The sequence below is a fragment of the Francisella sp. SYW-9 genome (genome assembly GCF_008711465.1).
In the GTDB taxonomy this organism is placed as follows: domain Bacteria; phylum Pseudomonadota; class Gammaproteobacteria; order Francisellales; family Francisellaceae; genus Francisella.
Map to the genome: position 1 here is coordinate 57672 of NZ_VXKQ01000018.1, position 57671 is coordinate 115342.

Sequence of the window (57671 nt, forward strand, 5' to 3'; positions counted from 1 at the left end):
ACCAGTTACTAAGTTTGTTCGTACTCTTAATGAGATTCCTTCTCAAGCTGTACGAGTATTTGCTGCTGTTGGAGATAGTAAATAATTGCACTGGCTTTTTAGAAAGCTGAAAAAAAGAATTAATTGTTAAATAAATAGGAGTTATAAAATGTCTATAACAAAAGAAGATATCCTAAATGCTGTTGCTGATATGAGCGTAATGGATGTATGTGATCTAGTTAAAATGATGGAAGATAAGTTTGGTGTTTCTGCTGCTGCTGCTGTTGCTGTTGCAGGTCCTGCTGCTGGTGGCGAAGCTGCTGCTGCTGAAGAGAAGACTGATTTTGACGTAGTTTTAACTGATGCTGGTTCAAACAAAATTGCTGCTATTAAAGCGGTAAGAGCTGCTACTGGTTTAGGTCTTAAAGAAGCTAAAGCTGCTGTAGAAGGTACACCTTTCACAGTTAAAGAAGCTGCTGCTAAAGAAGAAGCTGAAGAGCTTAAAAAACAACTTGAAGAAGCTGGCGCTAAAGTTGAGCTTAAATAATAAAATTCTAAAAAATAATTTTTAGAAACTTAAGACTAGTGGTCAACTTTGGCCCCTAGTCTTTCTAGTATTGAAAGATACATAGATATTGGCGCAAATATACTCATATTTGCTTTTTATTTTGTGTAAACAAAATCTTAGGGATGTTTTTGATGTCTTACTCATACGCTGAGAAAAAAAGAATTCGTAAAGAGTTTGGGGTTCTTCCTCATATCTTAGATGTACCATATTTACTTTCGATTCAAACAGAGTCTTATAAAAAGTTTTTAAATGCTGATGAAGCTAAAGGTAGACTTCACTCTGGTCTTGAATTGGTGCTTAAGCAATCTTTCCCGGTAGAAAGTAAAAATGGTCAATATGAACTTCATTATGTTGATTACCAAATAGGTGAGCCTAGTTTTGATGAAACTGAGTGTCAAGTGCGTGGTGCAACTTACGATGCTCCGTTAAATGTTAAATTAAGGTTAGTTGTATATAATAAAGAAGCTCTTCCAAATGAAAAAATAGTAGAAGATATTAGAGAAGAGTATGTGTACATGGGTGATATTCCATTGATGACAACAAACGGTACATTTATTATTAATGGTACTGAAAGAGTTGTGGTGTCCCAGTTACATAGATCACCTGGCGTCTTTTTTAGTAAAGATGATTCAGAAGAGGGTGCATTTTCAGCACGTATTATTCCATATAGAGGATCTTGGCTTGACTTTGAGTTTGATGCAAAAGGCATCGTATGGGCTAGAATTGATAGAAAAAGAAAATTCTGTGCTACAGTAATTCTAAAGGCTCTTGGATATACTCAAGAAGAGATATTAGAAAATTTCTCAGATAGTAAAACTATTACTTTTGATAGTAAAGGTTTTGCCCTTAAGTTGGATGACTTACCTAGTATGAAAGGTGAGCTACTTAAGTTTGATATTATAGATGATCAAGGCAAGACGGTAGTTAAGAAAAACAAGAAATTAACATCTAGAGATGTTAAGAAAATAAAAGATTCAGGCATCGACTCTATTGCTATAGATTTTGACCTAGTTAGCACTCTAAGAGTAGCAAAAGATATTGTTAATGAGGCTACTGGTGAAGTTATAGCATATGCGAATGATGATGTTACAGAAAATTTATTAGAAGCATGCGTAAGCGTTGGCATGCTTAAGTTAGAAGTTATCGATTTTATAACTACTGAGAAAGGTAGATATATTTCTGATACTTTAAAATATGACCTAACAAAAAACACTGATGAAGCTTTGGTTGAAATTTATAAAGTACTAAGACCTGGAGATCCTCCAGCAGCTGCATCAGTTAAAGCATTATTTGAAGGCTTATTCTTTATAGAAAGCAGATATAGCTTATCTGATATTGGTAGAATGAAGCTAAATGCTAGATTGGGTTCAGATAAAGTTTCTAAAGATATTTATACTTTAGAAAATAGTGATATTGTTGGCGTGTTAGAAGAGCTAATTAATATTCGTGATGGTAAAGGTAAAGTTGATGATATCGATCACCTAGGTAATAGACGTGTGCGCTCTGTTGGTGAGATGGTTGAGAACCAATTTAGAATAGGTCTTTACCGTGTAGAAAAAGGTATCCGTGAAAGCATGTCATTAGTGCATAAAGATAAGCTTATGCCTAAAGATATCGTAAACTCTAAGCCGATTACAGCTGCGATTAAAGAGTTTTTTACATCTGGTGCGTTATCACAGTTTATGGATCAGGATAACCCATTATCAGAAGTTACGCACAAACGTAGAATTTCTGCGTTAGGCCCAGGTGGTTTATCACGTGATAGAGCTGGTTTTGAGGTTCGTGACGTTCACGCAACTCACTATGGTAGATTATGTCCAATTGAGACTCCAGAGGGTCCAAACATTGGTCTTATCAACTCACTAGCTAGTTATTCTAGAGTAAATGATTTTGGTTTCTTAGAAGCTCCATATAGAAAAGTTGTTGATGGTAGAGTTACTGATGAGATCGAATACTTATCAGCTATCGATGAAGATAACTATGTAATTGCACAAGCTTCTACAGAACTTGATAAAGATAATCATTTTGTTGAAGATCTTATTCAGTGTCGTTCAGGTGGTGAAGCAATATTTACAGAATCTAGTAGAGTTCAGTATATGGATGTTTCTGCTAAGCAGATGGTTTCAGCTGCTGCTGCACTAATACCTTTCCTAGAGCACGATGATGCTAACAGGGTATTGATGGGTGCGAACATGCAACGTCAAGCTGTACCAACTCTTAAAGCAGATAAGCCTTTAGTTGGTACTGGTATGGAGAAGATTGTTGCTAGAGATTCTGGTAACTGTATCATTGCTAGAAATGCTGGTGAAATTGCTGAAGTAGATTCAAATAGAATAGTAATTAAGGTAGATACTGACAAGTCTAAAGACAATAAATTAGTTGATATCTATAGCTTAACTAAGTTCAAGCGTTCAAATAAAAACACTTGTATTAACCAGCGCCCAATAGTAAATGTTGGTGATAAAGTTGAAGCTGGTGATATTCTAGCAGATGGTTTTGCTACTGATTTCGGTGAGCTATCTCTTGGTCATAACCTAATGGTTGCTTTCATGCCGTGGAATGGTTATAACTTTGAGGATTCAATTTTATTATCTGAAAGAATAGTAAAAGATGATAAATATACAAGTATACATATTGAAGAGTTTACTTGTGTGGCTCGTGATACTAAGCTTGGTCCTGAAGAAATAACTTCAGATATCCCTAATGTAAGTGAGTCAGGTTTAGCAAAACTTGATGAGTCTGGTATTGTACATATTGGTGCTAATGTCGAGGCTGGTGATATTCTTGTAGCTAAGATCACTCCTAAAGCTGAGCAACAATTAACTCCAGAAGAAAGACTTTTAAGAGCAATCTTTAATGAAAAAGCTTCTAATGTTGCTGATAGTTCATTAAGAATGCCAAGTGGTACTTCTGGTACAGTTATCAATGTTCAAGTTTTTGAAAATGATAAAGGTGGTAAGAGCTTAAGAGCACTTCAGATTGAAAAAGAGCAAATAAACAAGGCTCGTAAAGACTTTGATGAAGAGTTTGCTGTAATTGAATCTGTAGTTAGATCTTCAGTAGAAAATGATATTGTTGGAGCTACTGTTCTAAAAGCAAAAGGTCTTAAAAAAGGTGCTGTTCTAACTAAGGAGTTTTTAGAGAAACTTCCATTTGCTAAATGGTTAGAAATATCTTTTGAGGATGAAAAGCTTAATGAAAGAGTTGAAAGAGCTAAAGAATATTATGATGAAGCAAAAATAGCAGTTGATGCTAAATTTGAGATTAAGAAAAAATCTATTACTCAAAGCAATGAACTATCTCCAGGTGTACTTCAAACAGTTAAAGTTTTTGTTGCTATCAAGAAACGTATTCAGCCAGGTGATAAAATGGCTGGCCGTCACGGTAACAAAGGTGTGGTATCTCGTGTATTACCTGTTGAAGATATGCCATATATGGAAGATGGTACTCCTGTAGATGTTTGTCTAAACCCTCTAGGTATTCCATCACGTATGAATATCGGTCAGATTCTTGAGGCTCACTTAGGTTTGGCTTCATATGGCCTTGGCAAGAGAGTAGAGAAAACATTAGAGCAAACTAGAAAAGCAGCCGAGTTAAGAAAAACCCTTGAAGAGGTTTATAATAGTGTTGGTAATAAAAAAGTTGACCTAGAATCTTTAAGTGATGAAGAAGTTTTAACGCTTTGTGAAAACTTAAAGGATGGTGTGCCAATTGCAACTCCTGTATTTGATGGTGCTAGAGAAGAAGATATTAAATCTCTATTAAAAATAGGTGGTTTTGCAACTAATGGTCAGATGAAACTTTTTGATGGCCGTACAGGTCAAGCATTTGATAGACATGTAACAGTTGGTTATATGTATATGCTGAAGCTTGATCACTTAGTAGATGATAAGATGCATGCTAGATCGACTGGATCGTATAGTTTAGTTACGCAGCAGCCTCTAGGTGGTAAAGCACAGTTTGGTGGCCAAAGATTCGGTGAGATGGAGGTTTGGGCATTACAAGCATATGGTGCTGCTTATACACTAAGAGAAATGTTAACAGTTAAATCAGATGATATAGCTGGTAGATCTAAAATGTATAAGAATATAGTTGATGGTAAGTTGACTATGAGTGTTGATGTTCCAGAATCATTCAATGTTCTAAGAAATGAAGTTAGAGCACTGGGTATAGATATGGATTTTGACCATTCATCTGAGGAAGAATAAGCTATCTTAAAAAGCTACTTATTTTTTGTTATTAAAATAAAAGTATAGGAGAGTTACCTGTGAATAACGGTATCCTACATCAAAATTACAATAGTAAAAAGTTTGATATTATTAAAATATCTTTAGCATCTCCAGAGGTTGTTCGTTCATGGTCTCATGGTGAAGTTAAAAAGCCAGAAACTATTAACTATAGAACGTTTAAGCCAGAAAGAGATGGTTTATTCTGTGCTAAAATCTTTGGTCCTGTTAAAGACTACGAATGTTTATGTGGTAAATATAAGCGTTTAAAACATCGTGGTGTGGTTTGTGAGCGCTGCGGTGTTGAAGTTGAGCAAACTAAAGTAAGAAGAGAAAGAATGGGGCATATTGACCTAGTTTGTCCTGTTGTACATATTTGGTACTTGAAATCTCTTCCTTCAAGAATTGGTCTTTTCTTGGATATGCCTCTTAAAAATGTAGAGAAAGTTTTATATTTTGAGTCGTATATTGTTACTGATCCAGGAATGACACCTTTAGAGAAAAAGCAACTTCTTACAGATGAGGAGTATGCAGAAGCTCTAGAAAATTATGGTTATGAGTTTGAAGCATCTATGGGTGCTGAAGCTATTAGAGATCTATTGTCAGATACAGATATTGAATCTGAAATAGAGATATTACAAGAAGAGTATGCACAAAGTAAATCTACAGCTAAGAAAGAAAAAGCAATAAAGAGATTAAGACTTCTTGAAACTTTCCAAGCTTCGGGTAATAAACCTGAGTGGATGGTAATGACAGTATTACCAGTTCTTCCACCAGATTTAAGACCTCTTGTTCCAATCGAAGGTGGTAGATTTGCAACTTCTGATTTAAACGATCTATATCGTAGAGTAATTAATAGAAACAATAGACTTAAAAAGCTATTAGATCTTAATGCTCCAGATATCATTGTTAGAAATGAAAAAAGAATGCTTCAAGAGTCAGTTGATGCGTTATTAGATAATGGTAGACGTGGTAGAGCTGTAACTGGTTCTAACAAGCGTCCACTTAAATCATTAGCTGATATGATTAAAGGTAAGCAAGGTCGTTTCCGTCAAAACCTACTTGGTAAGCGTGTGGACTATTCTGGACGTTCAGTAATTACTGTAGGCCCATCTTTAAGACTGCATGAGTGTGGTCTTCCTAAGAAAATGGCTTTAGAGTTATTCAAACCATTTGTATACTCTAAGTTAAGACTAGGTGGTCATGCTACTACTATTAAACAAGCTAAGAGAATGGTTGAGCTTGAAGAAGCGGCGGTATGGGATATTTTAGAGGTTGTTATTAATGAGCATCCTGTTCTTCTAAACCGTGCTCCTACGCTACATAGACTAGGTATCCAAGCGTTTGAACCTAAACTAATTGAAGGTAAAGCAATACAGCTACACCCTCTAGTGTGTGCGGCATTTAACGCTGACTTTGATGGTGACCAAATGGCTGTTCACGTACCTTTAACTGTTGAGTCTCAGCTAGAGTCGCGTGTGTTAATGATGTCAACAAACAACATCTTATCACCAGCATCTGGCCAACCAATTATCACTCCTACTCAGGATATAGTATTAGGTTTATACTATATTACAAGAGAGAATGAAGGAGCTAAAGGCGAAGGTAAATTATTTGCTAGTTATGAAGATGTAAGTAGAGCTTATAGTTCAGGAACTATTGATATTCATGCTAAAATCAAATTAAGAGTGGATAGGCAAGTTTTTGATACTAAGGGTAATACTTATAATGAGAAAGGAGTTGTAAATACTACAGTTGGTAGAGCACTTCTTCTTAATATACTACCTGAAGGTTTATCTTTCTCTTTACTAAACAAGGTTTTAGTTAAGAAAGAAATTTCTAAAATTATCAACCAAGCATTTAGGGTGCTAGGTGGTAAAGCTACTGTAGTTTTGGCTGATAAATTAATGTATGCAGGTTTTAAATACTCAACTCTATCTGGTATCTCTGTTGGTATTGATGATATGACTATTCCTGATGATAAAGAAGCTAAAGTAGAAGAAGCTGAACAAGAAATTAAGCATATTACAGAACAGTATCAATCTTCATTAATTACAGAAAATGAAAGATATAACAACATCATCAACATTTGGGGTAAAACTTCTGATGAGGTTGGAGCTTCAATGATGGATGCTATATCTAAAGATACAATTACTGTAAATGGTGAAACAAAAGATACAGAATCATTTAACTCAGTTTATATGATGGCTAAATCTGGTGCTAGGGGCTCTTATAACCAGATGAGACAGCTTGCTGGTATGCGTGGTCTAATGGCTAAGCCAGATGGTACGATGATTGAGACAGCAATTACAGCGAACTTTAGAGAAGGTTTATCAGTATTGCAGTACTTTACATCTACTCACGGTGCTCGTAAGGGTCTAGCAGATACAGCTCTTAAAACAGCTAACGCAGGTTATCTAACTCGTAGATTAGTTGACGTAGCTCAAGATTTGGTTGTAATCGAAGAGGATTGTGGTACTGATGAAGGCTTAATGTTCTCAGCTATCGTTGAAGATGGTGAAGTTAAGGTTCCTCTAATAGAGAGAGCTCTTGGTAGAACATTGGCAGCTGATGTTGTAACAGAAAAAGGTATTGTTCTATTAGAAGAGGGTACTTTATTAGATGAAAATCTAGTTGAGCTACTTGATGATAATGGTATTGATATGATCAAAGTTAGATCTCCAATTACTTGTAAAACACGTAGAGGTCTATGTGCTAAGTGTTATGGTAGGGATTTAGCGCGTGAAAGACAGGTTAACGTTGGTGAATCTGTTGGTGTAATAGCAGCTCAATCAATTGGTGAGCCAGGTACTCAGTTGACAATGAGAACCTTCCATACAGGTGGTGCGGCATCTCTAGGTGTTACAGTTTCTGATATCAAGGTTAAAACAGCTGGTAAAATCAAGTTCAAAAATATCAGAACAGTAACTAACAAAGAAGGTCAAGAGATTGTAATCTCGAGAGCTAGTGAAATTATTGTTTCTGATACTATGGGTCGTGTTAGAGAACAACATAAAATCCCAATGGGTGCAAATGTTCCTTTAGCTAGTGGTAAAACTGTAGAGATCGGTGATGTAATTGCTACTTGGGATCCGCATGCTCAGCCATTAATTACAGATGTTGCTGGTAAGGTAGTTCTTGAGGATGTAATAGATGGTATAACATCTAAGCATACTTATGATGATCTAACTGGTCAACAAACTATTGAGATCACATCTATATCTCAAAGAACAACATCTAAGAACTTGAAACCAGTTGTTAAGATTGTTGATGAAAAAGGTAATGAACTTAAGTCAATATCTTTAGCAGTAGGTGCGGTACTAAGTGTTTCTGATGATACTCAGTTAGAAATTGGTGATGTTGTAGCTAAGATTCCTCTAGAAGGATCTAAAAACAAAGATATTACAGGTGGTCTTCCGCGTGTTGCTGAATTATTTGAAGCAAGACGCCCTAAAGAAGCTGCTGTGCTTTCTCCATGTGATGGTATGGTTAGACTTGGTAACAGAGACACTAAAGAAAAACAAAGAATTGAGATCTTAGATAATAATGGACATATTGTTGAAGAGATTCTACTGCCTAAATCTCGTCATTTAGTTGTTTTTGATGGTGAAAATGTTGTTAAAGGTGATGTTTTAGCAGATGGACCTACTGATCCGCATGATTTACTTCAGTATAAAGGCTTAGAAGCATTTGCAGATTATATATTGATTGAAGCTCAATCTGTATATCGTATGCAAGGTGTTGTAATTAACGATAAGCATATTGAAACAATCGTTAGACAAATGCTAAGAAAGGCTGTTGTAATTGATGAAGGTGACAGTAAGTTTGTTAAAAATGAAAATATTGAGCTTGTTAGAATCTTAGAAGAGAATGATAGTTTACGTGAGCAAGATAAGAAAGAAGTTGAATTTGAGCTTGTTCTTATGGGTATTACAAGATCTTCTCTATCTACGGAGTCATTCTTGTCAGCAGCATCTTTCCAAGAGACAACAAGAGTACTTACTGAAGCGTCGATACATTCTCAAGTGGATCAACTAAGAGGTCTTAAAGAGAACGTTCTTATCGGAAGACTAATACCAACAGGTACTGGTTTAGCTGTAAGAAAAGAATCTAAGAAGATTGATAAAATAAGAGAAGAGCTTGGCGTTGAAGATGGTATAGCATTTACTGATGCAGCAGCTGCTTTCAATATCGAAGAAACTTCTGCTGAAAATATCAAGCCTCAAGAAACTGAGAAAGACATAAATGAAGATATTGAAGAGTCTTTAAGAAATGCTCTTGAATCATTAGATTTCTAAATTTGTTCTATATTATTTCTATCCTAAAATAAAATTTTATTATTCACACATTTTAAATTATAATATAAGCCATATTGTACTTATTAATACTTGTGGTAAATGTTTAGTATGTTAACGAAACTCTTTTGGCAGATATTTTTTGGAATAGTAATAATTCTTATAGTAGTGCTATCTATATTGAATACTGATACAGTTAGTTTTGATTATATTTTTGGTACTACAACATTGCCACTTATTGTCTTAATGTCGATAGCATTTGTTATTGGACTTATACTAGGATCTTTTATAACAAAATTTATTCAAATAACTAAGACAAGTGGTGGCACTAAGAAATAATGTTTGTTTTGGGTATCGAAAGTTCATGTGATGAGACTGGGCTTGCTATTTATGATTTATCTTCTAAAAAAATAGTTGTTGATGCTTTATATAGTCAAATAGATTTACATAAAGAATATGGTGGTGTTGTCCCAGAGCTAGCATCACGTGAGCATATTGCAAAGTTAAATATTCTTACTAAGCAATTATTTCAAGAATCAGGACTTAGTTTTGATGATATAGGCTGTATAGCTTATACAGCTACACCTGGATTAGTTGGTGCACTTATGGTTGGAGCAACTTTTGCTAAAACTTTAGGATTTATTCATGATATAGATACTATAGCTATTCATCATCTTGAAGGACACTTACTTTCACCTCTTTTAGATACCGATAGTGAGATTGAATATCCTTTTGTTGCTCTATTGGTCTCTGGTGGCCATACGCAGCTATTCGAAGTTAGAGGTTTTGGTCAATACAGTTTACTTGGTGAGTCAATAGATGATGCTGCAGGTGAAGCATTTGATAAAACAGCAAAACTCTTGGGTATGGATTATCCTGGAGGGGGTGAAGTAGCTAATTTGGCAGAAAAGGTAACAGATAAGAAAAAGTATTTATTACCAAGGCCTATGAAAAACAAGCCTAATCTTGATTTTAGTTTTAGTGGTTTAAAGACAGCAGTTTTAAACACATGGTATTCAGAAGAAGATAAATCTCAAGAAAATAAAGCAAATCTTTGTTATGCTTTTCAAGATGCAGCTATAGATGTTTTAGTGTCAAAATGTAATAAAGCATTAAAGCAAACAAAAAATAAAAAACTAGTGATATCTGGTGGTGTGAGTGCAAATAAACTATTACGTCAAAGATTAGAAAAACTATCAAAAAACAATAATTATCAAGTGTTTTTCCCTCCGATGAAATATTGCACTGACAATGGCGCAATGATAGCTCTTGCCGGCGCTTATAGGTATGTAAATGGTTTTATAGATCATGGTCTTGAAATAGATGTTAGAGCTAGATCATCTATTTAAGATGTTTACAAAGGACTACTAAAAAAAATCAATGTGTGATATCATTCAACCGTAATTAAAAAGTTTTCAATAGTCCACATTTAGTGGGCTCAATTCAAAAAGGGATAAAAAGGTTCTAAATGAATAATAAAAAAGAGGTCTACAAAATAGACCAAACAATAGAAAAAGAAGGTAGTATAGTCTGGAAGAGTGTTTTTGGATTGTTAATAATACCTCTGTTTGCTGTTATAGTAATACCATGGTACGGTATGACATACGGCTTTGTAGCTTCAGACTATGTTTGTTTAGCTATATTTTATGCTATAACTGGTATTAGTATCACTATGGGATACCATAGACTTTGGTCGCATAAGACATATAAAGCTAATAAATTTGTTAGTTACTTTTTACTAGTTTTTGGTACTGCGGCGCTACAAAATAGTGTAATACAATGGTCTTCAGATCATAGAAAACATCATAAAGATGTTGATGATCCTGTAAAAGATCCGTATGCCGCTACAAGAGGATTTTGGTTCTCGCACTTTGGGTGGCTATTAAGACATAATACTGCGGATGTGCAAGAGATCCGTGGTGTGAATGATCTTTTAAAAGATAAGGCTTTAGTATTTCAGCACAAACACTATACTATTTTAGCAATATTGGCGTGTTTTGGCTTACCTGCACTGACTGGATTTATATTTGGATTCTTAAGTGGTCATACTTTTACAGCTGCTTGGCATAGTGCTGTAAGTTTCCTACTTCTAGGAGGATTCTTAAGAGTAATACTTGTGCATCATGCAACTTTCTGTATTAACTCTTTAGCACACACTATTGGTAAAAGGCCTTATTCTAGAAAAAATACTGCTAGAGATAGTTGGATTACTGCTATTGTAACAGGTGGTGAAGGTTATCATAATTATCACCATGCTTTTGCTGGCGACTATAGAAACGGTATTAGATGGTTTGATTTAGATCCTTCTAAATGGGTTATTGCTGGTCTTGCTAAGATAGGCTGGTGTTATGATCTTAAAACAACACCTAAGCACCTGATAGAAATTGCAAAGGCTAAAGTTAAATTAGATGAGGCTCTAAATAAAAAGAATAAGACTTTCCATCTTGGTATAGAAGAAAAATATACTCGATTGGTTACGAATGTTAAAAACATGTATAATGCTAAGCAAGAGTATCTTAAAGCTAAAAAAGAAAATGTTTTATCAAAGGCTGATATTAAAGCTATTAAATCGAAATATAAAGATTTAAAAATAGAGTTTGTTGAAGCTAAGAAAAATTATAAAGCAAGTACGCTAGCGTAGTTAAAAAATATCATTTTATTATTTTCTCTGTTACTCTGTTTCTTATTGTAGTTTTTCAAGAGTCTACTCCATATATAATCCAACTGAACATAAGTATAGAACATAAATTAATTAGTTTAGCTATATTATATCTAGTATGTTACTTTTTGAATAAGCAACTAATTAAAGTGAGAAAGATGTAACAACTACGGGAAATATACAAAACAGTTAAAGAAAATAGATACCCATAAATTTGAATGGTGCTGCAGTTGCTAAAATAGCATGATTTTATTAGGAAATGGTGTTTTGGATCTAGATAATTCACAAGTCTAATATTTACATTTATATAGTTATGATTTTTTATAATCATTTTTCAAGCTAGTTCTATTGGGGAAAAAGAAAGTATTTATAATCTAAAAGAACAGTTGAATAAGATAAACTTATAAGAGAAAGTATTAGAATTAAATGTTAGCTAGAGATTTAAGGGCATCTGCCTTATCAATTTTCTCCCAACTAAATTCAGGAAGTTCACGTCCGAAATGACCATAGTTAGAAGTTTTTCTATAGATTGGATTTAGTAGATCTAGGTTTTCAATGATCTTACCAACTCGAAGATCAAAGACTTGATTGACAAGTTTTTCAATAGTATTATCTTCGACCTTACCTGTGCCAAAAGTATTAACCATTAAAGATACAGGTTTTGCAACACCAATAGCATATGCAACTTGAACTTCACATTTATCTGCTAGACCAGCAGCAACGATATTTTTAGCTATGTATCTACCCATATATGCACCAGAGCGATCTACTTTTGATGGATCTTTGCCTGAGAATGCACCACCACCATGGTGAGCAGCACCACCGTAAGTATCAACAATAATCTTTCTACCAGTTAGGCCACAGTCACCTTGAGGACCGCCAATTAAGAATACACCAGTTGGATTGATGTGATATTTGGTGTTTTTAGTGATTAGATCAGCAGGAATAACTTCTTTAACAATCTCTTCGATTACAGCGTCATGTAAATCTTTTTGAGAAACTGACTCATTATGCTGAGTAGATAAAACAATTGTATCAATAAATTTAGGTTTATTATTTTCATAAGCAAGTGTTACTTGAGCTTTTGCATCTGGTCTTAACCATTTTAATTTACCTGACTTTCTAAGCTCTGCTTGCTTTCTCATTAGTAGATGAGAATAGTAGATAGCTGAAGGCATAAGAGTAGGTGTTTCATTTGTTGCAAAACCAAACATCAACCCCTGGTCACCAGCACCAAGATCTTCTAGAGATCCACGATCAACACCTTGAGCAATATCACCAGATTGTTTACCGATAGCATTGATAACCGAACATGTTCTACCGTCAATACCTTTGTTAGCATTATCATAACCTGTTTCTGTAATGACAGTTCTAACTAATTCTTCAATATCTACCCATGCAGATGTTGAAATCTCGCCGGCAACAAGTGCCATACCTGTTTTTACTAAAGTTTCACATGCTACGCGCGCATTTTTATCTTGTCTAAGAATTTCATCCAATATTGCATCTGAAATTTGATCAGCTAATTTATCTGGATGACCTTCTGATACTGACTCAGAAGTGAATAAATAGTTTTTTGACATATTTTGTTCCCTTTTAGTTTGTTTAGCCAAAAGGTTTCTAGGAATTTTCTAAAAAATTAGTAGAAACGCTTTAGCTTATTATTTAATGTCGCAAGCAAGTTGTTTGTTAAATACAGCGACTTGGGGTATTATATATTTATGTTTATATTAAGTCAACTATTGACTTTTTAGTCGAGAGACTTTAAAGTATTGCTATTAAATTTTTGCATAAATTTTTGCTAAGTTTATGGCTGCTAAGCTTGGTTGTTAAATTTAAATATTTAAATAAGATTAAAAATATAAAACCGGAGAACAATAAATGGTAGTAATTCGTATGGCTCGTGGTGGAGCTAAAAAGCGTCCTTTTTACAGAATCGTAGTTGCTGATAAAAGAAGTCCAAGAGATGGCAGATTTATCGAAAGATTAGGTTTCTTTAACCCATTAGCTAAAGGTGGTGAAGAAAGATTAAAGCTTGACTTAGCAAAAGCTGAAGCTTGGCTTGCTAAAGGCGCTCAGCCTTCAGACAGAGTTGCTAGCTTAATCAAAGAAGCTAAGAAAGCTGCATAATAAAATTATCTTTTATGTCACAGGATTTTGTAGAAATAGCTAAAATTGGCTCTACTTATAAGCTTGATGGTGAGCTTAATTTGTATCCTTTGGCAAGTTCAGTAGAAACTCTTTTAAGTTATGGTGATTGGTATATCCAATTGCCAGCAAATAATATTTGGCAACCACTTAAAGGCGAGAGTGTCTTAAGACGAGCTGATAAGCTTTACATCAAGCTGGCAAATATTGATGATGCTGAAATAGCGAAAAAATATGTTAATGCATTGATTGGTGTTCCTAAAGAGGCGTTACCTAAGTTAGATAATGGTGAAGCGTACTTTAAGGATCTTATCGGTTGTAATGTTGTAAATGCTAATAATGATTCTTTTGGTGAGATTGTAGATCTTATAGAAACTGGTGCTAATGAAGTTCTAGTTTGTAAAAAAGAATCTTCTGAATATCTGATTCCTTATGTTAAACAATATATTATTAGTGAAGATCTTGATTCAAAGAAAATAGTTGTTGATTGGGAATACGATTATTAGTCAATAATTATTTCTTAATGATATTTCGCTACTTACTGCGTAAGTATTAGCGACATACTTTTTTCATGGCGGAAAAAGTATGCAAAACCGCCTAGCACTACGCTATCATATTTTAAAATCAATGAAAATAGAAAACTCGCTTTGCTCAAACAGTTCTATTTTCTAATTATTGATTTTATAAAATACTAATCGCTAATGTGCATTCGTTGCTATAAAGTGTATTTTATCGCTCAAGTATTTGTGTTTATTCGTTTTAAGTACTACAATTAGTGCTGTTTTAGTTACAGGCTTATGAAAATGAAATTTGGCATAATATCAATATTTCCAGAAATGTTTAAAGCAATAAATGATTTTGGGATTACAGCTAGGGCAGTTAATGATGCTAAAGTATCTATAGATTGTTTTAACCCTCGTGACTATACGACAGATAAGCATGCCACTGTAGATGATACTAGTTTTGGTGGTGGTGCAGGTATGGTCATGAAATATGAACCTTTATCAAAAGCTATTAAAGATGCAAAAAGTGCTTTAGGTTGTAATACAAAAGTAGTATACTTGTCACCTCAAGGTGGTGTATTTAATCATAAGAAGGCTTTAGAGCTTTTAGAAAATGATTCATTAATACTGCTTTGTGGTAGATATGAAGGGGTTGATGAACGCCTGATACAGGATCATGTCGATGAGGAAATCTCTGTAGGTGATTTTGTTTTAAGTGGTGGTGAGCTCCCTGCTATGCTTGTTATGGATAGTCTGATTAGACTATTACCAGAAGTGTTGGGTAATAAAGATTCTGTTATTGAGGATTCTTTTTATGATGGTCTATTAGACTACCCACATTATACAAAGCCAGCTGTTTTACCAGATGGTAATGCAGTGCCGAGTGTTTTGTTGTCTGGTAATCATAAGGAAATAGCAAAATGGAGGCGTAAACAGAAGTTAATAAGGACTTATGAGCGTCGTAAAGATTTAATAGAGTGCCTATGCCTATCTGAAGAAGATAAGCAAATTATAAATGATTATAAAATAGATAAGGTAAGCACAAAAGGAGAATAATAATGAAAAATAAATTTGTTGAACTAGTAGAAAAGTCACAAATCAGAACAGATATTCCAGAATTTAATCCAGGTGACTCTGTAACAGTTAACCTATGGATCAGAGAAGGTGATAAGCAAAGAATCCAGGCTTTCAAAGGTTTTGTTCTTAGAAAAAGAAACAGAGGTCTTCACTCTGCTTTCACTGTAAGAAAAATGTCTTCAGGCATGGGTGTTGAGAGAACTTTCCAAACTCATTCTCCATTGATCGATAGTATCAAAGTAGAGAAGAAAGCAGATGTACGTAGAGCTAAGCTATACTACATGAGAGGCCGTACTGGTAAAGCTGCTAGAATTAAAGAAAAAGTATAATTCTAGGAAAGTCAAAAAGTGTCTACAGTCGTTGATGCTTTTCTTGATAATCTTTGGCTTGAACATGGTTTGAGTCAAAATACTATTTCGTCGTATCGTACAGATCTTAAATTTCTTCAAAATTATTTCTCAAAAGCTGACTTAGTTAGCTTAGACTTTGAGCAATTATATGCTTTTATCTCATATCGTTCTAAAAATGGTTATAGTAGTCGTTCTAATGCCAGAATGATATCTACGTTACGTAAATTTTATGCTTGGCTAGTTAGGTCTGGTCAAACTGAGAGTAATCCTACTGCTAAATTAACTATGCCAAAGTTAGCCAAAAGTTTGCCTAAAGATATGACAGAAGCTGACGTTGAAGCATTATTGCAAGCACCTGATTTAACTCTAGATATTGGAATTCGTGATAGAGCAATGCTTGAACTAATGTATGCAACTGGGTTACGTGTTAGTGAGCTAGTTGGTCTAGATGTTGAAAATGTTGATATTAATATTGGAGTGATTCAAGTATTAGGTAAAGGCTCAAAAGAAAGGATTGTCCCAATGGGAGAATATGCTTTGGAGTTTTTACAGAAATACTTTACAGAATCTCGCCCTAATTTAGCTAAAAATTTCAAAGAAAAGGCGATCTTTATTAGTCAGCATTCTAGAAGAATGACACGCCAATCATTTTGGCATCGTATAAAAAGTTATGCTCTTACAGCAGGAATGAGCACACAGATATCGCCACATACCTTAAGACATGCTTTTGCGACTCATTTACTTAATCATGGTGCCGATTTGAGATCTGTACAGTTACTTCTTGGTCATAGTAGTGTATCTACAACAACAATATACACACATATATCACAAAATCGTTTACAAGAAATATATCAAAAACATCATCCACGAGGGTAAATCATTAGTTTTTTTGAATTTCTAGGTTTATTAATATTATTTTAAGAACTTTTGTAGAAGGGTACCTATATACATTTATATTTATATTTGAGTATAATGTAGTTGACTGCTAGGGGAAAATAAGGGGTTAGATCATGAAAGATATTCAAAAAATGAATATTCCTTTAGAAAGAGATGGTTTTCTAAGAACTCTCATTAGGCACTTAACAGGTACTCTGCAAGATACTGTAGGAGAAGAAGATTCAAAAGGTTTTGTTTCTGTAGTTGGACAGGTAATGGGTGAAGAGATTAACATGACGTATAAAAATGCTTTATCTCTAGAGAAAATTCCCAAAGAGTTACTCAGTAAAGTACTTGTTGATCTAAAAGAGCGCATCAAAGGCGAATTTTATGTAATAGAAGAAACAGAAGATAAAATTGTTTTTGGTAATACACAATGTCCATTTGCTGAAAAAGTTATTGATAGACCTTCACTTTGTATGATGACTACAAATGTTTTTGGTACCATTGCATCTGATTCTGCAGGTTATGCAAAAGTATCTATTGATAAAGCTATTGCAAATGGGGATAAAGAGTGTCTTGTGACTGTATATTTAAATCCTAAGAGTAAAGAGACTAAAGATAATACTGGTAGAGAGTTTATAGGTTTGTAGGCAAATGAAAAAAGATATTTATCATTTCTTTGAAATAATAGCGAGATTAAATCCAAACTCAATTCTTCTACTACTAGATATTAATGGTAATGTTCTTGACTATAATTCTAAAGCAAACTCAATTCTTTTGAATATAGATGATAAAAAAATACTTGCTGTAGATGATAAAGAGAAATTTAAAGAGTACCTTAATAAGTGTTCACGAAATTTAAATTTATTGACAGGTGGTTTTACTCAAGATGGTAAGAGATACTATACTGAAGGTTCTATATTATCAGCAAAAGATAGTGCTGAAGATACTGTTTCTATAATACTTTTTGTATCTGAAAAAAGTAGACTTGTTTCTAATTTTAAACAATTAAACCAGGTTACTGATTTATCATATGAAATAAACAAGCATAAGGCTCTTGAGAAGAAGCTTCGTGATCAAGCTCTTGCATTAGTAGAATCAGAAAAAGAAATCAGAGACTTAGTAAACTTGGATCATCTAACAGGTCTAGCAAGTAAAACGTTTTTTCAGGAATTAACAATAGATGCTATATCGAATGCAAATCAAGGTGCTAAAAAGGTTGGAGTTTTATTTTGTGATTTAGATAAATTTAAAGTAGTTAATGATACCTTGGGTCATGATATTGGTGATTTATTATTAAAAAAAGTGGCTAATGAAATCAAAAACATTTTACCTAAAGGTTGCATAGCATCTAGATTTGGAGGAGATGAGTTTGTTTTATTGGTTGATAACGAAGGCATTATTCATAATTTAACTAAATTTATAGAGAAAATTACCAAAATATTTTCTCAACCAATAGAGATAAAAGGTAGCAATGCCCATATTTCTATAAGTATTGGTGTGGCAATATATCCAAACGATGGTTCAAACTATGAGGATCTTGCGAAGCATGCTGATTTGGCACTTTATAATGCAAAAGAGATATCTGGCTCAAGTTATTCATTTTTCTCACAAAAATTAAAAGAAGAATATATACGCTTAAATAAAATAGAAAATAAGCTACGTGATGCGATAGCTAATGATACCTTATTTTTAAACTATCAGCCGCAGTATGACCTTGAAACAATGAGAATATGTGGGGTAGAGGTTTTATGTCGCTGGAGAGACCCTGAGCTTGGAGTAGTATCACCCTCTGAGTTTATTGTTGTTGCTGAGCAAGTGGGGCTTATAAAAGAACTTACAAAAGTAGTATTTAATAAAGCTCTTAGAGAGTTTAGAAGTTGTGAAGAAAAGTATCCAAAATTATTTGAAAATATAAAATTATCGCTAAATGTGTCTGCTTCTTATATGGATGACATAGAAGCGTTTGATAGTTTGATTAAGATTGTTGAAAATTCGAAAATTGCTAATAGGAAAGTATGTTTTGAAGTAACCGAAACAGCTTTGATACGTCATAAAAAAACGGCTATAAAGTTATTATCGAAATTAGCAAGAGAAGGTTATTCAAACGCTATTGATGATTTTGGAGTGGGTCATTCTTCGCTTAGTTATTTGAAAGATTTACCAATAGGTATACTAAAAATAGATATTAGTTTTATTAAAGATATTGATAAAGATGAGAAGAGTTTTGCAATAACTGAAGCTATCATAAAAATGGGATCTACCCTTGGGATGTATGTGATTGCAGAAGGTGTAGAAAATCAGCAGCAAGCTAAATTGCTTAGACAAGTTAAGTGTGATGCAGCCCAGGGTTTTTTCTTAGCTAAACCTATGATAATTAAAGAAGTAATTTCTCTTTTAGAAAAAGAAAAATAGAATTTTATATTACAGCCATAGTTTTATTTTACGCTAATTAATAGGTGCTATATTGAAGTTTAGGAAATTCTTCACAGTAAACAGAGGTAGACGCTTTTATCTATTACATAGATATACTCGAAGAAAACTATCTAATCCATTTATTTTAATATTATCGTTAGTTATATCATTTATAGTATTTATTCCAGGTGTAATTATGTTATTTACTCCTGGACCTGGCTTATTATTTATAGTACTAGCGTTATTACCATTTATTGCAATTAGTAAGAAATTTGCACAGCTTTTAGATAATCTAGAAATCTACTTTTGGAAAAAACTAGTAAAACTCAAGGATAGGTTTCATAAAAGGAAATGAAGTTTTTAATTAAAGAATTATTTGAGGTGATCTAAGAGATGCAACAGTAGGTGATTATTGTTATAATAGCTAACGAATTTTTAATATTTTCTCTTAAAATTAATGGAGTAATAATGAATATCCGTAGTGTTGACTATTATGCAGATAATGCGCCCGAAGAATTTACAAGATCTTTGAAGGAAACTGGCTTTGCAGTACTTAAGACTCATCCAATTGATTGGAGCCTTATTCAGACTGTTTATAAAGAGTGGCAAGACTTTTTAAAGTCAGGTGATGCTAATAAATATATATTTGATGTTGAGAAACAAGATGGTTATTTTCCAAAAGATGTTTCTGAAGTCGCAAAAGGTGAAACTGTAAAAGATATTAAGCATTTTTATCACCTGTATTTTCCTAATGGTAGATATCCTACAGAAGTAAGTAATGCTGCTCGTGAAATGTTTGAAAAAATGATGGAGTTAGGTGAAACACTTTTACAGTGGATAGATGATCATATGGATCCAGCTGTTGCAAGTAAGCTTCCTCAAAGATTAAGAGACACTGTTTCTTACGAGAATACACTACTTAGAATCCTACATTATCCAGCTATGCAAGGTGATGAAGAGCCAGGAGCTGTTAGAGCTGCTGCACATGAAGATATTAATCTAATTACTCTACTGCCAATAGCTTCATCACCAGGACTACAAGTTTTATCACCTGTAAGTAATAAATGGTTTGATGTACCATGTGATAGTGAGTCATTAGTTATAAATATTGGTGATATGCTACAAGAAATGACACATGGAGAATATATTGCAACTAAGCATAGAGTTGTAAAACCAGAAGGTGAAATTGAAAACTTAGATAGAATTTCAACGCCATGCTTTATTCATCCAAAATCTGAGGTTTATTTATCAGATAAATATCCACAAGCTGGGATGTTTTTAGACGAGAGATTAAAAGAATTAGGTCTAAAGTAAATCCTAAAATGACAAAGCAAAATGTTATTTCTTTCTATGAGAGTGATGCTCATAGCAATCAAATCAGTGAAATTCTTGAGCAAGCAAAAAAAGTAGTCGATTCACAAAAATCTTTACAAAAATGTGCCGTGGTTTTAGATATTGATGAAACTTCACTAAATCATTATAAGTCACTTAAAAATGTTGGTTTCCCTCAAGAGGAAAATCATAGTATCTGGGATGAATTGATTGCTAAAACAAATGCTGAACCAATAAAGCCAACTTTGGATTTTTATAAATATTGTATAGAGAGAGGTATTAAAATATTTTTTATTAGCGCTAGATTTGCAACTTATTTAGATGCTACAAAAGAAGCATTACAGAATGCTGGATATATTGGTTTTGAAGATGTATTTGTCTTTCCAGAAGATATCTCAACTTACTCTTCTGAGAATTTTAAAAATTTTAAGGCTGAAAGAAGGGCATATATAGAGTCTTTAGGTTATAAGGTGCTTGTTTCAATAGGAGATCAGTCTTCTGATCTAAAAGGGGACTATGCTTTAAATACATTTCAGTTGCCAAACTATCTATATGGTGAGAACTCTGTATTCTAATTTACTTGGAAATCTAGAATAATTTAGCGAATTAAAAAGGATACTACAAAATTAATAATTTATTTTATAGATTTTCTATCAACCGCTAATTGGTTCTTTTTGAGGCTCTATAAGGATTTCATTTAAAGCGACATTCTTGGGTTGATTCATAGCAAATACTATTGTTTCAGCTATTTGTTGAGGTGTTATAAAACACTTAGTATCATCACTAGCATATTTCTTAACAGCATCATTATCTGATGACATATTTTGTAAAGGTGTTGCAACATTACCTGGTTGGATATTTATAACTCTAACATCTTTATCTATTAATTCTTGACGCACGGCTCTTAGAGTATATTCCATAAATGCTTTTGATCCAGAATATATTGCTAGGCCTGGGAAAGCTTGTCTAGCAGCATCAGAAGTTATATTAATAAGCATTCCTTTATTTTTGATTAACGATGGCAGAACTGAGTAGAGTAGATTTGTAAAACCAATCACATTGGTATTTATAGTTTTCATCCACTCTTCGTAGTTTCTATTTTCTATACATTGATAGTACATTACTCCAGCACAATTGACTACATAGTCAAACTCGCCAAAGGTTTCTATAGATTTAGCGATAAAATCTTCCACAGAATTTAGCTCTTGAATATCTACAGATTGATAAAAAACATTATCGCCTGTGATATTTACCTTGCGACGAGAGCATAGAGATATCTTCATTTCTTTAATAAGGCATAGCTCCGCTATAGCTTTACCCATTCCACTAGATGCTCCAACTATTAGTATGTGTTTATCTTTGAGTAGATTCATTATTTCTCCCTAGGAAAATCTTACTTATGTAGTTTTCGGTTATTTCTGGATAATCAATATTTATCTTTGACATTAGTGATTCATAATTTGACCTATCATATAAGTTTATTGAGGCATCAATATTTGCATGGTCAGAAGCTAAGTATTTAGCAGAATTATCAGTAATTGATTTAACTCCAAGTATCTGAAGGAATAATCTCGTAATTAGAAACTTTTGCTAATGTTTGTGCATTAAGGAAATTCTTGTTAGTTATATTGTAGATATATCTATCAGCATGCTTCTCTAAGACAAGGTGCTCTATAATTTTAGAAATGTGATCAACAGGAGTCATTTCTAGATTTATATCAGTAGGTATTTTTCGTTGAGAATTTATTTCTTTAATTAGTATCCAATTTGTATCTGAATCATTAATATAATTATTAGATACAGGTGAAATATTACCTAGTCTTAGTACTGTAGCATTTAAGCCTTCTTTTATTGAATTATGGATTAGTTTCTCAGCAGCCCATTTAGTTTGAGAATATCCTGACTGTAGTGAGTCAAGCCATTGTATATCTTGAGTTTCACTAAATTTTTTATTTAGATGTAAAGGGAAAATACCATTTGTAGATATATGGATTAAATGTTTTGCTTTGCTTGTAGAACAAAAATCAATAATATTTGCGGTTCCAATAAAATTGCTACTTCTTAAAGCATTATATGGAAGCAATAAATTAACAGATGCAGCTGTATGAATTACAGTATCAATTTTGTTAGTATATTCTATATATTTATCTGATTGCCAACCAAATTCTTTTGCTGAAATATCGCTTAATAGACAAACAATTTTACGAGATTTCTCAATATTGAGTTTTTTAAGGATATTTTCTAGTCTAGTTTCTGCTTGTTGTTGGCTATCAGCGCGAACTAAACAATAAATAGCTTCTATATTTTTATTAGCAACTAATGTTTTAAGAGTATGAGATCCTAGAAAGCCGGTTACTCCTGTAAGAAGTATATTTTTAGATGATTCTTTTGGGTCTTGTCTCAGATTTGCTATTTTGGGCTTTAAATCTGTAAATAAGTTATCAATATCATCTATGATTAATTTTGAGAGATTTTGCTCAGAATCATTAGAAGATTCTGATAATAAGTTATAGCTACTACTAAGTTGGCTTGCTGCAATAAAATCAGTTATTTTAACTTCTAAACCAAGTTCTTTAAGTTTGCTTATTAGTAACATTGTTGATAATGAAGAACCACCAAGCTCAAAAAAGCAACTATCTGAATTAATATCATCTTTTGAGATATTAAGGATATTTGCCCAAAGTAATTTATAATCATCTAGTGATTCAATATTTTTTATTTTCTGCTCAACATAAACAGCTTTGTCATCAAGATTTAAACTATTTCTATCTAATTTGTTTGAATACCTATTTAGAGGGATCTCATCAAGAAGAACTATATGTTTTGGAAGCATGTAATGTGCTAGGAAAGGAGAGATTTTATCAGAAAGTGCTTTAGAAAGTTTATTATCTTTAAGTTGCCATTTTTCACGGAAACCTTGTTGTTTATCACTTGGAATTTCTAAATATGCAACTAGATATTCTGACATTCGAGTCTCACCAGCTTTATTGACAACACAATGCATGATATCAAGCTTATCTTTGATAACTGATTCTATGAAAGGTAGCGAAAGTGTATAGCCTCGCAGCTTTATAATATAGTCACAACGACCATATATTGTAATTAATTGACCATCGTCAGACAGTTTACCATGGTCACCAGTTTTATATAGACGTTTACCTATGGGACTATCTTTAGCTTCTACAAACCTTTCTTTATTTAAATCTGGTCTATTTATATACTCATTAGCTAATCCTATAGCATGGATATAAACCTCTCCTTTATCGCCATTTTTGATCATTTGTTTATTATCATCTAAAACAATAGCTTCTACTTTGGGTAGTACATGTCCTACAGGTACAATTCCATCAGCTTCTAGATTTTTATCATTTTTATGTAGTTTATAAGTAGCGACATCATGACACTCTGAGATTGAGTATAGATTATAAATGTCTGTTTCAGACATGAATTCTTCTAAGTGATGCTGTAACCAACTAGAGACAACTTCACCATTTAGCCAGCAAGTATCTATATTTTTAAATATTTTTTTGGCAATATCTTTTGATGTTGAAAGTAATGTTTCTAAATATGATGGTGTAAAGAGTATTTCATTAATTTTTTTATCTTTAATATATTGTGATAGTGCTTTGAAGTCATAGAGCACATCATCTGGAATTATATTAGTTCGACCACCTTTAATCAGAGGTCTAAAAGCTTCCCAGAGGTAATAAATATTACAGCCAATAGAACTATTTTCATCATATGCTTTGACTGTTTCTCTGATTTCATAAGAAGATAAGATTGCCTTATGAGATATTGCTATACCTTTGTTTTTCCCAGTAGTTCCAGATGAATATACTAACCAAAAGCCCTTTTCAGAATTAATAGGAGGGTGTTTAAATCTTTCTACATCTTTTGAGTCATATTGACTAATTATATCAATATAGTTAAAACATTCTATAGTTTCTATATCGGGTATTTCATCACATAGAATTAAATCTGATTGAGTATCCTCAATAATGTTTTTTAATAAAGGTAGAGGGAAGGATTTGTCTAACTGAACACAGCTTGCACCAATACTAGAGATAGCTAAAAAAGCTATAATAATTTCATAGCGTTTTGAGCTGTATATAGAAATTATGCTTTGTGGGCCATATCCTTTATCTTGTAAGTATTGTGCTAAAAATTTAACTTGATTAGCAGTTTGGTGGTATGTTAGTTCTATATTTAAATCTGTAATAGCAATATTATTAGGTGTTTGCTTTGCTTGTTTTAGAAAAAAATCACTTAAGGTAGAGTTCACGAAATTCTCTTTTAAAATCATTATTAATGATTCGAATAATAATAAATTATTTATGCTGAGATGTATATCTTAGAAGATAAAATCATCTTGTAGATGATAATTTTATTAGAATATGTCTTAAAAATATTTAACATAGCTTTTGTTATAACCTCAATTATTCGAACTAGAAAAGTAACAAACTGCTAAAAATTAGTTTAGAATAAATACTAGGAAGAAGAAATATTTCTTTAAATAATGATAGATAAAAGTGGGTATAGAGCAAATGTTGCTATAGTTTTATTAAATAAACAAAATAGAGTTTTTTGGGGTCAAAGAAGAAACAGAGCTTCATGGCAATTTCCTCAAGGCGGAGTATCTTCTGGAGAGACTCCATTACAAGCAATGTATCGTGAACTTCATGAAGAAGTCGGTTTGAGACCTCAAGATGTAGAGGTTATAGCTTCAACAAGAGATTGGTATAAGTATGATATACCAGACTCACTGCTTAGAGGTAAAGAGCCAATATGTGTTGGACAAAAACAAAAATGGTTTTTATTAAGATTGAAAAGCTCTGAAAATAATATTGATTTAGAGGCTAATGACTCACCAGAATTTGATAATTGGCGTTGGGTTAGCTATTGGTATCCAATAAATCATGTAGTTTATTTTAAACAGGATGTATATAGAAGAGCTTTGACTTATTTTAAAGAGTTTATTTAGTAGCTTGTCTACCTTCGACAAAGGCTTTTGACCATAAATAACAAAATGATCCTATATATGCAGATAATATAACATCAGAAACATAATGATCTAGAACAATCACTCTACTTATCGCAACGATAGTTGCTATAATAATAGCAACTATCGTAATGTATTTTTTCTCAAAAAAGTTAGCAATTGCTAACAGACCAGCAAATGATAAAGTCGTATGTCCAGATGGCATAGAATTATAAGCTTTTTTAAAAGAAAAAAAGTGAAAACCATATTGATCTTTAAATAAAAGCATTTCTGGTCTATATCTAGCTAGTAAAACCTTTAAAGTGCCTGCAACAATAATGGTTAGTATTAAAGATAGAGACATTATATATAGTTTGTCAGAGACTTTTTTACGAAAATATCTGATAATACAGATCACTGTGACTATTAAAGCAACTACAGCCCAAACTTTTGATGATGTGATCTGAGATATTAAAGAGGCTAGTGTACTTATCTTTGTACCGAAAAAGTCGCCTGAATGTATTGCTGTAGCGACTTTAATATCTAAAAAGTTATAACTAAGTACTACAATGATTAACGTAATAATACCATATATAAGAGTATTTTTTGCAAGCTTACAATCTAAACACTTCATAATTAAATTATTTAAACCTACTAAATTAGTTGATACAGTATAATATTACCACAACTAATTTTCAAAGCATAAGATGTTCAATCAAGGTTGGTATAGAAAAGCTAAGCATATTGTGAGTAAAAACTTTAATCAAAGACCTAATAATATAGAAATTAGCTTGGTTGTGATTCATTGCATAAGTCTGCCTGAAGGAGAGTATCTAAACAGCAATGTTGAAAGTTTATTTATTAATAAGCTAGATTGTAACTTACATCAGAGCTTTGTTGATCTAGAGAGTGTTGAAGTTTCTGCACATTTTTATATCAAACGTACAGGAGAAATTATTCAGTTTGTTTCAGTTGATGATAGAGCGTGGCATGCTGGTGTAAGCAGCTTCCAAGGAAGGAAAGGTTGTAATGATTTCTCTATTGGAATAGAGCTGCAAGGTACAGATAAAACAGCTTATGAATCTGAACAATACAAAAGTTTAAATAAATTGTTAACAGATTTAAAAGATACTTATGTTGAAATAAATGCTGTTACAGGGCATCAAAATATAGCTCCTAGAAGAAAAACTGATCCTGGCGAGTATTTTGATTGGGATAAGGTAAACAATCTACAAGGAATAGATAAGTATCACTAAAATAAGTTTTTTTAAAGGTTTTAGAGTTACTCTCAAATTTATGCATTTTTGCTATCATATTTTTAACTACTTTTCAAATTAAATGATAATATTTATCCACATTTGTAGAATTAATGTTTTATGAATGTAAATTTGAATATTAATAAATACTAGTTTTAGGGGAGGTAAACCCTTTGTCATTTAAGAAAAGTTTTATAAAAACAGTTAAAGTATCATTTGGCAATATGATTGAGTGGTATGATTATTCGTTATATGGCTATTTTGCAATAATTATCTCACATCAGTTTTTCCCATCACAAAGTAGTTGGTTATCTTTATTGCTAACTTTCGGGACTTTTGCTGCAGGGTATATTGCAAGACCTTTAGGATCTATATTTTTTGGATACCTTGGTGATAGAAAAGGTCGTCATTTTGCTATGAATATAGCTATATTATTTATGGCGATACCAACTATAATAATGGCTTTTATACCTACTTATGCAAGCGTTGGTGTGATTGCACCTATAATTTTAGTTGTAATAAGAATATTTCAAGGTGTTTCAGCTGGAGGGCAGTTTGGTAATTTGATGGCTATTGCATCAGAAGATAGCCAGCTTAGATATACTGGATTTAACGTCTCAGTTGCATTTTCAACATCCATTCTTGGTTTTATTTTGGCATCAGCTGTTAGCTCATTAGCTGTAAATCTTTTTCCTACTGATTGGGGTAATTTGGTTTGGAGAATACCTTTTGCATTTGGTGCTATACTGCTTATAGCATTTTTATTTTTTAGAGAAAAAGATGAGAAGGAGACTTTTCTATCAGAATCAAGGTCTCCTGTCATTCAGCTAACAAAAACATATAAAAGACACTTAGTATCTGTTACAGCAATCGCAACAGTAGCACTTATGATTTACTATATAGATATAACATATATGACAACGTATATGGTTGATATATTAGGTATGCATTTATCTGTTGCTTTGACAGTTAATACTATTGCGATATTCTTTATGTTTTTATCGACACCGTTTTTTGGCTTTATATCAGATAAGATAGGTAGAAAAGAAGTACTTCTTTTTAGCTTTATAGTTTCATTAATATTATCACCAATATTGATATATTTATTAGATGCAGGACGCTTAGAGTTTTCAACCTTTATACTTATAGTTTTAGCTATTATGACAGGTATGATACAAGGAGCTGCAAATCCATGTTATACAGAGGTGTTTCCATCAAATGTACGAGCTTCCGGTGCATCTATCGTATATGGGCTTGGAGCATCAATTTCAGGTTTTGCTCCTTTACTTGCAACATTCATAACAGGAGTGATACCTCCAGTATTAGGTGTTTCTTTACTTATGTTTATATTATGTGGCATTGGTGTGATTATGACATTTATTATGCCTGTTAAGCAGATGGGTAGAAGAAGATTAAATGATCTTGAGCAGGTAATATATAGTAAAGAAAAAGGTGTTAAATATGGTGTATAAGTTATTTTATAGTCTACTATGTTTAAAAGTAGTATTTGTTAGATCTCGTCGTTAAGCCTAAATGGAGTAGCTTACTACTTTTTATATGGTTTTAGCTGTGGCTACATAATTAAATTAAAGCTAAAAGATTTTTTAATCAATTTCTGCCTTATCACCATAGTTTTCCAACCAGTCACGACGATCTTTAGACCTTTTTTTAGCTAAAAGTTTATCAAGCATTTCATTATCATCATAGATATCTGAGATAGTTAGCTGTAATAGTCTTCTAGATGAAACATCCATTGCTGATTCACGCAGCTGTATAGGATTCATCTCACCAAGACCTTTAAAGCGCATAATATTGATTTTGCCTGTTAGCTTGGAATTCTCTGCTAAAATAGCTTCTTTTTCAGCCTCGTCTAGAGCGTAAAAGGTGTTTTTACCGATATCAACTCTAAATAAAGGCGGTTGAGCTATATATATATGTCCATTTTCAATAAGCTTTTTAAAATGCTTTAGAAACATCGCGCATAGTAGAGTAGCAATATGTAAACCATCAGAGTCTGCATCAGCAAGAATACATATTTTATTATATCTAAGACTAGAGATGTCATCACTATCAGGATCAACACCTATTGCTGTTGCTATATTATGTACTTCTTGGGAATTCATGATCGTATCTGCATCAAGCTCCCAGCTATTTAGAATCTTACCTTTAAGAGGCATTACTGCTTGAAAGTTCTTATCGCGTGCTTGTTTTGCAGAACCTCCTGCAGAGTCTCCCTCAACAATGAAAAGCTCTGTTGAATTTACATCAGAACTAATACAGTCTGTTAGCTTCCCAGGTAGGCGAATAGAAGTATTCATTATGCGTTTACGCGCAGTTTTCTTATCTGCATTAACACGCTTTTGAGCAATCTTATTAATATTCTCTATTATTTGGCGAGCTTCTTCAGCATTTTGGTTAAGCCATATGGTTAGAAGATCTTTTACAGTTGTTGCAACAAATGCTGTTACATCTTTGTTGGAAAGTTTCTCTTTAGTTTGTCCGGCAAATTGAGGATTTGTTATTTTTAATGATATAACATAGTTTAATTGAGCAAATGAGTCATTTGCTGTAATTTTAATGTTTTTAAGCCCTAAAGAGTTTTTTTCCACATATGTTCTAATGGCATCATAAATACCATTTTTAAGACCTGCAACATGGGTGCCATCTTGAGGCGTTGGGATTAGATTTACATAGCTATTTTTTATAACTTCAGTAGGGGCTTCACACCAGCAGAATACAGAATCTAAAAATGACTCTCCATTTGAAAAATTATCTATCATAAAAGGCTTGTTCGGTAAGGTTTCAGATTCTAGCTTATGATCTAAATAACCTTTTAAACCATCTTCAAAATGCCATACTAATTTTTCTTTTTTTGCTTCATTAGAATATTTGATTGTAAGAGCTTTACAAAGGATAGCTTTTGCTTCTAATAAGTTCTTTAGAGATTTAAGATTTACCTTGATATCATCAAAATATTTTTTATCTGGCCAAAATCTAATTTTTGTCCCAGTATTTTTTTTACCAACTGTATCAATAACTTCTAAATCTTTAGTTTTAAAGCCGTCTTCAAACACTATGTGATAAAGTTTACCATCTCTTTTTATCTCAGCTTCAAGTCTAGTAGATAAAGCATTGACAACAGAAACACCTACACCATGAAGACCTCCAGAGTGGGTGTAGTTTTTGTTACTAAACTTACCACCAGAATGAAGCTTAGTCATAATAAGCTCGATACCTGACATTTTATGCTCAGGATGGATATCCACAGGCATTCCACGACCATTATCAGAGATTTCAATACTGTTATCTTGATAAAGAGAAATGTCTATTTTATTAGCAAAGCCTGCCAAGACTTCATCGACACTGTTATCCACTATTTCTTGGATAAGATGGTTTGGATTTTCGGTATTAGTATACATCCCTGGTCTTTTTTTGACAGGATCTAAACCGGTTAATACCTCGATTGATTTAGCATTATAGTTTTGCATTAATATTAATTAGATCGATAGATTATATTTATTAAGGAAATTTTATCACATAATTTACTTAATTCGTAAGCTTGGCAAAGTGTTAATAGCTATTTCCTTAAAAAGTAGCAGCTATATGGTAGAAATACTATTAATCCAATTAATGGTAAAAGTATGAATGCTAGAGATAGAGTGAACTCACTTCCTAAGTCAATTTGGCTCATAATAGCAGTTGTAATTGATGCAATTCCCATTTGCATAAATCCCATTATTGAGGAGGCTGCACCAGCTGTTGTAGTGAAATTTTCTAATGCTATTGGTGTAAGTAGTGGCACACTAAAAGATACACCAACAAAGGTTAAAGATAAGATAGCTGTAAGTGCTATAGATAGTTCCAGACCTGTTAACTTTTTAAATGCATAAACTAGTAATATCCCTGATATTAATGTACAAGCCATACCAAAATTAATAAGATGTTTATAGGCTATAACACGACTAAGTTTTGAGCAAATGATAGAACCTGAAACAACCGCAATAACCATTAAAGTGAGTAAGTATAGGAAATTTGACTTCTCTAGTTTTAAAATATTAACAAAAATATCAGGAGCAGTAACAAGACATGCATAGATAGTACTGATATTAAGACCTAATACAAAAGTGGCAAAGAAGAACTGATGATCTTTAAATAATGAGAAATAATTTTTAAAGAGAGATCTAATAGTTAATGCTTCATAATTTTTTTCTCTAATTGTTTCAGGGAAGAATAAGGCTACCTTTATAAAAAGTAAGCTAGCAGCAACGAGTAATACCCAAAATATTAGAGATGGGCTCAAAAATACGCCAAGTATAGCCCCAAAAGCAGGAGCTAGTGCAAAAGCTATATTCATAATAGCAAACACAGCTCCTTGTTCATTAATTTTAAAAGCATCTTTAACTGCGACTGTAGCAATAACTCCGCCAGCTGCTGCACCAAAACCTTGTAGAAGACGAGCATATATCAATGTGTCAATATGTTGACTAAATAAACATATTACTGAACTAACTATAAAAAAACATGACCCAATTAACATTATTGGCTTACGTCCAAATCTATCAGAAAATGGTCCATATAAAATTTGGCTGATTGAGTAGCCTAATAGGTATGAGGTTATTGTAAGTTGGACATGAGGATAATCAGTACCAAGAATTTTCTTTAGTTCAGGTAGGGCTGGGGCGTAGATAGTATCGCCAAATGGACCTAATGAAACCATTAGGATTAGAATAAAAATTGATGGTCTTATGCCTTTATACATTAGTAGATTTACCTTTGCTAAAGTCTCCTATTATTATATTAACTTTTAAGTCTTTTGTATCTACTTTTTTAGATTTTTTGTTTGTTTTGGCTACAGTTGCTGGTTTAATCGATGAATCAATATGCTTAATACTTTCACCTTTATCAACTCTGTAATCACCTAGAATACTATCATATATAACCTTATCACTATAAGCATCAACTAAGTAGGCTGTACCATCTTTAGCTTCAACAAGAATCCCTTGTTTCGTTGGTACTAATTGAGCAGAGATGCCAGTGCTTGGAAATAATGTTGGAGTAGATGTAAGCTTATATCTACCAAGGTATTCACCGTTTAGTGAGCTAAAGAAATGTAAATATCCTTGATAGTCAGCTACGACTATTAAGCCTTTATAATAAATAGGGCCAGTTATCTTACGCCACTTTAGAGTATCTTGAGTCCAGACCGTTTCACCATTTTGTATATTGTATGCTTTAAGCTCACTATCTGCTTGAGTCGTAAAAATAACATTATTATCAATAGCCATATTACTAATAATCGAAGCTTTCTTTGCCCATAGCATTTTACCAGTATCTTTATCTAGGGCTACGATAGCACCTTGAAATGCTGCGAAGATCAAATAGCGATGATATAGCATTGGATTTGCAGTTATATCAACCATTTTATCTGCTGGAGAGGATCCATGGGCAATTGCAATCGGGATATTGATAGTCTTATCACCATTTTCAACAGTAAAACCAAGAACTGTACCAAAAGCAGAGCCTATCATTACAGTATCATTTAATACTATAGGCGATGAGTTACCAGGCAGCGTTAATTCTGGGATATTGTTTGAAGCACTCCACTCTTTTGAACCATCTTTAGCATCAAAAGCAGCTACCGAGCCATCGTGTGTATGGGTGTAAATAGAGTTGTTATAGATAGTTGGTTGAGCAAATAAACTACTTGGAGTTTTACTTAACCATAAGGTTTTACCAGTCTTATTATCTAATGCTGTAAGTCTACCTTTCATCGAGCCAAAAATGACAGCATTTGCGATAGTGTTTGGTTCAGAAGTCAGGCTGGAATTTGTGTCTTTCTTCCATATTACGCCACCATCTTTCATTGATAAGGCATAAACCATGCCATTTTCATTAGGAACGAATGCAATATCATCTGAGTATGTAGGAGCTAGATTATAGTTGCCTAATCCGTTATCACCATTTCCCGTGCTTTTTTTCCACTTTACTTTTACATGAACCTGTTTAGGAGCCTTCTCCTTCAGTGGTGTTGGTGGGGGTACATTACTTTTTGAACAACTAGCTATTAAAAAAGATAATAGTAGGGGTAATGTTAAGAAATAAGATTTTTTCATTTTTAATTAATAATTATTTATTAGTTGAGTAATCACTTGTTTAAACTCGGTTGAGCTATCAGGATCTTGCAGCGCTTTATGCCAAGCATTGAGTGCTTTTGTTTTATCACTTTTCTGTTGATAAGATTCTCCTAGTAGCATAAGAGGGTAAGCTTTGTTTTCCAATGTCCTCAAACTATTTAAGGTTTTTATTGCTTGATCAGGTTGTTTCGCTGCAATATAAAGTCTAGCCAGTCTAGTTTTAGTAACATTAGTTAAACTATTATCAGGATTATCTTTGATGCTTTGTTGAAGTATATCTATTGCTTTTGGTAAATTCGCAATATTCATATTAAAATTACTAGTATTTAATTTTGTTGGAGTAATATATAGTTCTGCTAACTGCCAGCTAGCAAATATTCCAAAACTAGTACTTGGGTATTGTTTTACTACAGATGTAAATTTAGTTATTCTAGTAGCTGATGAAACATCAGAATTTTCACTAGCAATCAAGGCTTTTTGATATGCATTAGATGCTTCTAAGATCTTTTTATGATTATTTGAATTATAAAATTGAAATAGTATTACACATATAAGTGCTATGATAACTATCCCAGCTATTGTATATAGTGCTTGGTTTTGTTTTTTTGTTAAACCCTTAATACCCATAATTATGATTTATTTTTTCAATAAATTTTACAACATCTTAACATAAAAGTACTAAACGTTGTAAGTTTATTGATAATCCAAATATGTAAAAATAAGTAAAAGATTATTTTATTGAGCTTAGTCATGTATTTCCATATTTAGATTTAAGGCATTGTTAGTATATGTTATGTCATTTATAATAGTCTTATCTAAAATAGATAAATGACAATTGATGAATAGTAAACCTAAAATAATAGCTTTTAGTGTTGTGATATTTGCTTATTTTTTATTCTTGAACTATTGCCAGCCGATAGCTATGGATGATTATTGGAGAGCAATAAATGATACTTTAGTAAATCATAATCTTATAGCAATGCTAAAACAAGACTATTTTGGATGGACAGGCAGAATGTCTGCTCAATTACTAGTTTATTGTCTTTTTTCTAAAAAATATATTACTTTATCAGTAGCTGTTGTTAATATCTTAAATGCGTTGGCTTATTATTTGTTTATTTTGTTCTCTTTCAAAATAAGCACGGCAGGGAAGTATAAACTATATTCTAAAGCATTCTGCGTATACTTATTTTTATTTTTATTAATGTTCTCATTAACAGGTTTTATTGGACAGACTCTTTGGAAAACAGCCGCTATACAATACTTTTGGGGGATATGTCTAGTCACTATATTGTATTACCATATCTTTACTAAAAATAAGCAAATGGTTATAGCTCCAGTAGTAATAGGAATATTCATAGGACTATATAATGAACAGTTTGTTGGGGTGTTGCTTATTTTATGTCTTACATACTTTATTGATTCTATTCTTAATAGAAAGAAAATTAATAGATCTGTAATATATTTTGCATTAGCCTGCTTTGCCGGTGGTGTTGTACTAATATCTGCTCCTGGAAATTATGTAAGAATGGATGGGATGTCCGGAAGCCATACTCATTCAATATATCAAGCTATTATAAAGGTTATTGAAAGTGTTAGATATTCTGTATGGCCAAACACAGAAGTCATATTTATATTATTTGTTGCTTTTATTATATTTCTTTTTTTAAAAAAGCATACAGAAATAAAAACTAAATTTATATATAGTATTGCTCTTATATCAATAATTTTTGTTATGACTCCTGTTATATATAGCTATGGCCTTTTAATAAGGTTAATGCTTATCTATTATGTAATATTTTTTATCGCAACTATGCACCAGTTTTATATAAGTGATAATTTTTATGTAAAACAAGTTCGTAGTTTCTTGGAAAAGATCTATATCTTATTTTTAATTGGAGTGGTATATTTTGCTGGTACTTTAGCTGTGAACTACTATTATTTACATGAAGTTAGTCAAGAGCAAGATAAGATTATGATGTTAGCAGATAATAAAAAATTAGTTGTTGTACCTAAGTATCAAGTAGATCCTGGGCTTCAAAATAAATATGGAATAACAACTAGATCTTTGACATGTAATCCTTCTGATGTAAATAATCAAGCATTTGCTAAGTTTTATAATGTCAAACAAGTGATAGCAACTCCATGTGATAAGAAGGAAAATTAGCATAAAGCTTAAAAAGTTTACTTCTATTGAAAAAAATAGTTTAACAAGCTTGAGTGGCATATTGTCTGATATTGATTAATATTTATTTTAATTGTTGAAGGATCTTTGTATAAGTTGAGAATACATTATCTTATCGAGATATCAGATTACAATGTAATGTCTAATACTTTTGTGTTAAAATACTTATTTGTTTTTCTAAGTTAATTATTGTAATACACTTTTTATTTTAATATGGCATTAATATCTTTAGCAATTGATTATAAAAAATCCCCAATTGAGGCTCGTAGTGAGTTTGCTTTATCAGGGTTAGATGTGTCTATGCTGTATAGGACAATGCTTGCTATAGATAATGTCATCAATGCCGTTATTCTATCGACATGTAATCGTACAGAAATATATTTAGAAATATCTGATTTAAGAGTTGTTGATAATGTTTTAGCATGGTGGCAAGGCTATGTTAGAAACCCTGAGTATAAGATAAAAGACTATTTCAAACTAAGGCAAGGTACTGAGGTTATAATGCACCTTATGAAACTTGCATGTGGTTTAGAGTCTATGGTTTTAGGCGAGCCTCAAATATTAGGCCAAGTTAAGGACTCATATACTCTTAGTAAGAAAAATAATGCTTTAGGTAAGGAACTAGATAGAGTTTTTCAGAAGGTTTTTGCAACAGCAAAGAAAGTGCGTAGTGAGACTAGGATAGGACATTGTCCAGTTTCAGTTGCCTTTTCCGCAATTACTTTGGCTAAGAAACAGTTAGATAATATCTCAACTAAAAATGTACTTATTATTGGTGCTGGACAAACAGGAGAGTTATTGTTTAGACATGTTACAGCTCTTGCACCAAAGCAAATTATGTTAGCTAATAGGACTATCGAAAAAGCAGGAAAGATTACTTCTGCTTTTAGAAATGCTAGCTCTCACCCTTTGACAGAGTTACAGGAATTAGTTAAAAAAGCAGATATTATAATTACAGCTATTCATGCTGAAGGTTATATGATTTCTATAAATGATGTTGATAGCAAACCAAGGGTGTTTATCGATATATCTATACCACAAGCTTTAGATCCAAAGTTAGGTGAAATGGGCAAAAATGTCTATTACTGTGTTGATGATATTAATGCTGTAATAGCAGATAATAAAGATAAACGAAAGCATGAAAGCTCTAGAGCGCAGAAGATTATTGTTAAATCATTAGAAGAGTATTTAGAAAAAGAGAAGGCTATTATATCAAATACTGCGATTAAAGAGTTATTTGATAAGGCTGATGGTCTTGTTGATTTATCTTTGGAAAAAAGTTTAGCAAAAATTAGAAATGGTAAAGATGCCGAACAGATAATGAAAAGATTTGCCTATGAGATTAAAAAGAAAGTTTTACATTATCCTGTAATGGGTATGAAAGAAGCTTCTAAACAAGGTAGAAATGATTGCCTTGTGTGTATGAAACGTATGTTTGGTTTAAATGTGGAAAAGTAAATGAAAGATTCAATTAAAGCAAAGTTACAAAGTTTGATTGAAAGGCATGAGGAAGTAAGTGCCTTATTAAGTGATGCTGATATTATTTCGGATCAAAATAAGTTTAGAGATTTATCAAGAGAATATTCACAGCTTGAGCCAATAGTTAAGGCATTTAAAGATTATTCTCAAGCATTAGAAGATAAAGAAGCGGCTCAAGAGATGCTTAATGAAAAAGATGCTGAGTTAGTTGAAATGGCAAAAGAAGAACTTAAATTAGCAAATGAAACTATAGAAAGCCTTGAAGCAGAGCTACAGATTCTTCTTTTACCTCGTGATCCTAATGATGATGCAAATGTCTTTTTAGAGATTAGAGCCGGTACTGGTGGTGATGAGGCTTCAATATTCTCTGGTGATTTATTTAAGATGTATTCTAAGTATGCTGAGCAAAGAGGCTGGAAAGTTGAAGTGATTTCATCAAGTGAAGGTGAGCATGGTGGCTATAAAGAAATTATTACAAAGGTTAATGGCGAAGGAGCGTATTCACAGTTAAAGTTTGAGTCTGGAGCTCATAGGGTACAGCGTGTGCCAGCAACAGAATCTCAAGGTAGAGTACATACATCAGCTTGTACAGTTGCAGTCATGCCAGAGGTGGATGAGGTCGAGGGAATCGATATAAATCCAGCAGATCTAAAGGTTGATACTTTTAGAGCATCGGGCGCAGGAGGTCAACACGTAAACAAAACAGATTCAGCAATTAGAATTACGCATATTCCTACAGGCGTTGTAGTTGAGTGTCAAGATCAAAGATCTCAGCATAAGAACCGTGCTGCGGCAATGTCGATGTTAAAGTCAAGATTACTTCAAGCAGAGATAGATAAACAGCAAAAAGAGCAGTCAGATACACGTAAAAGCTTAGTTGGTAGTGGTGATAGATCTGAGAGAATTAGAACATATAACTACCCGCAAGGTAGAGTTACTGATCATCGTATAAACTTAACTCTTTATAAGCTTGATGAAGTGATGGAAGGTAGTTTAGATAGTGTTATTCAACCTTTAGTTTTAGAGTATCAAGCAGATCTTTTAGCAACAATGTCAGATGAGTAGCTATACAATTTCATCTTTTATTTCTCATATGCTTGAGAGTTACAAGCAGCAACGGTCTAAATCTGAATATTCTACAAATGAATTATCTATAATAAAAAGTGATATTCAAACTATTGTTTGTGATGTTTTAGATGTTGATAAAACTTATTTATATCTAAATTCGGATAAAGTTTTAGATAGTGCTGTTGTTGAAAGAATAAATACTAAAATTCATTGCTACTTTGATGGTGAGCCTTTAGCTTATATTTTGGGGTATAAATATTTTTGGGATCAAAAGCTTTTCGTAACACAAGATACTCTTATCCCGCGTGCAGATACTGAAACTTTAGTTGAAGCAGTTTTAGACGATATCTCTGATAAAAGTACTCAGTTAAATATACTAGATCTTGGAACAGGTACTGGAGCAATAGCTTTGGCGTTAGCATCTGAGTTACCAAATAGTCATGTTATCGCGGTTGATTTTTCTCATAAAGCTTTGAACGTAGCTAAGGAAAATGCCAAAGAGAATGAGGTATCTAATGTTGAGTTTATCCAAAGTGATTGGTATCAAGATTTAGATAACAAGAAGTTTGATATTATTGTTTCAAACCCTCCGTATATCGACTTTTGTGATGATGATATAACTCAAGAAGTAAAAAAGTATGAGCCTCAAAGTGCTTTATTTGCCAAAGATAATGGTTTATCTGATATTAAAGTTATAATTTCTCAGTCACATTTATATCTAAATAAAAATGCACGCATATATATCGAGCATGGATATACACAATCTAGATCTATCCAAAAGATATTGATTGATAGTGAATTTGATGACGTTATAACTATTAAGGACTTAAACAATAAAGACAGGTGTACTAAAGCTTTATTTTCTAAATAATAACATTTTATTTAGTCAAAATTATTAGTCTAGAATAGCAAGGTTCTCAAAAGATTAAGAGTTGTGTGATAGAATTTATATATACAAATATCAAATTTGTAAGGTTTGTGTATATGAAAAGTACAAAGAACAAGGGATTTACAATATTAGAAGTGTTGATATCATCAGCTCTAGCTATGTTCTTGTTTTTTGCAGTTTTTTACACTATAGGTAATATAATTTCAAAAGCAATTTTGATGGAAAAGAAAGTTGAGCTGGTTGATGAGCTAGATAATCGAGTTAACGATTTTATGTTGACTGGCACATTTGATGAGAGTTCTATAGGAAATATTACTTTTTCAAAATCTTCTAATCTTGGAGAAAGTATACAGGAGTTTATTGCTACCAACCCAGATACGGCATTAACTGTTATACAAAGAATCTATACAAGTAATCCAGTCGCTGATGCTATTAATGAGGAATTAGGAGCATATATGCAAAGAGCCAATGAAATATATATAAATGCTGGGGTTGAACAAATAGATGATCCGGCAGTACTTTCTGATATCAATACAGCTAGAGATAGTTTGCTATCAAATAGTACAGAAAAACATTCAAGTAGTACAGGAGTGTTATTGAATCTAAGTAACACTCAGATTAATACAACACAACCATTAGCTAATCCTCCATTTGATAGTAGTGGTCAATATGTTGTAATTGGTCCTAGTACTAATGCAGATATTACATCTTCAGGTGTGACTTGGCGCTGTACAGCTTATAATTTTGATACAGAGCTTTTACCCGGGTGGTGTAGTGTATAAAACATAACATAAGAGGTTGGTATGAAACTACAGCTTAGAGAAAATAGATCTAAAGGATTTACCTTAATTGGTCTTCTGATTTCTACAGCTATAGCAATGATGGTTGTTTCAGCTTTAATAGCCTCTTATATTGCAGTCAAAGATAAGTATAATTCGCATAAAAATAAAACAGATGCTGAGACTAAAGAATTATTGGTTAAAAATATTATTTATGATTTTGTAAAAGATGTTGGATTTGCATGTAAGTTTGGATCTCTAAATCAAGATTATTATGATAGTTCAGCTGATTCATTAGATAATTATTTTACAAATAGTTCAGCAATCATTGTAGGACAACTGCCATTTTCAAGTGGTTCAAGCTTTTCACAAGCATTAAAAGATGAGTGTAGTGGAGAATGTTTTCAAGAAAATACGGATTATATTATGGTTAAAAAAGAGGAGAGCCATACAGAGTTTAGTAGCATAAATGCGCTAGATGAAACGCTTTATGCTAAGTCAACTGATGGTATTGATGTGGGAGATTATCTATTTTTATGTAATAGAAATAGTATAAATTTAGTTAAGGTCGCTAGTATAAATACTAGTTCTAATGCTATTGGCTTAGCATTAGCACCTCAAGTCACAGAATATTATCCAGGAGATTATATTGGTAAGTACTCTCTAGAACTGCTCTATATAAGAGATACTGGTCAAAAAGATAAAAATGGTCAAGATATATACTCATTATATGTATATATAAAGGGAAGTTCATCAAATGGAATGTCTTATGAGCTAGTAAGAGGTATTAATAATTTACAGGTTGAATATGCGACTATAAGTAATGGAAGTGTTATATGGAGTAGTGTTTCTTCAGATACTGCTATAGATGCCAATACATATCCTGCGCTTAAAGTATCATTTGACGTAGATAGTAAAAGTTTTACTAAGGTGATTAATCTATAAGGTTGTTATATGAGGTTTAAAAATATAAAAGGGTCTTCATTATTAGCAGTAATCATATTTGCCTTTGTTATAATGGTTGTAATATCCGCTTTAGCATATAACTTTAATCTAAGCTCTCTATCTATAAAAACTCAAATACATGAAACCGAAAATATAAATGTTCATGAAGGTTTTTTTAAAAATGTTATAGGTTCTGATGTTTTATCTACAGATTTAGAGAATAACGTTGGGGATTTTAAATTTCTCACAAAGGTTAATAGTGTTACTCCTGGTTTTGACTTTAAAAATGCAAACATAACATTATATAGCTCAACTCCATATTTGATTAGTTATAATTTGACACATGATTCTTTTCATGAAGATACTCATAAATACACTCGAGATTTTATCTTTAATATTTTACCTAATATAACAATGACGCAATATGAAGAAACAATAATTCCGTTAAATCTTCCATATATAAATACTGATGCGATGAGTGAAGCTTTAAAAAACTATAAATTAGGGACATCACATGCCAATAAAATAGCTATATACGGAGGTTATATAGGCTTTATTGAGAAACCTTTATTTGATAGTGAGCCTGGTTCGGAGGTTGAGGTTGAGTGTAATATAAATGGAAATGGAAATGGAAATGGAAATGGAAATGGAAATGGAAATGGAAATGGAAATGGAAATGGAAATGGAAATGGAAATGGAAATGGAAATGGAAATTCTGATGAAGATGAGGAAAGTAGCTGCGAAGCAATGCATGAACATCATATACTTATATGTCATAATCCAGGCGAGCCTAGCGAAAAAACTATGAGTTTAGCAGGAGCAAGCTGGGGAGCTCATAAGGATCATGGTGATTATAGAGGCCCTTGTTATGATAATCCAAGTCAAACATTAGTTATCAATGCTTATGGTAATGACTTAGATATTGGCTTCCCGTTAATTCTATCTCTAAGCGATTACAGACTTAGTATAGGTTGGAGTCTTGTCAATGGAGAGTGGATCTTTCATATAGCAATATATGACTATGATAGAGTATATACATCATCGACAACTTTATCTAATCTTCAGACAAATCCATCACAAGCTAGAGTAGATTTATCTAATTGGGTAGAAGTTCAAGGTTTGGAATTTGCTGATGGTGATATTGTTTTAGCCAAATGGTATTATGATAGTGCGCAAGAGGAGCCAAAGTTGTTGATTTTGGAGAAGTTTCTTAGATCTGGGAATTATGACTTAGATGCGTATACTACGACACATGATAGTTCTACTAAAATCTACACAGCTGTTAAAACAGATATGTATACAGTAGGTAGTAGTGATTTTGATGGCTCAAATATTTATTTATCTATCCCTGATAGCTTGTTTACACTAAGTCCAGGAGCACCTTTAATTTTTGAGCATAGTAATATTTTAGACTTTAATTTAGGTGGTGGCTATCTTTTTGGTGATGGTACTGACTCAACTAAAGCTACTTTGGCTGCAGATGTAGTTGATGATCCTATTTTAGTAAAGAAAAATACAACGCAGTTTTATATTATGTATTTTAATAATGATAAAGTTTATATATATCTTTATAGTCATGGGATATCTGCACCAACATTGGTTTCATCTCAAACCTTTACTGGAGAAACTATACAGAAGCTTATTGTAAAATTTGGTACACTATTTATTGTTACAGATAAAAAAATATATGTTGAAGATATCTCAACAAGGGCTTTAATAAGTTCTGTGTCTACCTCCTCTGGTTCGAGCTTTCAAATAAATCGTGATGGTGATGGTAAGATCTATGCTCTGAAAGATGGATTGCAATGTAATATTGATGGTAACTGTAATAATGCGCAAAGGATATATCTAGATACAGGTTGCTCAGCATATACAGATGGTTGTCAAGAGATGGCGAAGTTAGATGGAATTGGTTCTCATCTTGATGTAGTATATAAAAGCTTTAAGCATTAAAAGTTCAAAAAAAAATAATATTAGTTATACTGATAATCTATAATATGTAAATATATAAAATTAGGCTATTTATTTTATGATTTTTTATAATTCCTTATCCGGGGAAAAAGAAGAGTTTAAGCCAATTGAGGCTAATAAGATTAAAATGTATGTTTGTGGCATCACTGTATATGATGATTGCCATATTGGCCATGCTCGTACGAATATAGCTTTTGATGTTATTAATAGATATTTTAAATATCGTGGTTTTGATATCAATTTTGTACGGAATATCACAGATATTGATGATAAAATCATCAAAAGAGCCAATGAAAATGGTGAATCTACTAGTCAGCTTGTAGAAAGAACAATCAAATCAATGCATGATGCTTTTGATAGATTAAATATTCTGCGTCCTACACAAGAACCTAGAGCTACAGAAACAATTTCTGAGATGATTGCTATGATTGAAGAGCTGGTTGCGAAAGGCTATGCATATCAAGGGTCAAATGGCGATGTTTTTTATCGTTTAACTAAATTTGCTGATTATGGTAAATTAAGTAAACAGAATCTTGAAGCATTACAACAAGGCTCAAGAGTTGATGTTGTCGATGAAAAAGAAAATCCAATGGATTTTGTACTTTGGAAAATGGCAAAACAAGGTGAACCTGCATGGGATTCTCCATGGGGAGCTGGTCGCCCTGGTTGGCATATTGAATGTTCAGCGATGTCAAAAAAGCTTCTAGGAGATACTTTTGATATTCATGCAGGAGGCTCTGATCTTAGGTTTCCTCATCATGAAAATGAAATAGCTCAATCTGAAGCTTGTAATAATTGTACATTTGCTAATTATTGGCTTCACTCAGGTATGGTGAAAGTTAATGCTGAAAAAATGTCTAAATCATTAAATAATTTCTTTACAATAAATGAAGTTTTAGAAGAGTATCATCCAGAGGTTGTTAGGTATTTCTTAGCTTCTACTTCTTATAGAAGTGAGATTAATTATTCAAAAGAGAATTTAGATAATGCAAGAGCATCTATTGAGAGGTTATTTAATGCTTTAAGAGATATTGAGCCTATTGAAGTAAACCTTCCAGATGATGCTAGCCATTATGAAGAGAAGTTTATTAAGGCTATGGACAATGATTTTAATACTCCAGAAGCATTAGCTGTTTTGTTTAGTTTAGCTAAAGAAATAAACACTCTAAAAACAACAAGCAAATATAAAGCTAGCGGGTATGCATATCTTTTGCGTAAGCTTTGTAATGTATTGGGTATATTATTTACAGATATAGAAGAATACTTTAAGCAAGATGATGGTGTCGATGTAAATGAAATCGAAAAATTAATCGTTGAAAGAGCTCAGGCGAAAAAAGATAAAAATTATGCTAGAGCTGATGAGATTAGAAATCAGCTTCAAGTAGAAGGAATAATACTAGAAGATAGTGCAACTGGTACTACATGGAAAAAAGGTTAATAAATGTATAGTCAAGAAAAACAACAAGATATTATAAACAATTTGCATACTATAAGAGATTTTATACGTTGGTCTATTTCTGAAATGTCGGTTAATCAGGCATATTTTGGTCATGGTTCAGATTCTATTTGGGATGAAGCTGTACATTTAGTACTTTCTGCAATTAATATGACTCATGATATAGATGGTAATATGGTAGCCTCAAGACTTCTTTTGGAAGAGAAAAAGACAATAATAGAATATGTTTATCAAAGAGCTTATGAACGTAAGCCTTTACCATATATTCTAAAAAAAGCATGGTTTGCTGGTATGGAGTTTGATATAGATGAGAGAGTGATTATACCTAGATCTCCTATTGCTGAACTTATACAAAATGATTTCTCTCCATGGGTTAATGATATTAATGATGTAAAAAATGTTTTAGATTTATGTACAGGAAGTGGTTGTATAGGTATTGCATCGGCGACTGTTTTTGAAGAAGCTGATATTGCTTTAGTAGATATTTCTGATGATGCTTTAGCTATAGCTAACCATAATATAAGAAAACATCAGCTTACAGATAGGGTACGCGCAGTTAAGTCTGATTTATTTAGTAATTTAAAGGGGCAGAAATTTGATGTTATTGTGTCTAATCCTCCTTATGTAGATAAAGAAGACTTAGATAGCATGCCTAAAGAGTATCACTATGAACCAAAATTAGCTCTTGAAGCAGGTGATGATGGTCTAGATCTTGCTAAAAAGATAATTTTAGAAGCAGATCAGTATATGACTGAAAATGGTGTGCTGATTGTAGAAGTTGGCAATAGCCAATATGCTTTAATGGAAATGTGTCCAGATGTTCCTTTTACATGGTTAAGTTTTAGTGAGGGAGGTGATGGAGTATTTTTATTAACTTATGAGGAGCTAGTAAAATATAAAGATCTATTTAAAGAGTATTTTGATAATCAAAATCACTTAAATAATAAAAGTTCTGTAGTTTAAATAGCTCTATAGGTATCGTATATGTCAAAAGATACATTTAAAAAAATATCTTCAGAAAGAACAGTGATATTGATTATCTGTCTGTTAGGGGTTATGTCTCAGTTTGCTACAGACAGTTTCTCACCGTCTTTACCACATATTATGAGCTATTTTGGAGCAGCAGCAAAAGATGTTAAGCTTACTGTTGGAATATATTTTTTAGGTATGACTTGCTCTGTGTTTGGTTTTGGTTATATTTCTGATAAATATGGTCGTAAACAAGCTCTTTTATTCGGATATATTGTTTTTTGTTTGGCTAGCATTTTATGTATGTTAGCACAAAGTGAAGATCAGTTATTATTCTTTCGTTTTCTACAAGGTGTAGGTATGGGAAGCTCTTTTATCTCTTTTAGAGCTATTATGAAGGATGTATTTAGTGATAATAGTTCTTTAGCTAAGGCTAGTCTTGTGATTTCTAGTATTGTATCTCTAACACCTCCTTTGGCACCTATAACAGGAGGAATAATTCAAGAATGTATAGGATGGCGTGGTAATTTTGCATTACATTCATTTATGGCGATTATTGTAATGATTCTGATTGTAAAGTATTTACATCTAGAAGTCATACCAAAGAGTAATACTAGGCTTCTAGAATCGTATAAGAAAATATTATCAAATAAAACTTTCGTTATAAATGCAGGTTGTAGTGGTTTAGCTTTATCATTAGTATTTGTATTTGTTACTCTTTCACCATTTCTTTTTCAGGTTCTTTTAAAATTTTCAGCATTTGAATTTTCACTTTTATCTACACTTGTTATAGTACCACCAGCTTTATTTTTATTTTCTTTTAAAAATAAAGTAGGTAAATTAGATATGAATAAAGTTAGCTTATGTAGTGCATCTTTTTCTGTTTTTTGTGGATTAATGTTGGCTCTTTCGTATTTTATTTTCGGCTTAAATACTATAGTTATAATAGTGTTATGTGCCTTAGCATTTTGTGGTAATACTTTTCAATACACTGCAACTTATGTATGTGCATACAAAGATGTTAATACAGAAGTCGGTGTAGCCTCAGCAATGTTTGGTTTTATACAGATTGCTGTTGCAACAGTGGTGTCATCTGCTATTTCATATGTGAATTTAAATAATCAGACTATTTTTGGAATATTGATGGCTACTCCTCCATTATTGATAGTATTGTTAAAAATAATTGATATCAAAAGTAAGGCAAAGTAACAACTGTTTTACAAAATAAATCTTTTTTGCATAGTATATTCAAAACTAATACAATGGATAGTACTGTACTTTATGTAAATGTGATTATGAGAAAATTTAAATATATATTGGCAACGATGGCTTTAGCAACGCCTATTGTATCTTTAGCAGCAGATTACGCAGCATTAGAGAAGGAGCTAAAAACAGCGGAGTCTAACTCTCAGTCAAATTATGGTGGTGGTACATCTGCTATGCAAGGAGGTTTTGATCAACAGAAGCAACAAAATATTGGTAGATCAATATATGATCAAAATAGAGGTGTTTCTGAAAGACAGCAAGGAAATAATATAAAAACGACATATTTTGGAGATCAACAGGGCCAACAAAATTCGAGTAGATCAATATATGAACAAAACAGAGAGAATTCTCAAGTTCAGCAAGGTTATAATCAAGAAAATAACATAAGGACGACTAGTTTTGAAGGTCAATAAAAAAACTCGTCTTAATCGTCAAATAGTTCTGGGGAAAACTTGTTTGAGCATAATCAATAAAAGAATCATTGAATTAGAAAAATTTACGCAAAAAAACATTCCTGAACTTTTATCTCAGTTAGAAGGTCAAGATATTCGTTTTTTATATCAATTTGGCGGTATTAATTATAAGTTTCCTCTTGACTCTAATCAAATAATACAAACCATGGAGAGTAGGTCTAATTTACTTTTTAATGTTTTAGATAATAATGGAAAATCTATAGGGCATTGCCAAATAATTAGATTAGATCAAAAAAATCGTAAAGCATCTATAGGTAGGTTGCTCATATATAAAGAGTATCGATCCAAAGGTTATGGTAAATTGATGATACAAGGGCTTTTAGGTTTTGCTAAGTCTATAGGTCTACAGTATATAACTCTTAGAGTTTTTGATTTTAATATTTCAGCAATTAAATGTTATGAAAATATGGGGTTTAAGAAGATTTTTGAAGAGTATTTAGATATTAAAGATTTAGAAGAAAAATGGAAGATAATCTCAATGGAGATTGAGATTTAGGATTATTATTTTTCTATAACTATATCAGGGAAGTGAGCTTTAACACACTTAGTATAGTCACCTGGCGTGAACGCTGAATATGGAGTTTGATATCCTACAAGTTTACAAGCATATGATTTGCCGCCAGGATTATTGGCATTATAGCTAAAGTCTTGTTCCCAGTAGATTTTTAATTCGTATTACTTTTTATCTATATTAATTAATCTGATGCTTGATATTTGCTTTCGTAAGAAAATAAATCATCCATATAGCTGCAACAGCGCTAACTAAAACATATATAGAGTACGAATAGTTTGGTAAGACTGTATTCCATTGTAGCTGGAAGTTTAGACTTGATGACATCAAAATTGTAGCAATAATTGCTATGGAAAAACTACCTCCTAACTGAATTATTGCGCTATTAATTGTTGTTCCAGCAGAAATATCTTGTGGTTTTAGGCTTTTATAAACTCCTGTATCTAAAGCTATATTTAGCCCACTTAATGCCCACCCCATTAGGAAAATGGTAAGCACAAAAGCATATAAGTTAAAATATATGAAAATTGCAACTAATAATAAATTAGTTACTACTACTAACACTAACATGATCAATATAAATTTTTGGAAAGAGAACCTTGCTAGTAAAGGTTTTATGAAGCGTTTAGCAATCCATACACCAATAAGCATTGGGAGTATAGTTAATCCAGAATTAAAAGCAGAAAAGCCTAGTTTTGTCTGTAAGTATAGCGGATATAGGAAGCTATACCCCATTAAAAATAATCTTGTAATAGTGTTCATGATAGCAAAAAAACGAAATGAAGGGTTTTTAAATAGTCTTAAATCAATAATGGGGTGGTTATATTTTTTTATATGTGCGAAATAAACAAGCATTAATAAAATACTAATAATAAAAGATGTTCCCTTGGTTGCTAGATTTATTGATTGTTCAGTAAGAGTGTCCATAGTAAATAACAATAGTACGAGACTAGCACTTATCAAAATAAATCCAAATAGATCAAATTTGGGTACTGGTATAGGAGGTATTTTTGGAAAATAGTAATATAGAGACCATATTGCAAACAGCCCAACTGGAATGTTAATGAAGAATATGATTCGCCAATTTAACCAGGTTGTAATAGCACCTCCGACAAGAGGACCTAACAAAGGTCCCATTACTACAATTGTTGAGATAAAAGACATTGCAGAGATAATATTTTTTGGATACATTTTAACCATAATTATTCGTGATACTGGCACAGAGAATGCACCACAAGCACCCTGAAGAGCTCTAAATATAACAAGTTCGATTTCATTGTGAGATAAGCCACAGGCAATAGATGTTAAAATAAAGCCAGATGTTGCTAATAATAATACTCTGACAGCACCATATTTATCTGATACCCATGAAGCGCAAGGGATAAACATTCCAAGGGTTAGTAAATAAATAGATATAGCTATTTTGAGCTGGATTGGATTGATTTTAAAGTCATATGCTATTTGTGGCAAAGATGTGCTTAGAACCATTATGTCTATCATTTCCATTAACATAATAAGAGCGATGGTCAGAAGAATAAGTCGATCTTTTTTATGAAAATGTTGGTTTGTATTTTCTAAAGAAGCTTTAGTGTGAATCATATGGTTTTAATATAATTAAATATTTTCTTAGGTAATTTATCATATTATTATATTTACCTTTTTAAATATTTACCACTCTCTGCCTATTTGCACTTGTTTCTAAATATAACTTAATTGATTCACCTTAAATTCATACTGGTGCTTTGATATTTTATTTGTGCATATTTTAGAGGTTATCATAATTTTACATATCTAGGATAGTCGAATAAAGTTGTTATACAAAAGATAACGCTTAGAGTTTTTAATATTAAATGTTTATGAAATATTATAGGGTTTAAGAAGATCTTTGAAGAGTATTTAGATATCGTAAATTTAAAAGAAAAATGGAAGATAATCTCAATGGAGATTGAGATTTAGATTTATTATTTTGTTATAACTATATCAGGGAAGTGAGCTTTCACACACTTAGTGTAGTCACCTGGAGTAAATGCAGAATACGGTGTCTGGTATCCTACAAGTTTACAAGCATATGACTTACCGCCAGGGTTGTTAGCATTATAGCTAAAATCTTGTTCCCAGTAGATTTTAGTAGCGCCAGCACCTTCTGCATCAAATTGTTTCATGCCTTTACATCCTAAAACTTCATTATTTGGTATAGTTACACCAAGTTGTTTAGCAAAGTTGTCATAATAGTCTATACGGTTTTTAGATTGTGCAACTTCAACACTTCCGCCACACTCAACACCACCGTTAATTATTTGAGTAGTTACACCAAATCCTGGAGTTAGGCCATTACTAATATCACGTTCATTTGGCTGCCATGTACCATCTATTACATGAAGCATAGATGGTTTTGGTGGTTGAGGATAGACAAAGAAGAATACAGCAGATGCTAAATTCAGCCATGTGTCAGCAACTAGTTCAGGCTTATCTAATAAAGTTCTTACATCACCATATATTGCTTGAGAGAATGGTCCATAGTTATAGTTGTAGCTTAATTGTTTTGCACCACGACCAAAGTAAGATTTATAATCGCCATTTTCAAAAGTGCCACAAGGCCAAGTTTGCCCTTGCCATACATCAGGGTTACATTCACCATTATAGCCGCCGCGCATATTTTCGTCCCAACCCATTTCACGAACATGGACTAGTCCTTGACGCCATTCAGGTACATCCCAGTGAGCAGTGTGCCCACCTGTTTCTTGTGTGAAATGAGCAAACATAGTAGCTAGTGATTTACGACAAATTGCGTCAGAATCTCTACCGTCTGTATATGTTCCACAGAATGCAGGGAATTTTGCAACAGCTTTTAAGAAGTTATCATAAGTATATTCAGGAGATCTTTTCGGGAACATATAATTCCAATCAGCTTCAGAGATTATACTTTCAACACGTTTTACATTCTCAGGATTATTAGGGTTATTAGCTGAGACAGCTTCTACAACCTTATTATCTCTTGTTACGATAGATTTTTTAACTTCACTCATAACGGGACCATTAGTTAACTCTTCTTCTTTTGCATTTAGAGCTGCTTGAGTAGTTGTATATGTATCACCAGGAGCTGGCGTTGGATCAGTAGGATCTGTCGGTTCACTAGGATCAACTGGATCGGTTGGATTAACAGGATTAGTAGAGTCATATATATCCCAAGCCGTTTCCCAAGCTGTTCCAGAGCCTGGTGCATAAGCCCATGCTGCTGAACTAGAACACCAAGCACCTACTCCAGATTTACATTGGTATAGTTTGCCATTTGAAGATACTATATCGCCACTTTTATACTGTGTGCCAGCATTATATGTTTGATAGTCACTACTTGGATCAGTTGGCTCAACTGGGTCTGTCGGTTCGACTGGATCTGTTGGTTCAACAGGGTCGGTAGGCTCAACTGGATCAACAGTTCCTCCATTACCAATATGGAAATTTAGAACATTGAATACAGGTTTGCTAGGGGAGAAGCTAAAGCTAATAGCTTGCCCAGCTTTTGCAATAGTTGGCTGACCTCCCCATTGTTTTGATGTGATTGAGACTGTACCGTTGCTTGCTTCTGTTAGAGTATGGTTTCCTATACCCCAGACACTGCCTACTTTACCATCACTTAGTTTAAAGCTAATTGGATTAGTTTCTAAGTTTGTATCTTTATCGCATTTAAAGGTGATCTTACCTGTCCAACCTGAGGTAACATCTTCTAATTTACAATCAGCAAAAGCTACTGTACTTATTAAAGACAGAGTTAACGCTGTGATTGTTTTTATATGTACCTGTATCATTTTAGTACTCCTTATATTAATATACAGTTTTATACTAGTCGTCACTATGGACATATTTCGAGTTTATATGTCTTTTTTTACCAAAACAACGACTTTTGATATATAAAATAATAGCTTAATTTAGAGTAAATTTAATATTGTTAAAATTGATAGTTTGAGTTAAAAAATAACAAGTTTATATTAATATTTAGTTAGGATAAATTTATTTATGATAAGGGTGACCTTCTAAAATTGTATAAGCTCTATATAACTGTTCTGCAATAATAATACGCACAATAGGATGTGGAAACGTCATTTTAGATATGGATATTTTTTCTTTAGCAATATCTTTAATACTTTGATGAATCCCATCTGGACCACCGATTAATATTACAACATTTGGATTATTAAATTTCCAGTTTTGCATTTTATCAGCTAGATCTTCTGTAGATATGATTTTAGATTTCACATCAAGGATAACTAAGTGATCAGAGTTATTGATCTTGCTTAAAATTATCTTAGCTTCTTGTTCCATCCAGATACTTGGATTACCTGTTTTAGTTCTTTTTGCTATTGGAAGCTCTATTAGCTCAAGTGGAATAGATTTACTAAGTCTTTTCTTATACTCATTAAATCCATCTATAACCCACTTAGGTGGTTTTTCTCCTAGAGATATTATTTTTATTTTCATATACTATCTTGTAAAACAGATAAGATCATCTTTGGATAGATCTTGGTTAAACTCATACCCGGCAACATTAAACTTTTTAATGCTATTAATATCTTCTATTTGATTCTCAAGGATAAACCTTGTCATTAATCCACGAGCTTTTTTAGCATGAATACCAATAGTTTTAAAAGTACCATTTTTGTTCTCTTTAAAATCTATATCTAACCATTTAGCATCAAGAGCTTTTTTGTCTATAGCTTGTGAATATTCGTTAGAAGCAAGATTAATTAGAGTTTTATTCTTCTGCTTAGCAAAGAAGCTATTTAATTGTGGTGTGATTTTAGCTTGCCAGTATTTGTGTAGGATTTTTTCATCAATTTTTACTTTTGTACCCATTTCCAGTCTATAAGCTTGTATCAAATCAAGAGGGCGGATAAGACCATATAGACCAGATAACATTAATAAATGATCTTGCGCATATTTGATTGTTTTAGTATCAAGGGTCTCAGCATCTAAACCCTTATAAACATCACCGCTAAAAGTGAAAATAGCAGCTTTAGAGTTTGAAGTATTATAGTTATTTGGATCGAAACTATTATGTTTATCAAATACTTCTTGAGCCAATTTAGGACTAATTTTCATAAGTTTTTCAATTTCATCTACTTCATAATGTTTTAACTTATTAATCAAAAGATTGATCTGATCTTTAAATATAGGCTGTGTAAAGTCGTAGTTTTCTTTTAAAGAGTCAAAGTTTTGGCTCTTTGCTGGAGATATTACTATAATCATTTTATTACTATTTTGTGAATACTTTTGGCTTAATAATACCAATTTATATTAGATAATGGAATTTGCTTTGTTAGCTTGTAATTTATATATATATCTAGTAACATATGCATTGCTAACTTGGTTTCCACGCAATGGTAGATTGTGAACCCCGCTAGATCCGGAAGGAAGCAACGGTAACAGTTAATCCATGTGCCGTGTCAAGGCTAAGTTAGCACTTCGAATATTTAAATCATTTTGGTATATCATTTATAATATTACTGCTTTAAAGTATGATTTAATAAATATAAATCATGTTTCTTGTTATAAAATGAATTTTCCTAAGTTAGAAGACATCATTAACTATGATATTAATCATGGTTTTCCTGGCGCAGCTATAAGTGTTTTACATCAAGGCAAAGAAGTTTATAAGAAGATTTTTGGCTATGCTTGTCGTTATGATAAAAAAGCTCAGCAGCTTAGAAATCCTCAAGAATTAAGTCAGAATATGCTATTTGATGTCGCTTCGATAACAAAAGTTTTTGCGACTACTTATGCGGTTATGTATCTTTATCAACGTAATCTTATAAGCTTAGATACTGTAATTATAAAATATATTCCTGAGTTTAGATTTGTTAATACAGAATATATTCCAACAGTCCGTGATTTACTTAGTCATACTAGTGGAGTCGCGCCATTTTTTGATTTTTATAATAACCAAACAGCTGGCTCATTATATAGTCAAAATCGTCATACAACTATAGAGTTTCTAAAAACAAAAATGTCGATAGTAGAGTCGCCACATAAGTATTGTATATATAGTGATATAGGTATGCAGATACTAGGATGTGTTATTGAAGCTATTACAAAGCAACGACTAGATATTTTTCTTGAAGAGAATATTTATTCTAAGCTAGGCTTAAAAGCAACATGCTTTAATCCATTAGAGAAAGGTTTTTTACCAGAAGGTATTGTTGCAACGCAAGTTGATGGGCATTGCAATTTTGGCACCACGAATTTTAATAATATAAAAACAGAAACGCTAAGGGGCTATGTGCATGATGAAAAAGCGCTATACTCTATGGCAGGAGTAGCGGGACATGCAGGATTATTTTCTACAATTGATGACGCAACCACGCTAGCAGAATTAATATATAAAGATAATGCATTTTTTTCACAAGATACAGTCAAGCTTTTTAGTCAGTCATCTGATACAAATGAGGCTTTTGCTTTAGGGTTTTGGACTGCAAAAGGTCGAAAGAATAGACATTTGTTTGGAGAAAGGTGTAGTGATCAAACAATAGGCCACTCTGGTTTTACTGGTCAGTGTCTTGTTTCTGACCCTAAAAATAAGGTTACTGTTATGATTATGACTAATAGTGTGCATAGTCCTATTATCTATCCTAAGATATTTGAAGGCAAAACATTTAGAACAGGCTTGTATGGACAATTAATAGATTCAGTTTATGATGAATTAGGAATATAGGAGATATTTGTGAATTTAAATTTTAGATATAGTTTTAAATATATATTAGCAGTATATATATTGGCTGCAATTTTAGGTGGCTATGCTTTTTGGCTATTGTTGGCGGAGTAGGCGAGGAGATTAGCCATAGCTTTCATTTAAATACACACCAATTATCGATACTACTAGGATTAGTATTTCTAGGAGGAGTTTTAGCAAAAATAATTTGGTTGGCTACTGATTATATTGGACGAAAATTTATGATTTTAATTTTCGTAGCTTTTTATATTATTGGAACCTACATCTTTGTTATAGCTCAAGGATATGAAACCTTGATTATTGCAAGGTTAATTCAAGGAGGGTCGATATTATTAGGGTCTTATGCCTTTCCTATATATGTGACAGAAATATCCCCAGCTGACCGACGCGGTAGATATGTAGCTTTGTTCCAATTGTTATGGACTGCGGGGATGTGTCTGTCAGGAATTTTAATATTTTTGTTTTATAAAACATTTAATTGGAGTGAGTATTTCACTATAACTCTGACTTTTGGAATTATTCTGCTTATAGCTTCATGTTTTTTACCATCTAGTCCAACGTGGTTAGTTCTTAAAAATAAAATTGATAAGGCTTATGATGTAGTTAAAAAAACACAACCTAATCTTACAGATGCAGAGATTAATAAACATATTGATGATATTAAAGTTAGTTTAAGAACACATGCACCTAGAACGTTTATTAGTAAAATCTTAATAGGTAAAGATATTTGGCCTGTTGCAATAGTTACTATTGTCTTAATCCTAAATCAGCTTACAGGGATTAATTTTATTGTTTTCTCATCTGAATTAATAATAGCTCCGTTAACATCAAGTAGCTATGTTGCCCATGCTGCTAATTTTCTTATCTTGGCGGTTAACTTCATTATTACAATTTTGACAATATTTTTTATTGATAAATGGGGTAGAAAAAGAGTTATTTATCTAGGTTTAACAGTTGCATTGATTAGTATGTTAGGGTTGATTATTTTATATAGCCTACCAGGCTTTGCATATAATTATATATTAGTAATTATATTGCTAACAACATGCATTGCTGGTTTGGCTTTTGGACCTTCTGGAGTAATTGTGACCCTTATAAATGAATTATTACCAAATAGAGTAAGAATAATAGGAATATTTATGGCAGGAGTTATTTCAATGCTATTTTCATTTTACTTTATAGGTTATTTCTTAAAAGTGGGTCAGGATTGGGGCTTTAATGTAATGTTTGGACTGTTGTTTATAAGTTCATGTATCTATCTTTGGGTTGTTAGAAGATTTGTCCCAGAAACATCAGGTAAAACATTAGAAGAGATTGAAAATGAATTTGAGTAAACAATGCTATAGTTTTTGCTTATTAGTTTATTAATTATAATATATTTAACTTAATAATGGTGGTGAGACATAATAGATACTGTAGTTATTAGAAATCTAAACAGTAGGGAGATTAGATGAGAAAAATAATACTAGCAGTGTCGATGATTATGGCTTCTATAATGTTTAGCTTTGGCGACGGTTTGCGTGAAATTGGTAACTATTCTAGTGCTAACTTTCCACCACCTGTGCTTGAGTTAGCTATGTAAGTTTAATTTCACTTATGGGCTAGTGTATACCAAAAGTAGTGTTACTAATAAAATACCATATGTTTTACCTTTAAATGAAGTAATAGCTTTTTATTCCGATGAATAGAAATATATATTTACACACCTCCAGCATTTAGTCTAGATTTATCTGTTTCTGGGACAAGTCTTAATTTAGCTATTTTAGCTATTGCATCCCAATCCTCTTGTGAAATATAAATACCTTTTTCAAGTATGTTATTTTTCTTTATTAATAAGGTTTTATGATCTAAATAATCGTCATATAAATTAGAATTTGGTAATGTTATATTTTCTTTTCTAATATTTATCTCTAAGTTTTGACTATCAATATATTTTGCATCTACTAGTGAAAAATATATATTGGGTGCTTTATCTTGGGGGTTTATTATATATATTGTACTTTTACCGCTGGATTTATTTGACCACTGCGCTTTTACTGATAAGCCTTTATTTGCTAATCTTTGTAAAAAACCATATGCTAGTGAGCGGTTATGGCAATTTTCTATAAATAAATTAACTTCATTATTAGTGTCTAAGAATGACTGTGCATAAGCTAATATATTAGCAAGGTAGCATAGTATGCTTCCTCCGTGAAGATTTACTTTTAATTCTGTTTCAGATTCTTTAATTTCAGCAGGTTTATAGCTATCATACTTTAAATAATTTAAAGCTTTAATAAAGTCTTTAATAGCATTTAACTCTATTAGTTCTGAATCTGCAATTATATTTGCAATAATAACAGCATCACCATATGGAACATTTAGCCCCCTGAAGGCTTTTCTACATATATTAACTATTTCATTGTGTGAAACATGCATTTTAAACACTCCTATTTTAAGAATTTATAGTTGGACAAAGAGGAAATAACCAGTCATCATTATTTGCTTCACTTAATAAAGGTGCTCCTTGAAAGAAAGTCACTCGGACCCAACGGTCAGATCTTGGATCAAACTTAGTTGCTCCTAGAAATGATAATTTACATCTTAATAAGTCAATGGGTAACATGTCCTTTGCAAGAATATTAATCTGTATATCACCCATTAATTTAGAGTCCATAGTGCAAATCCTTCTGGTAATAGGACCATATTGGGGGTTATCTATTATAAATTGTAGTAGCTTATTTTCAGATGCTTGAGTAATAATAATCTTATAAAAATCTGAGACTTGACGAGCTATATCTAATGGTAGTTCTTTATCATCTCCTAGTTCACTACCCCTTATACCAAGACGAGGTTCTTCCTTATTTTCCGAAGAATACCAGAACCAATAATTATTTTCAGGTTTAGAAAAATTGATACTAATAGCCCAATCATATTTATTTTGTAGTAATTCTTTCATTTCTTTAATTGTCATACAAGGAGACAATGCTAAATCCTCACTAACCAAAGTCATATTTAGAGAATGTGGATCAGTATATTCAGGATATGCCTCTAATAAGCAAGATATAAAAATTTCCTGTGCTTCAAAGCTAAGTGTTTCATTATTTTTAATGATTTTATCCCACTTAGTATTATTTATTGATATATTCTCTAAAGAGATAATAATTATATTTATATCTTTCACAGCCTGTATATTTAATAGATTTTGTTGTTCATCTATAGTTACTATTTCTTTTAAATACTGTTGAGCTCGCTTAACAAAAGATAGGACTTTATTTCTTTTATTATACGAAATATCTAAGTCAAAAATTAAGGATAATACTTTTTCACGTTCAGAAATCCACTGATCAATAACACATGGGTGGTTTATAAGAAAAGGTGCCATACCTAGCCCTGTAGCATTACCAATACCTATATATCGTTGAATTTTTTTATCTAAAACAGTTGCGGTAGATTCTGCTTGTTGTTTTGCAATGAAATGTATCCAATCAATACTAAACTGACGTAATATATATACCGCACACATTTGCGCTTCAAAAGCTAGATTAAAATCAGAATTGTTTTCTAATAAGTTGAAGTCACAAATTCCGAATTTACCATTGCCATAAACAGCCGTTGTTCTTAGTATATATCCAACCTCGGCCAAAGTTTTTAAATTAGGTTGTTTTCCCTCTTTAAGACTTTTTAATATATGATCAAAAACTCTTACACTTTTGTTAGCTCTAGCAAGTACCAAAATTTTATTAGAGTTTCTTCCATATTCTTGTTTAGGAACATTATTATATAGATCTTGGAATAGTTGAGTGCTGATTTTCCCCTTTACAAGAGCAAAGGTTACGTCCCATTTTTCAGCAATAACTCTGTCATCACGTTCATTATCTTTAATTTTGTTTGAAAAGAGTACAAGGTTATAAAATCCATTTTTTGTATTGAGTCTGTAAATAGCACATCCATAACCTTCAGGTGATAAATCCCATTTTTCGATAGATATTTCCCATTCATTATTAAAGAATCGGCGAATTAATCTGCGAGCAAAGCTTAGTCTACTCTGGTGCATAGCTCCTAGCCTTTTTGGGTCCATTACGATTTTAGGGTCACGCAAGAGGTTATTTATTTGTTTATTTGTTTTCTTCATTTTTATATGTTCCTATTTAAATAAGTACTATTATAAATTCTGC

Annotated in this window: 50 protein-coding genes, 1 other RNA gene and 1 pseudogene (2 of these 52 cut by a window edge); 37 read left to right on the plus strand and 15 right to left on the minus strand. The window is 32.3% G+C overall.

Going from position 1 to position 57671, the window contains the following annotated elements:
• The 7 genes from rplJ to F3D62_RS08950 form a co-directional block, all read left to right on the plus strand.
• Positions 1-85 carry the 3' portion of a 50S ribosomal protein L10 gene (gene rplJ / locus F3D62_RS08920; protein ID WP_072713265.1) on the plus strand. 434 nt of this gene lie to the left of the window's left edge, so only the last 85 of its 519 coding nucleotides appear in the window; its start codon lies off the left edge, out of view; the stop codon is at positions 83-85.
• A gap of 63 nt (positions 86-148) precedes the next feature.
• On the plus strand, positions 149-526 hold the full coding sequence (gene rplL, locus F3D62_RS08925; RefSeq protein ID WP_072713264.1) for a 50S ribosomal protein L7/L12: 378 nt from the start codon (positions 149-151) through the stop codon (positions 524-526).
• 152 nt (positions 527-678) lie between these two features.
• Positions 679-4755: a DNA-directed RNA polymerase subunit beta gene (gene rpoB, locus F3D62_RS08930; protein WP_150467907.1), complete on the plus strand. Its 4077-nt coding sequence runs from the start codon at positions 679-681 to the stop codon at positions 4753-4755.
• Between the two features lie 59 nt (positions 4756-4814).
• Positions 4815-9071 carry a DNA-directed RNA polymerase subunit beta' gene (gene rpoC, locus F3D62_RS08935; RefSeq protein WP_150467908.1) on the plus strand — a complete coding sequence of 1419 codons (4257 nt, stop codon included), beginning with the start codon at positions 4815-4817 and terminating at the stop codon, positions 9069-9071.
• A 99-nt stretch (positions 9072-9170) separates the two neighbouring features.
• On the plus strand, positions 9171-9407 hold the full coding sequence (locus F3D62_RS08940; RefSeq protein WP_150467909.1) for a lipopolysaccharide assembly protein LapA domain-containing protein: 237 nt from the start codon (positions 9171-9173) through the stop codon (positions 9405-9407).
• A complete protein-coding gene (gene tsaD, locus F3D62_RS08945; protein WP_150467910.1) occupies positions 9407-10417 on the plus strand; it encodes a tRNA (adenosine(37)-N6)-threonylcarbamoyltransferase complex transferase subunit TsaD in 1011 nt (336 codons plus the stop codon). The genes F3D62_RS08940 and tsaD overlap by 1 nt, the downstream gene beginning before the upstream one ends.
• 119 nt (positions 10418-10536) lie before the next feature.
• Positions 10537-11709 (plus strand): fatty acid desaturase, encoded by a 1173-nt coding sequence (locus F3D62_RS08950; protein ID WP_150467911.1) that lies wholly within the window; start codon positions 10537-10539, stop codon positions 11707-11709.
• A 440-nt stretch (positions 11710-12149) separates the two neighbouring features.
• Here F3D62_RS08950 and metK read toward each other — a convergent pair whose 3' ends face one another.
• Positions 12150-13310: a methionine adenosyltransferase gene (gene metK / locus F3D62_RS08955; protein WP_150467912.1), complete on the minus strand. Its 1161-nt coding sequence runs from the start codon at positions 13308-13310 to the stop codon at positions 12150-12152.
• Positions 13311-13608: 298 nt separating this feature from the next.
• Between metK and rpsP the strand changes: the two genes are divergently transcribed.
• The 10 genes from rpsP to F3D62_RS09005 all read left to right on the plus strand — a co-directional run bounded on the left by rpsP (position 13609) and on the right by F3D62_RS09005 (position 21006).
• Positions 13609-13857, plus strand: coding sequence for a 30S ribosomal protein S16 (gene rpsP, locus F3D62_RS08960; RefSeq protein ID WP_150467913.1), 249 nt, complete (start codon positions 13609-13611; stop codon positions 13855-13857).
• A 14-nt stretch (positions 13858-13871) separates the two neighbouring features.
• A complete protein-coding gene (rimM, locus tag F3D62_RS08965) occupies positions 13872-14381 on the plus strand; it encodes a ribosome maturation factor RimM (protein ID WP_150467914.1) in 510 nt (169 codons plus the stop codon).
• Between the two features lie 297 nt (positions 14382-14678).
• On the plus strand, positions 14679-15434 hold the full coding sequence (trmD, locus tag F3D62_RS08970; protein WP_191092578.1) for a tRNA (guanosine(37)-N1)-methyltransferase TrmD: 756 nt from the start codon (positions 14679-14681) through the stop codon (positions 15432-15434).
• 2 nt (positions 15435-15436) lie between these two features.
• Positions 15437-15784: a 50S ribosomal protein L19 gene (rplS, locus tag F3D62_RS08975; RefSeq protein ID WP_072713253.1), complete on the plus strand. Its 348-nt coding sequence runs from the start codon at positions 15437-15439 to the stop codon at positions 15782-15784.
• 18 nt (positions 15785-15802) lie between these two features.
• On the plus strand, positions 15803-16681 hold the full coding sequence (gene xerD, locus F3D62_RS08980; RefSeq protein WP_150467916.1) for a site-specific tyrosine recombinase XerD: 879 nt from the start codon (positions 15803-15805) through the stop codon (positions 16679-16681).
• A gap of 134 nt (positions 16682-16815) precedes the next feature.
• Positions 16816-17334, plus strand: a complete 519-nt coding sequence (locus F3D62_RS08985) for a methanogen output domain 1-containing protein (RefSeq protein WP_150467917.1) — start codon at positions 16816-16818, stop codon at positions 17332-17334.
• Positions 17335-17338: 4 nt separating this feature from the next.
• Positions 17339-19099 (plus strand): putative bifunctional diguanylate cyclase/phosphodiesterase, encoded by a 1761-nt coding sequence (locus F3D62_RS08990; RefSeq protein ID WP_150467918.1) that lies wholly within the window; start codon positions 17339-17341, stop codon positions 19097-19099.
• Positions 19100-19151: 52 nt separating this feature from the next.
• Entirely contained in the window at positions 19152-19454 is a 303-nt protein-coding gene (locus F3D62_RS08995; RefSeq protein WP_224732667.1) for a hypothetical protein, read from the plus strand.
• A gap of 113 nt (positions 19455-19567) precedes the next feature.
• Positions 19568-20413: a 2OG-Fe(II) oxygenase family protein gene (locus F3D62_RS09000; protein WP_150467920.1), complete on the plus strand. Its 846-nt coding sequence runs from the start codon at positions 19568-19570 to the stop codon at positions 20411-20413.
• 8 nt (positions 20414-20421) lie between these two features.
• Positions 20422-21006 carry an HAD family acid phosphatase gene (locus tag F3D62_RS09005; protein ID WP_150467921.1) on the plus strand — a complete coding sequence of 195 codons (585 nt, stop codon included), beginning with the start codon at positions 20422-20424 and terminating at the stop codon, positions 21004-21006.
• 78 nt (positions 21007-21084) lie between these two features.
• On the opposite strand, the gene F3D62_RS09010 is transcribed toward F3D62_RS09005, so the two are convergent.
• Positions 21085-21804 carry an SDR family oxidoreductase gene (locus F3D62_RS09010; RefSeq protein ID WP_150467922.1) on the minus strand — a complete coding sequence of 240 codons (720 nt, stop codon included), beginning with the start codon at positions 21802-21804 and terminating at the stop codon, positions 21085-21087.
• 170 nt (positions 21805-21974) lie between these two features.
• Positions 21975-24713: a non-ribosomal peptide synthetase gene (locus tag F3D62_RS09015; protein WP_224732668.1), complete on the minus strand. Its 2739-nt coding sequence runs from the start codon at positions 24711-24713 to the stop codon at positions 21975-21977.
• Positions 24714-24947: 234 nt separating this feature from the next.
• Here F3D62_RS09015 and F3D62_RS09020 point away from each other — a divergent pair, with 234 nt between their 5' ends.
• Positions 24948-25412, plus strand: a complete 465-nt coding sequence (locus F3D62_RS09020) for an RNA pyrophosphohydrolase (RefSeq protein WP_150467923.1) — start codon at positions 24948-24950, stop codon at positions 25410-25412.
• Here F3D62_RS09020 and F3D62_RS09025 read toward each other — a convergent pair.
• A complete protein-coding gene (locus tag F3D62_RS09025; RefSeq protein ID WP_150467924.1) occupies positions 25405-26043 on the minus strand; it encodes a phosphatase PAP2 family protein in 639 nt (212 codons plus the stop codon). The two genes, F3D62_RS09020 and F3D62_RS09025, sit on opposite strands and share 8 nt — an antisense overlap.
• 73 nt (positions 26044-26116) lie before the next feature.
• On the opposite strand from F3D62_RS09025, the gene ampD reads away from it, so the two are divergent.
• Together ampD and F3D62_RS09035 are read left to right on the plus strand one after the other, a co-directional pair.
• A complete protein-coding gene (ampD, locus tag F3D62_RS09030; protein ID WP_150467925.1) occupies positions 26117-26665 on the plus strand; it encodes a 1,6-anhydro-N-acetylmuramyl-L-alanine amidase AmpD in 549 nt (182 codons plus the stop codon).
• A 173-nt stretch (positions 26666-26838) separates the two neighbouring features.
• Positions 26839-28137 (plus strand): MFS transporter, encoded by a 1299-nt coding sequence (locus F3D62_RS09035; RefSeq protein ID WP_150467926.1) that lies wholly within the window; start codon positions 26839-26841, stop codon positions 28135-28137.
• Positions 28138-28269: 132 nt separating this feature from the next.
• On the opposite strand, the gene parE is transcribed toward F3D62_RS09035, so the two are convergent.
• The 4 genes from parE to F3D62_RS09055 form a co-directional block, all read right to left on the minus strand.
• Positions 28270-30153, minus strand: a complete 1884-nt coding sequence (gene parE / locus F3D62_RS09040) for a DNA topoisomerase IV subunit B (protein WP_150467927.1) — start codon at positions 30151-30153, stop codon at positions 28270-28272.
• Between the two features lie 89 nt (positions 30154-30242).
• The gene (locus F3D62_RS09045; protein ID WP_150467928.1) at positions 30243-31424 is read right to left on the minus strand and encodes a multidrug effflux MFS transporter; all 1182 of its coding nucleotides are present in this window, start codon (positions 31422-31424) and stop codon (positions 30243-30245) included.
• Positions 31417-32778 (minus strand): outer membrane protein assembly factor BamB, encoded by a 1362-nt coding sequence (gene bamB, locus F3D62_RS09050; protein ID WP_150467929.1) that lies wholly within the window; start codon positions 32776-32778, stop codon positions 31417-31419. Before bamB ends, F3D62_RS09045 begins: the two co-directional genes overlap by 8 nt.
• Positions 32779-32784: 6 nt before the next feature.
• On the minus strand, positions 32785-33420 hold the full coding sequence (locus F3D62_RS09055; RefSeq protein ID WP_150467979.1) for a YfgM family protein: 636 nt from the start codon (positions 33418-33420) through the stop codon (positions 32785-32787).
• 217 nt (positions 33421-33637) lie between these two features.
• Between F3D62_RS09055 and F3D62_RS09060 the strand changes: the two genes are divergently transcribed.
• The 12 genes from F3D62_RS09060 to F3D62_RS09125 all read left to right on the plus strand — a co-directional run bounded on the left by F3D62_RS09060 (position 33638) and on the right by F3D62_RS09125 (position 46775).
• Positions 33638-34966, plus strand: a complete 1329-nt coding sequence (locus tag F3D62_RS09060) for a DUF6056 family protein (RefSeq protein WP_150467930.1) — start codon at positions 33638-33640, stop codon at positions 34964-34966.
• A 231-nt stretch (positions 34967-35197) separates the two neighbouring features.
• Positions 35198-36442, plus strand: coding sequence for a glutamyl-tRNA reductase (locus F3D62_RS09065; RefSeq protein WP_150467931.1), 1245 nt, complete (start codon positions 35198-35200; stop codon positions 36440-36442).
• Complete coding sequence (gene prfA, locus F3D62_RS09070) at positions 36443-37528, plus strand: peptide chain release factor 1 (RefSeq protein WP_150467932.1); 1086 nt, start codon at positions 36443-36445, stop codon at positions 37526-37528.
• Positions 37521-38402, plus strand: a complete 882-nt coding sequence (gene prmC, locus F3D62_RS09075) for a peptide chain release factor N(5)-glutamine methyltransferase (RefSeq protein ID WP_150467933.1) — start codon at positions 37521-37523, stop codon at positions 38400-38402. Before prfA ends, prmC begins: the two co-directional genes overlap by 8 nt.
• A 113-nt stretch (positions 38403-38515) precedes the next feature.
• On the plus strand, positions 38516-39202 hold the full coding sequence (locus F3D62_RS12760) for a type II secretion system protein (protein ID WP_191092579.1): 687 nt from the start codon (positions 38516-38518) through the stop codon (positions 39200-39202).
• Positions 39203-39223: 21 nt separating this feature from the next.
• Entirely contained in the window at positions 39224-40144 is a 921-nt protein-coding gene (locus tag F3D62_RS09090; RefSeq protein WP_150467934.1) for a PilW family protein, read from the plus strand.
• A gap of 9 nt (positions 40145-40153) precedes the next feature.
• The gene (locus F3D62_RS12765) at positions 40154-42097 is read left to right on the plus strand and encodes a hypothetical protein (protein ID WP_191092580.1); all 1944 of its coding nucleotides are present in this window, start codon (positions 40154-40156) and stop codon (positions 42095-42097) included.
• 76 nt (positions 42098-42173) lie between these two features.
• Positions 42174-43553: a cysteine--tRNA ligase gene (cysS, locus tag F3D62_RS09105; protein WP_150467936.1), complete on the plus strand. Its 1380-nt coding sequence runs from the start codon at positions 42174-42176 to the stop codon at positions 43551-43553.
• Positions 43554-43556: 3 nt separating this feature from the next.
• Positions 43557-44534, plus strand: coding sequence for a 50S ribosomal protein L3 N(5)-glutamine methyltransferase (prmB, locus tag F3D62_RS09110; RefSeq protein ID WP_150467937.1), 978 nt, complete (start codon positions 43557-43559; stop codon positions 44532-44534).
• Between the two features lie 21 nt (positions 44535-44555).
• The gene (locus F3D62_RS09115) at positions 44556-45749 is read left to right on the plus strand and encodes an MFS transporter (protein ID WP_150467938.1); all 1194 of its coding nucleotides are present in this window, start codon (positions 44556-44558) and stop codon (positions 45747-45749) included.
• A gap of 86 nt (positions 45750-45835) precedes the next feature.
• A complete protein-coding gene (locus tag F3D62_RS09120) occupies positions 45836-46219 on the plus strand; it encodes a hypothetical protein (protein ID WP_150467939.1) in 384 nt (127 codons plus the stop codon).
• A gap of 64 nt (positions 46220-46283) precedes the next feature.
• Positions 46284-46775: a GNAT family N-acetyltransferase gene (locus F3D62_RS09125; protein ID WP_150467982.1), complete on the plus strand. Its 492-nt coding sequence runs from the start codon at positions 46284-46286 to the stop codon at positions 46773-46775.
• 195 nt (positions 46776-46970) lie between these two features.
• Here the strand turns inward: F3D62_RS09125 and F3D62_RS09130 are convergent, their stop codons facing one another.
• Entirely contained in the window at positions 46971-48389 is a 1419-nt protein-coding gene (locus tag F3D62_RS09130) for an MFS transporter (protein ID WP_150467940.1), read from the minus strand.
• A 267-nt stretch (positions 48390-48656) separates the two neighbouring features.
• Between F3D62_RS09130 and F3D62_RS13245 the strand changes: the two are divergent.
• Positions 48657-48746 (plus strand): annotated as a pseudogene (locus F3D62_RS13245) (GNAT family N-acetyltransferase); the annotation flags it as partial.
• Positions 48747-48751: 5 nt separating this feature from the next.
• On the opposite strand, the gene F3D62_RS09135 reads toward F3D62_RS13245, so the two are convergent.
• The 3 genes from F3D62_RS09135 to yaaA all read right to left on the minus strand — a co-directional run bounded on the left by F3D62_RS09135 (position 48752) and on the right by yaaA (position 52034).
• Complete coding sequence (locus tag F3D62_RS09135) at positions 48752-50596, minus strand: chitinase (RefSeq protein ID WP_150467941.1); 1845 nt, start codon at positions 50594-50596, stop codon at positions 48752-48754.
• A gap of 202 nt (positions 50597-50798) precedes the next feature.
• Complete coding sequence (gene rlmH, locus F3D62_RS09140) at positions 50799-51266, minus strand: 23S rRNA (pseudouridine(1915)-N(3))-methyltransferase RlmH (RefSeq protein WP_150467942.1); 468 nt, start codon at positions 51264-51266, stop codon at positions 50799-50801.
• A gap of 3 nt (positions 51267-51269) precedes the next feature.
• Positions 51270-52034 carry a peroxide stress protein YaaA gene (gene yaaA, locus F3D62_RS09145; RefSeq protein WP_150467943.1) on the minus strand — a complete coding sequence of 255 codons (765 nt, stop codon included), beginning with the start codon at positions 52032-52034 and terminating at the stop codon, positions 51270-51272.
• A 115-nt stretch (positions 52035-52149) separates the two neighbouring features.
• On the opposite strand from yaaA, the gene ffs reads away from it, so the two are divergent.
• The 4 genes from ffs to F3D62_RS13050 all read left to right on the plus strand — a co-directional run bounded on the left by ffs (position 52150) and on the right by F3D62_RS13050 (position 55096).
• Positions 52150-52246: signal recognition particle sRNA small type (ffs, locus tag F3D62_RS09150), an RNA gene on the plus strand.
• A gap of 95 nt (positions 52247-52341) precedes the next feature.
• Positions 52342-53496, plus strand: coding sequence for a serine hydrolase (locus F3D62_RS09155; protein ID WP_150467944.1), 1155 nt, complete (start codon positions 52342-52344; stop codon positions 53494-53496).
• A gap of 89 nt (positions 53497-53585) precedes the next feature.
• Positions 53586-54848: an MFS transporter gene (locus tag F3D62_RS09160; RefSeq protein ID WP_191092581.1), complete on the plus strand. Its 1263-nt coding sequence runs from the start codon at positions 53586-53588 to the stop codon at positions 54846-54848.
• Between the two features lie 116 nt (positions 54849-54964).
• The gene (locus tag F3D62_RS13050; protein ID WP_263478759.1) at positions 54965-55096 is read left to right on the plus strand and encodes a hypothetical protein; all 132 of its coding nucleotides are present in this window, start codon (positions 54965-54967) and stop codon (positions 55094-55096) included.
• 116 nt (positions 55097-55212) lie between these two features.
• Here F3D62_RS13050 and F3D62_RS09165 read toward each other — a convergent pair whose 3' ends face one another.
• The 3 genes in view from F3D62_RS09165 to F3D62_RS09175 are tightly spaced (at most 30 nt apart) and all read right to left on the minus strand, a layout consistent with a single transcriptional unit that may run on beyond the window.
• Positions 55213-55932 (minus strand): DUF3726 domain-containing protein, encoded by a 720-nt coding sequence (locus F3D62_RS09165; RefSeq protein WP_150467946.1) that lies wholly within the window; start codon positions 55930-55932, stop codon positions 55213-55215.
• A gap of 16 nt (positions 55933-55948) precedes the next feature.
• Complete coding sequence (locus F3D62_RS09170) at positions 55949-57628, minus strand: hypothetical protein (RefSeq protein WP_150467947.1); 1680 nt, start codon at positions 57626-57628, stop codon at positions 55949-55951.
• A gap of 30 nt (positions 57629-57658) precedes the next feature.
• Positions 57659-57671, minus strand: partial view of a BCCT family transporter gene (locus F3D62_RS09175; protein WP_150467948.1) — the 3' end only. The gene runs 1547 nt beyond the window's last position; only the last 13 of its 1560 coding nucleotides appear in the window; the start codon falls outside the window, past its right edge; its stop codon occupies positions 57659-57661.

What these genes read in the sequence shown, in the direction of transcription:
- rplL (WP_072713264.1), top strand. Translation starts at nt 149, where the DNA reads ATGTCTATAACAAAAGAAGATATCCTAAATGCTGTTGCTGATATGAGC.
- rpoB (WP_150467907.1), top strand. Translation starts at nt 679, where the DNA reads ATGTCTTACTCATACGCTGAGAAAAAAAGAATTCGTAAAGAGTTTGGG.
- F3D62_RS08940 (WP_150467909.1), top strand. Translation starts at nt 9,171, where the DNA reads ATGTTTAGTATGTTAACGAAACTCTTTTGGCAGATATTTTTTGGAATA.
- tsaD (WP_150467910.1), top strand. Translation starts at nt 9,407, where the DNA reads ATGTTTGTTTTGGGTATCGAAAGTTCATGTGATGAGACTGGGCTTGCT.
- F3D62_RS08950 (WP_150467911.1), top strand. Translation starts at nt 10,537, where the DNA reads ATGAATAATAAAAAAGAGGTCTACAAAATAGACCAAACAATAGAAAAA.
- metK (WP_150467912.1), bottom strand. Translation starts at nt 13,310, where the DNA reads ATGTCAAAAAACTATTTATTCACTTCTGAGTCAGTATCAGAAGGTCAT.
- rpsP (WP_150467913.1), top strand. Translation starts at nt 13,609, where the DNA reads ATGGTAGTAATTCGTATGGCTCGTGGTGGAGCTAAAAAGCGTCCTTTT.
- rimM (WP_150467914.1), top strand. Translation starts at nt 13,872, where the DNA reads ATGTCACAGGATTTTGTAGAAATAGCTAAAATTGGCTCTACTTATAAG.
- trmD (WP_191092578.1), top strand. Translation starts at nt 14,679, where the DNA reads ATGAAATTTGGCATAATATCAATATTTCCAGAAATGTTTAAAGCAATA.
- rplS (WP_072713253.1), top strand. Translation starts at nt 15,437, where the DNA reads ATGAAAAATAAATTTGTTGAACTAGTAGAAAAGTCACAAATCAGAACA.
- F3D62_RS08985 (WP_150467917.1), top strand. Translation starts at nt 16,816, where the DNA reads ATGAAAGATATTCAAAAAATGAATATTCCTTTAGAAAGAGATGGTTTT.
- F3D62_RS08990 (WP_150467918.1), top strand. Translation starts at nt 17,339, where the DNA reads ATGAAAAAAGATATTTATCATTTCTTTGAAATAATAGCGAGATTAAAT.
- F3D62_RS09000 (WP_150467920.1), top strand. Translation starts at nt 19,568, where the DNA reads ATGAATATCCGTAGTGTTGACTATTATGCAGATAATGCGCCCGAAGAA.
- F3D62_RS09005 (WP_150467921.1), top strand. Translation starts at nt 20,422, where the DNA reads ATGACAAAGCAAAATGTTATTTCTTTCTATGAGAGTGATGCTCATAGC.
- F3D62_RS09010 (WP_150467922.1), bottom strand. Translation starts at nt 21,804, where the DNA reads ATGAATCTACTCAAAGATAAACACATACTAATAGTTGGAGCATCTAGT.
- F3D62_RS09020 (WP_150467923.1), top strand. Translation starts at nt 24,948, where the DNA reads ATGATAGATAAAAGTGGGTATAGAGCAAATGTTGCTATAGTTTTATTA.
- F3D62_RS09025 (WP_150467924.1), bottom strand. Translation starts at nt 26,043, where the DNA reads ATGAAGTGTTTAGATTGTAAGCTTGCAAAAAATACTCTTATATATGGT.
- ampD (WP_150467925.1), top strand. Translation starts at nt 26,117, where the DNA reads ATGTTCAATCAAGGTTGGTATAGAAAAGCTAAGCATATTGTGAGTAAA.
- parE (WP_150467927.1), bottom strand. Translation starts at nt 30,153, where the DNA reads ATGCAAAACTATAATGCTAAATCAATCGAGGTATTAACCGGTTTAGAT.
- F3D62_RS09045 (WP_150467928.1), bottom strand. Translation starts at nt 31,424, where the DNA reads ATGTATAAAGGCATAAGACCATCAATTTTTATTCTAATCCTAATGGTT.
- bamB (WP_150467929.1), bottom strand. Translation starts at nt 32,778, where the DNA reads ATGAAAAAATCTTATTTCTTAACATTACCCCTACTATTATCTTTTTTA.
- F3D62_RS09060 (WP_150467930.1), top strand. Translation starts at nt 33,638, where the DNA reads ATGAATAGTAAACCTAAAATAATAGCTTTTAGTGTTGTGATATTTGCT.
- F3D62_RS09065 (WP_150467931.1), top strand. Translation starts at nt 35,198, where the DNA reads ATGGCATTAATATCTTTAGCAATTGATTATAAAAAATCCCCAATTGAG.
- prfA (WP_150467932.1), top strand. Translation starts at nt 36,443, where the DNA reads ATGAAAGATTCAATTAAAGCAAAGTTACAAAGTTTGATTGAAAGGCAT.
- prmC (WP_150467933.1), top strand. Translation starts at nt 37,521, where the DNA reads ATGAGTAGCTATACAATTTCATCTTTTATTTCTCATATGCTTGAGAGT.
- F3D62_RS12760 (WP_191092579.1), top strand. Translation starts at nt 38,516, where the DNA reads ATGAAAAGTACAAAGAACAAGGGATTTACAATATTAGAAGTGTTGATA.
- F3D62_RS09090 (WP_150467934.1), top strand. Translation starts at nt 39,224, where the DNA reads ATGAAACTACAGCTTAGAGAAAATAGATCTAAAGGATTTACCTTAATT.
- F3D62_RS12765 (WP_191092580.1), top strand. Translation starts at nt 40,154, where the DNA reads ATGAGGTTTAAAAATATAAAAGGGTCTTCATTATTAGCAGTAATCATA.
- cysS (WP_150467936.1), top strand. Translation starts at nt 42,174, where the DNA reads ATGATTTTTTATAATTCCTTATCCGGGGAAAAAGAAGAGTTTAAGCCA.
- prmB (WP_150467937.1), top strand. Translation starts at nt 43,557, where the DNA reads ATGTATAGTCAAGAAAAACAACAAGATATTATAAACAATTTGCATACT.
- F3D62_RS09115 (WP_150467938.1), top strand. Translation starts at nt 44,556, where the DNA reads ATGTCAAAAGATACATTTAAAAAAATATCTTCAGAAAGAACAGTGATA.
- F3D62_RS09120 (WP_150467939.1), top strand. Translation starts at nt 45,836, where the DNA reads ATGAGAAAATTTAAATATATATTGGCAACGATGGCTTTAGCAACGCCT.
- F3D62_RS09130 (WP_150467940.1), bottom strand. Translation starts at nt 48,389, where the DNA reads ATGATTCACACTAAAGCTTCTTTAGAAAATACAAACCAACATTTTCAT.
- F3D62_RS09135 (WP_150467941.1), bottom strand. Translation starts at nt 50,596, where the DNA reads ATGATACAGGTACATATAAAAACAATCACAGCGTTAACTCTGTCTTTA.
- rlmH (WP_150467942.1), bottom strand. Translation starts at nt 51,266, where the DNA reads ATGAAAATAAAAATAATATCTCTAGGAGAAAAACCACCTAAGTGGGTT.
- yaaA (WP_150467943.1), bottom strand. Translation starts at nt 52,034, where the DNA reads ATGATTATAGTAATATCTCCAGCAAAGAGCCAAAACTTTGACTCTTTA.
- F3D62_RS09155 (WP_150467944.1), top strand. Translation starts at nt 52,342, where the DNA reads ATGAATTTTCCTAAGTTAGAAGACATCATTAACTATGATATTAATCAT.
- F3D62_RS13050 (WP_263478759.1), top strand. Translation starts at nt 54,965, where the DNA reads ATGAGAAAAATAATACTAGCAGTGTCGATGATTATGGCTTCTATAATG.
- F3D62_RS09165 (WP_150467946.1), bottom strand. Translation starts at nt 55,932, where the DNA reads ATGCATGTTTCACACAATGAAATAGTTAATATATGTAGAAAAGCCTTC.
- F3D62_RS09170 (WP_150467947.1), bottom strand. Translation starts at nt 57,628, where the DNA reads ATGAAGAAAACAAATAAACAAATAAATAACCTCTTGCGTGACCCTAAA.